Here is a 57,671-nt window from a genome sequence, read left to right as displayed (position 1 = left end):
CGTGATGATGGTTGGACGAGTCGCCGAATTATGGTCGAGGTGGGTGGTCTCAGCAGAAGTAACCATGCGCGGTTAGGTTAAGTCGAGACTTGCCTTGTGGATTTTGGAGTAGCGGCCTAGACGGGATCACCTATTGCACCGGTGTTTGCCCCGAATTGCGTGGGCGGAGAAGCGCGGATGGCGCATTTAGTTGTGATGCTTGGCGTAACGGTTGGCCTGGTCGCTCTTGTGCAGGTACGGGCGTCGTCTTGCGGCTCTCTCTGGTCCTTGGATCGCAAGGAGAATTGTCGCAATGATTGATCAGAACAACAATGCGCCTCGCAGGTATTTCGTCGACGGAGCTGGGCGCCGCGTCTTGATTGGTCTCTCGTTGGAGGAGACGGCCGAGTTCGAGAGGCTGGAGGAGTGGGCCGCTTCTGGATCAGGCGGCTTGCGAACTCACCAGGGCGGGGAGCCTGCCAAAATGAAGAAGTCGCGATGGCTCGAGCTCTATGCCAAACATAGCGAGGCATGGAAGGTCTGGATGGCGCAAAGCCGCGCGGAGCAGGTCGTCGATTTAAGCTTTGTTAACTATAGTTGACCGAAGCTAGCGGCTTCATTCGAATGGGGATGGCCCAAATGTTTCAGCTATTCCTGAGGGCGCGTGCATACAACCTGCTGAACCTTCGGCGGGACGAGGAGCGCTTCAAGGCGCGGTCCGCCGAGCGCGACGCCGAGACTGACCGCACTCGCATCGGCTCGGTGATGGCGGCGATCGATGCCGCCCTAAAGGAAGCCGAAAGGGAGCAGGCGGGACTGACCCGGCGTGTTGACGACGCTTTGGCGCGTGCTTCCGTGACATTCGGCAACGGCACAGACGAATATCTGGAGCGGGAGCCGCTTGATAACTACCACCAGGATTTGTTTGCCGCCGACATCTCCAACGGCCAGCGCCGGCTCAAGGAACTGGCAAGCACAATCGCGCATCTTAAATTCGTCAAAACAGCGATGCTGACCCGTTTCCCCGATTCCAATCCGCCCCTACTCAACAGCTAACCGTAGGCACGAGCCGCCGCCGTTCGACGCCTTCTCTCACGCCAATTGCCGGTAGCGGCCCTCCCCGCCGAATGCGGCTGCTGAGCAGGCTGTGGCAAGCGATGACATCAGTGGTCGAGACTAGTCGTTGTTGCCGGTGCCCGTCCCCGGTGCGCCGATCGGGTTGCCGTTCGGAGCGTGGCCGGCCCCTGCATTGCGCCGGGCCTGCGCCTGCGCGGGCGTCTCTGTTGTCATCCCGGTGGTTTGCCCGGGCCGAGCATTCGGGGACCGCTGAGCATTCGGGGACTGTTGCGTGCCGGTTCCTGCCTGGGACGATGCTGTGCCCATCGTTCCGGTCAGTTGATCGGCTACCCCGGTGCCCGGGGTCGACATCTGCGAATTGCCGCCGGCGGTAGAGGTGCCTGTGTTTCCGCCGGTATTGGACGATGTCCCTGTTCCCGCCGAACTTGATGCGCTTCCCGTCCCCGACCCAGCGCTGGCGCCCCCTCCGCCCTGCGCTATCGCAGCGGTCGGAGCGGATATAACGGCGGCTGCCAGCAACAATGCGAGCTTGCGTGATGTCATCATTACGTCCTCCAGGCTTACCCCCAAGACCAATCAGCCCTATTAATCCGCCTGCAGCAGGAGCCGTTCCTCGGGCGGCAAGATTTGCGGTCAGGTCGAGAGGCGGGCGCCAAGCAACAAATCAGACCAGGCAATCGACGAGCCGCGCCGCTTTCGCCTTTGGACTGTGGAAGCTTTTTGATATGGTTCTGCGGGTGAGTGCGGAAATGGATTGGGGAACGGGCCAAGTGTCAGTCAGAAACATGCGAAAGACGATCGGGTTTGCCGTTGTCCTGGCGTTGGCCGTGCCCGCGACGGCTTCGGCCATAACGGCAGATGTGGCCCGCACATGTGACGCGGCAGTTGCGAAGGCATTTCCGCCGAAACAGATTGGCAATCCCGCCGCTGGTAGCACCAAGGGATCTGCCAAGGAACGGCGCGATTATTTCAACAAATGCGTTGCGAACAACGGCAAGGTCGACGATCCGCCAGCGGATACGCCGAAGGACAGCAAGGCCAGCAAATAGCTACCTTCGCGGCGGGCAGGGCGAGTAAAATGCGCCGTTCGCCGCATTGATGCGCTCGACGCATTGGCTGGGATCGGTCACGGCGCCCGCCACGGTGAAGTCGTAACCCATGCCTTTGACGACCACTACGTAACGGCCGGGCGACAGCGCGAAGCCATCGGTTTCGGGCTGCAGCAACAACATCCTGGGTTGATCCTCCACCGGGCCCACCTTGTAGGGGAAGGACATGCTGCGGACGACCCAGGAGTCGCCAGCGCTCACCACGGCGGCTTTGCCGGTGGCGTCGACGCCCATCGCCCGGGAGACCTTCGCTACCACCCGAACCTCGGTCCCGCTGGTCTCGAGGGCGCCGTCGGGCCTGAAAACAATGAACTTCACGTCCCCGCTGCTGACCGTGGTTGCGCTGGGCGTGCTGATGGCGGCCGAAATGGCAACGCGACGATCGGGGATTTTCCCCGGGATCGCCTTTAGCTCCTGCAGTTGGCCGTCACTTAAGGCGTAGACGCCAAACGTTATCGGCAGAGGCATCGACGGTTGCGCCGGTTGAGGCGGTGCTTCTTTTTGTGCTTCCGCGAGCCGTTCAGTGGTCCCGTGCTCGGGTGGGGCTCGAGTGGGAGCGGGCTGAGGTTGCGCAACGGTCGGTGCGCGCGGCGATAATCCGGCAATCTGCGTCTTGAGCCGCGGCCAACAGGCGATGACCACGCCAACAATCGCAACAAGCAAGAGGATCGCGGCCAGCCGAACCATGGAGCTGAAGGTGCCGGCTCTCTTGGGACGAACTGACGGCCGTGGCGGCGCGCGACGGCGGGGTGTCTCTCCTTCGGTTTCCGATAGGGGAAGTTGTGTCATTACGGGAGGAGGTCGGGGAGCCGCGGCCGGCGTGACATCCGGCGTAGCGGGAGCGGCATTGCGCTGCAAGGACCGTTCGACCTCTCCGATCGCCTGTTCCAGCACCTGCAAAATTTGGTGCGACTCTCGCGCGTCTTCATGCGTGAACTGTTCCACGAGCTTGATGCGCGCCAGCTCATAGACCATCTCTCGCATCTGCTTGGGGTCGCCAGAGACGACGCGGACTCGCTCCGACAGCACGCGGACGAACTCGGCCTTTATTGCCTGCGTCTTTGAGGTCGTATTCGCACTGTCACCGGCGTCAGTCATTAAGGCTGATCAAGTACCCCGAAATGGGCCGTTTCGCTAGGGAGTTTGCCGGCAAAGCGCGCACCGCAACGGACATCTGCCGGTAGTTATCTCTGCCAAGGCGCTTGCTTTTGCGCCAAAACCTGTGTGACATTCCGGCAAACTTCTCCTTCCGGTGTGTGACCATGCGCGGCTTCTTAACGGCTCTTACGCTTTCGACTTTCCTGGTACAGCCTGTCTTCGCGCAAGGTGTGAAGGAGCCGGCCAATGTAACCAGCACTAGCATCCTGACGACGCCCACAAAGAAGACGCAGACGACCCAGGCGGCCTCGCGGCCCACCGCCGTCCGGAACCTTACCGGCAGCCTGCCTGCAGGAAAGACGGCCCAAGGGGTCTGGAGAGATGGCAAGCTGATTGCCGTGCCTCGGTGAGGTCCCAAGCAACCGTGAAGGAACGGTGATCGCCTCCCTGACGTTCTCGCTCGGGAGATATCTCATGAAACGATTAGTCTTGATCGCTGCTGCGCTTCTTGTGCCCTCCAGCATCTGGGCCCCAAGCACCGGGGCCCAGGGCGTCTATGATCCGTCGACCCCCAATCGGAACGTAATCATCGTCAATCCATCGCAGCCCTCGCCAAGCACGGCGACGCCGAATATTCCGAGCCAGATTCAGCCACCTGTGGTCAGCGGAGGGCGCGCGCGCCCCTATTACGGAAACAGAACGCGGGGTAGTGGATCGAGCAGGCGATAGTCGTACCCGTCCAAAACCAGGTCTGTTGCCGGTTGACGGTTGGAACGCGTGGCTGCCCTACGGCAGAGCGACTATTGTGCGCTAGGCGTCATCCCCCGCCGGACGGAAAGTTGCTGGACTTGAGAGCCATTCCGCTGACGCGGAAGCGAACATTTCCCGCCAAGTACAAATAGTCCGAGGTCGTACTGCTGACGGTCCGCACCTCGACATAGGTCAGCATGATCGAACCGACGCTAGGGGTCACCTGGGTAATGTCGACGAACCGGGCCCCCGGGGAACAGCTTTTGGTCGAGGCCATAGAAGATCTTTTCACGCTCTGACCACAGGACGAAGTGACCGCCGGCCTTCTGATCAACGGCTTCGTATTGCGTATGGATGACTTGCGGATATTCGATCTGGCCTGCCGTTGCGGAATGAGTCCCAAACCAGATCACCAGAGCCAGGAAAGCAACGTTGCGGACCACGGGCTAAAATCCTCGCGAGCTAAAGCGCGAAGCCTGCCTTCGATTTGGCTTTCTTGCAATCGGCCAAGGTATAGATTGAGGAGGAAGAGATAAGGGACTTCCCGCTAGCCAGTGGTCATCCTTATGTCTCGTGTTGGAGCTATCGCTTGTGCGACCCTTTCGACATCACCACTCGCTAGCTTACGCACGGCGGTTTGCGGCGCTGTCTCAAGCGGTCATCATTGCTGGTGAACTGGCCCTTGGTCTGGCCTGTTCGCCTCCATGTCTTGCTCAAACCGAGCCAGAGCACTCGCTTAACGATTACCTTCCACCAAGCGAGCCCGAACTGACGCGTGAGGAATGGCGGCAGCGGATCGAAGATGCAAGGCGACGGGGCAAGGAGGTCGCGCGCGAGCGGCGCGAACACCCCGAACTCTACGTGCCGGTCCCGGAAGATCCAGAGATCGTCGCAACCGAGCGGGTGCTCAACGACGAAAGCTTGCAGCGAGGCGACATCATCTCGACCAAGAAGGGGATGTTCATCTACCAAGGGCGATCGGATCAACCGCGTCGCGAGCAGGACTTTGTGCCGATCGCCCCGAAAGCGGCGCGTTGAAAGTTCACGGCAAGCCAGGCAGCAGGGCTAAATCGCCCGAACGTCAGTACCGCCGCAAAATCTGGTTGAACTTGGGATCGGTCCCCTGGCTGGCCTCCAGAAGCAGCGACTTGCCTTGCGGCGTCGCCTGCACGTAGGCCGCGATCAGAAGCTGCTCGTAACGAGCGCGGTTGGCAAGCGCCGAGCGAATGTCCGATTGCGCCAGCAGCTTGATCTCTTCGTCGGCTGCCGCCGCGCTCGAGGTCACAGTCTGGATCCGCGCGAAGGCAACGGCGATCGGCACGGCGCCGGTCAGGTAAGACATTTTCACCGCAGGCGTCACCGGCTCGCCCGCCTGCGCCTTCAGCGTGCCGAGCGTGAGCCATAGCGCCGGCCGGATCGGCGATACTTTCAGGGCCGCAACCACGGCATCTTGGGCCGCCTTGTTCTCGGTAGCCCTGCTGTTCGCATCGGCTGCGGGATGGTGAAGAAAGTCCGCGGCTTTCGCGGCCGCGTAGTTCGCAAGCAAGTCGCCATCGAATGAAAACGGCGCCAGAACGCCCGATGAGGCTACATTGACCTTCTCGGGCGGAAACTCGCCCAAGAACAAATCGCTCGCCCGAAAGTTCGATCGCGTGAGATCGCCATAAAGTCCCAATCCGGCATAAAGCAGCAATATCACTGCGATGCAGGCGCCAACGATGCGAAGCAAGATCATGCGGCTCATAATGAATTAGAGAGGCTCGTGAGGCGGAGCGCGGGAGTTGGCCAGCAACTCTGCAAAAGCCCTAAAGTGCGAGCAGACTATCGCCCTGGATCGTGAGCAAGGTCAAGTTGCCGGTCGCATAAGCGCCGGTGTCGATATTGATCCGGTTTGGGCGGATATCGGGAGCGCTGACCGGGGTATGGCCGTGGACGACATATTTGCCGAAGCGTCTGTCGGACTCGAGGAATTCCTCGCGGATCCAGAGCAGATCCTCGTCCTTTTGACGTTCGAGGGCTACCCCGGGCTTGACGCCGGCGTGAACAAAAAAGAAGTCGCCACACGCGAAGGACGAGCGGAGCTGCTGAAGAAAGGAAAGATGCTCCGGCGGAAGCGCGCGCCTCAAGCCCTCGATCAGCTCAATCTGCTCCTCCGGCGTCGGATTCATCGTCGGGTTAATGCCGTAGGAGACAAGGGTCAGCAGGCCTCCGTAGTGGCGCCATTCCTGCAACCGTGCCGGATCCTTGAGGACCTCGAGCAGGAAGACCTCGTGGTTGCCCTTGAGACAGACCGTCTCATGCGATTTCGAGCGCTCGATCAGGATATCAAGCACGGCGCGTGAGTCCGGGCCCCGGTCAACATAGTCGCCAAGAAAGACCTGGATGGCTCGCTTCGGAGCAGAGCGAGCAAGGTCGGCGTCGATGACGGTTAAGAGCGACTGAAGCAAGTCGGCCCGTCCATGCACATCGCCGATGGCATAGATCCTCACGCCGTCGGGGAGCCGAGGCTTAACGTTCTTACGAAAGCGCTTGGAAAGGCCCATCAGCTGGTCGAATCACATCTGGCGTCATGAATGGACGTCATGGTCGCTCATAGCAGAACAAGTTACGTACCGGTATTCTTAATTCTTTCTGACGGAGTCGCGGCCGTTTTGATTAAAGGGTTGCTCGCTCTTTGAGCCGGATTTCAAGACGTCTCGCGTAGTGTTTCCCCAACAAGAATGGGGAGCGCGACATGCGCAAATTTGTAAAGTTTCTGGCGATTGCTGCCGCTCTATTTGCTGGGGCGGCTCAGCACAAGGTCGAGGCCGCTTTTGTTGGTGCGCCGTTGGCATTGCGCGGCGCGATCCAGTACATCAAGTTCGACCAGCCGACCTTGGCGCCGATGGCATTCACGATTTTTTGCCTGAAGTACGAGGGCGAGTGTAAGCCGCGACCGCAGCAAATCGTGTTCAGGGGCGGTCGTCTGAAGCTCACGGCCGAGCGCATGGCCCAGCTTCAGGAGGTCAATCAGCGGGTCAACAGTGCGATCCGATCCGAGGCCAATTTGGAAGGGCTGCGCGGGGAGAAGTGGCTGCTGCACCCGACCAGCGGCGACTGCAACGACTACGCCGTGACCAAACGTCACGATCTGATCGCCAAGGGTTTTCCGGCACGATCGGTGTTGCTCAGTGAGGTCGTGACGACCTGGGGTGAGCATCACCTCGTGGTGGTGGTGCGCACGTCCTCCGGCGATCTCGTGCTGGACAATCTCACCGGGCATATCCTGCCCTGGTCGAAGAAGTCCTATCGCTGGGTCCGCATCCAGATGCCCAAGAATCCGAACTACTGGGCCTCACTTGGCGGCGATCGCAACGCCTAACGGATGCATCACCGCTGGCAAATTCCGGCCAGCCATCATCCGCGGTGGTCTCACCGTGCCAGCTCCGCAGGATTCCGTGGCAGGCCCGTCTCTCGAAGTCTTCCGATCCGACAGGATCGGTGCGCTCGCTCCGCTCAACGGCGTCCGCGCGCTTTTTCCTCGTTACCTTTTTCTCGCCCCTTTCCGTTCGCGACTGCGGCCGCCTGCACCTCGGCAAGGTTCTCGATATCCTCCAGCCGTGAATGTTTCCACCGTGACCACAGACGGCAGGAATCTCATTCACGAATTCCTGGCCGAATGGCCGGTCGTAGGATGATCTGTGCGCGGCAATGACCTTCAACAGACCAGGGAACAAATACATCCAAAGATTGTTAAAGTTATTGTTTGATCGGTTCGCATTCAGCTGGTGAGCCGTACTTTGAGAGGTGTTTTGTGAATTCCCCCTCCGCACCAACGGGGAGCACAAGATGCGCAAGGCTGCGAGATTCTTGGCGAGCGTCTCGATCGTATCGAGTTGGGTTCCACACCACGCGGAAGCGGACTTGATAACCTCTCCAATGGAGCTGCGCGGCGCAATTCAATACATCAAGTTCGATGCGACGACCCTGCCGCCGATGGCGTTCACGATGTTCTGCCTCAGATACGAGAATGAGTGCAGGCCTCACCGGAGGGTGTTCAGAGGCGGCCGGCTCAGGCTGACGCCTCAGCGCTGGACCGAGCTCAACCAAGTCAACCGTCAGGTGAATCTTGCGATCCGACCGGAACCCAATCTGGAGGGCTTGACAGGCGAGAAGTGGCTTCTGCATCCCGCCAGCGGCGACTGCAACGACTACGCCGTAACAAAACGCCACGATCTGATCGCGAAGGGCTTTCCGGCGCGCTCGGTGCTGCTCAGCGAGGTCGTGGTGCCTTCGGGTGAGCACCATCTCGTCGTCGTGGTGCGCACCTTCTCCGGCGATCTCGTGTTGGACAATCTCACCCGTCACATCCTGCCCTGGTCGAAGAAGCCCTATCGCTGGGTCCGCATCCAGATGCCCAACAATCCGAACTACTGGGCATCACTGGGCGGCGAGCACGACGCCTGGTAACCCGCGCTTCATCGTGAGGACTGGCTGACGCTCTGCGACAGCCCCAGTCCCACGATCACCGCAAGGCAAAGGATTGCTGCCGGGTGCAGCAGTCCCGGACCGGCGAAGCTCTGAACAAGCACGAAGACAACGCAGGCCGCCGCCGCCGCAGGGAAGAACGAGTCGCGGCCGCGCTGCAAAGCGCCGAAGAACAAGCGTCCCAGAGCCATCATGCCCGCCAGCAGCGCGGCAGAAAGACCGATCCATCCCAAATCCGCGAAGATGGCAAAAGCCGTTGAGGGCGCCATCAAAGCCGCGCCGGAATCGCTTTGATAGATCCTGGCCACGGCCGAAAAGGTCCCTGCGCCCGCACCGAACCATCGTGTGTCGGCCAACATGCGTTCAAGCGCGGCTCTGGTTTCGGCCTCCACATCGGGGACAAGCCGCAAAAGAATCGGCCCGGCATTCTTTTCGAAGAGGAAGCTCAGGACGATAACCGTTCCGATCAGCGCGGCTAGCGACAGCGCGCCGGCCGCCAACGGCGACAGATCGAGCCGGCGAATGACGAGGATCAGCAGAATTAGCACGAAGCCGAAGGCTACGGCGATCGCGCTGTTCGTGCCGGACAAGCCAAAGATCGCAACCGCGCTAGCCAGAGCGCCTACAAGGCCGCAAAGGCCGATGGCGACCGACCGAACGACCGAGTGACGCGTTTCGGCCCGCTCGGCGGCCAGCTGCATGACAGCTAAATTCAGCATGACCCCGAGGCCGGCAAAGCTTGTCGCCAGGTCGGCGGGCGCGGCAGCCATAAGTCCCGGCGAGAGCCAATGCAGATCCAAGGCCAGGGCGCCGACCGTTGCTATGCCGCTCAGGACAAAAAGAACCAATTCGGCGCGGCCGCGCTCGCGGACCACCACGATGGTAACGCCGAGAAGAGCGAGAGCGGCAAGCGCCAAGAACAGCGCATTCAACGTCAAGCCGAGGTCGGCCGTGATTGGCCCAAAGGCCAGCCCGCCCAAGGCATCGTGTACACTCGCCCAGATCGGATGGGCCGAGTTCAGCCAGAGCGGCGCGAGCTGGGCGGCGATACAAAGAGGAATGGCGATCAGAACCCAGCGGCTCCAAGCGGTGGCACGCAGATGGTGCTCGTAATCGGCCTTTCGTGCGCTGAAGGCGGCGGCCAATAGGCTTAAGGCCGCAGCCATCATCCCGAGCTGTGCGCCGAATTTGGCGCCGGCAATTTCGAGAGCGGATGCAGAAACGAAGGAAACGATGAGAGCAAAATAAGCGAAGGACAAACGGGCGCCTGATAAGGAATCCTGAACCGGTCAGGTCACCATACTAGCCGTCGATCGGTTTTCAAACAGAGGTCTGGGCGTAGCGCGGGGAAGCGCTTCCTGCATGCACAACAAGTGGAGCCCGTTCGACGGTTCGCCGGGAAGGTCTTCGAGCACCGTTGAAGTGTGATCAGCGGGCCGTTTTGAGTGGCCGAGCAAACACCCGGGCGGCACGAGAGCCGGCAAGGGCAAAGCGCGCCGCCGAACCGAAGAGATAACCGGCCTGGAGAGCAACGGCCGCGAGCACCAGGTTCTTCAGGCCTTCAAGGAAGCTGACATCGGCCATCCATCCAACCGGGATGGCGGCGAGCACCATGACAAAGGTTAGCGGCAGGAGCACGAAGACGCGAAAGCGTTGGCCCAGCACCGCACCTCCAAGAAAACTCAAAATCAAAAGCTCGGTCATCCGAAACACTCCGTGCTCCGGACCTTAGGTTCCGCCCCCTGAAAAGACCCTTAAGTCGTATGGCTAAATTTTGTCTATTGGCCGCAATTTGCCAGTAACGAGCTATAAGCCTCGCGGAGCCCGTTCAACGCCACCACGCCTTTGATTTCGCTGTCGCTTTCCTTGATCACCACGGAGAGCGAGCGCGTCGTCTGCCACTTGCCGGCGGCAAAGGCGAAGACCTCGTCAGGCAAAAGGACGGCGGCACCCGCTGCGGCCATGCTGGCCTCGAACGTCAGGGTACCCCCGCCATGGGAGGAGATCGTCACTCGCGGACGGCTCCGTGGCGGGAAGGGGCGGATGAGCGCAACCAAAACGTCGGTCTTGCCCTTGGGAGCGCAGCGGACGATCAGGCCGGCGAAATCCGGGTCGGATTGCATCGTCTCGGCGGTCTTGGTGATGGCGGCGAAGCTCTCGCCCTCCTTGGGGCCCTGGGTTCGGCTGAACTTCCAAATAGAGGAGGAGGCTGCGATCTCAACGAAGGGACGCCCCAGGCGCGGGGTTTCGTATCCCGGTCCGGCGACCAACCAACCTGTCAGAGCAAGGGAAAGAAGCGACAAGAGCAACGCCGGAACTCCTCATGAGACAGGCGGAGCATTAGCAGAGCCACGCGGGGGAGAACGCCTCGCCCATCGGTTGAGCGTTTGCCCGCCGATCGGGCACAAGAATTACAACAAACAGTCACAAAGGGTTAGCGGGGGTTCCGAAGTAGTGGCGCGGGCGCAACACCGGCGGACTCATTGCGCCGTTAACCACCGGTTTCGGCGTGGAACCCTTGTCGAGCCACCCGCTAGACCGTACGAGTTTGAGGTAATTCGGGACGATCGGGGGCCATTCATGCATTCCTTTGCCAAGACTTATGTATTCAAGCCGGCTTTTCTGGCCGTCGCGTTGGCGCTGGGGGCTTGCTCGACCAATCCCGGCTCCGGCCCGTTAACGGATGACGTCAACAACCACATTCAGACCGCAAGCGCGCCGGCCTACGAGCTCGTGCCGATCAATCCGGCGACGGTCAACATTCTACACACCCATGAACCGAAGGGTCTCGCGGGGGCGTTCACGGACAAACGGCCGCCGGCCAGCATCGTGTTCGGGATCGGCGACGTCGTCAGCGTGACCATCTTCGAAGCTGCCGCGGGTGGTCTGTTCATCCCGGCCGAAGCCGGCGTCCGTCCGGGCAACTTCGTGACGATCCCGGACCAGTCCGTGGACAATGACGGCTTCATCACCGTGCCGTATGCCGGTCAGGTCAAGGCGGCAGGCCTGACCGCGCTGCAAATCCAGCGCTCGATCATCGAGAAGATTGGCAACCGTGCCATCGAGCCGCAGGCAGTTGTTGCGATGGCCTCGCAGCGGACGCAGCTGATCAGCGTGCTCGGTGAGGTCAATACGCCGGCGCGCTATCCGGCGAGCGCAGCGGGTGCGAAGGATAAGGTGCTCGACGCGATCACCCGCGCCGGCGGCATCAAGGGTCAAGGCTTTGAGACCTGGGTCATGCTGGAGCGTGCCGGTCGGCGGGCAACCGTGCCGTTCGAGAATCTGGTCATGAGCCCGGAGAACAACATCTATGTTCGTCCGGACGACAGCATCTACGTCTACCGCGAGCAGCAGAAGTTCCTGGCATTCGGTGCCAGCGGCCAGAGCGGCGAGTTCAACTTCGATGCCTGGCGCATCAACCTTGGCGAAGCGGTCGGCAAGGCGGGTGGCCTTCTGGACGGTCAGGCGGATCCGGCATCGGTGTATCTGTATCGCCGCGAGCCGCGTGAGGTCGCAGCCCAGCTTGGCATCGACGTCAGCAAGTACACAACCGAGACGATCCCGGTCATCTTCAACGTGAACTTCCGCGATCCGGGTGGCTTCTTCCTCGCCACCAAGGTCATGATGAAGAACCAGGACATCATCTACGTCTCGAACTCGCGCAACGTCGAGGTCACGAAGTTCCTGACCTTCCTCCGGGTGATCATGGCGACCGGCAGCGACGCGGTGAACCTGTCGAACGACGCGCTGATCTTCCGCAACAACATCAAGTTGGCGCCGTAAGGCCGGAGCCAACCTGATCCACGAAAACGATGGCACCGGGCTTTGTCCCGGTGCCATTTTCGTTTAGCAATCACGGCTGTTCGAGTTTGGATCAAGGCACCACGGAGCAAGGCTCACCGGTGATCGGTCACCCCGCAGGGTCGCAAGGGCTTCATGCGCTTTGGACGGCAAGCATTCTGGTGTTTTCTGGCTCTGGTCGTTGCAGGGCCTGCTTTGCTCGGCAAGGCTGCCGGCGAGGCTCGGCAACTCGGCGTTCGCCATCGGATCGACGTGGTGGTCTCAGCTGAGCCCGATGCACCAATTTTTCGGCACCTGCGCGGGGCGAAGGGCGAGCTCTTCTTCACCGTCCGCCTGTCGGCGAACGCGAAGGAGAGCCGGTTCTTCGGAATGCTGCACCCCTCGTTCTCGGACATTGTCGTTCCCGACGGCGCGGCCAAACCTCTCGTCCGGCAGAGCAAGCTATGGGAGGAAGAGGTCTGCCATCAGCGTCGCGGGCTTCCGAAAGTGACGGTGACCCAGCTCGCGGGACATTTTGGCGAAGGGGAGGGGCGGATTGAGTTCTCCGGCATCAACCGCCACATCGGCCTTCTGGTCCCGCCGGATGAATTAACCCCTGGAATAAAACTCGATTCGGAGAGTGATGATCTTGGGCTATTCTACGGCTTCCGGGCGCAGACCCGGGTCAGCCGCCTCAACGTGGACCTGAAGATCTATCCGATCGATTGCTTCCTCTAGAGCGAGAGCCAAGGCCGGCTAACCGACGATGCGCCTTCTGCTTCCCCATATGAGTTGGTCTTGGAGCTGGCCCGCGACCTTCATCCTGTTCTTCGTCGTGGCCAGTGCGCCGTTTCCATTCGGCTCGACCAACGACCTCTCGATCGCGTTCTGGTGCCTGTGCCTGGGGCTCGCCTTGATGGTGGCGCCCACGCGCGACTTGCGCCGGCCCCATCTCTGGATGATCGCGGGCATCGGGGTGATCGTCGCGAGCTACGCCTTCGTGCTGCATGAGCAGCTTTCCGATCATCCCTGGATCGCGCCGTTCAATCCGATCTGGAAGCAGGCGTCGGATCTGTTGGGCGTGCCGATTGCGCCGTCGGCGTCCATCGTCAAGAACGAGGCGTTCTTCGCCTTGGGCGCGCCGCTTGCGAACATTCTGGCGCTCCTGCTCGGAATCACCGTCGGCGCGAACCGCGAGCGCGCCCGGCAAATGCTCTGGGTTATCGCCGTTTCCGGCAGCCTCTACGCGCTCTACGGCGTGCTGTCGTTCCTGATCGAGCCGACCATGATCCTGTGGCGGGACAAGACCGCCTATCTCGGCAGCGTCACCGGCACCTTCATCAACCGCAACACGGCGGCGGCCTATTTCGGCTCCTGCGCGGTGATCTGGATGCTGCTGATCCTCGAGGACGTCCGCCGCCGTCTTCCCGAGCGGCACCTGATCTGGAAGCGCGTTTCGCACGATGTCGCCGAGATCCCGCCGCGCCAGATCCTGCCGCACCTGGCCGCGCTGCTGATCTGCCTGATGGCGATGTTCATGACCGGCTCGCGCGCCGGCGTCAGCCTGTCGCTGCTCGCGATGATCGTCGCCTTCACCATATTCCTGCGCAAGGACCTGCCGCCGCGGACCGGAATCTGGATCTCGCTCGGCTCCGGCGTGGTGGTGGCGCTTGGCCTGATGCAGCTGCTCGGCGGCCGCGTCTCCAGCCGGTTCGACAGCCAGGGCCTGGTCGACGAGGGCCGCATCGAGGCGTGGAAGTCCACGCTGCGAATCATCGCCGACAATCCCTGGTTCGGGACCGGCATGGGCACCTTCCAATGGGCCTTCCCGCCCTACCGCAGCCCCAACATTTCGATTCGCGGCATCTGGGATATTGCGCACTCGACCCCGCTGGAGCTCGCCTCCGACGTCGGCATCCCGATGGCGCTTTTGGTGGCGGCCGCATGGGCGGTCCTGTTCGTGATCCTGGGATGCGGCGTGTTCGCCCGGCGCCGCGATGCCATCATCCCGCTGGCGGCGGCGGCGACGGCGAGCCTGTCGCTGCTGCATTCGTGCCTGGATTTCACGCTGCAGATCCCCGGCTATTCCATTCCGTTCTTTGCGCTTTTCGGCGCCGGCCTGGCGCAATCGTTCCGCATCCGCAAGGCTCGCCCGGACGTTGTGCAAGGCGCTGTGGAAGGCGCTGTGGAAGGCGCTGTGAAAGGCCGGCAAGCCAGGCGGACCATTGCGGCCGAAAAAGCCGTCCCCACGCACGTCTGAGCTTCACAGAACTGTCTATTTTTGAAGCAGTTGCTGCCTTAACGAAGTTTTCAGTATGAGTGGACAGCCGGGGGTTGTTCCGCTAGTTTTGCGCTGCACGCATCACTTGCCCGAAGCTACGGGTAGCTGATTTCAGGAGGAATTTATGGGGTTTGTTAAGTTTACGCTTCGTCTGGCCGCGGCCGCGGCCCTCGCCGCGACCATTTCGAGCGCTGCCAGCGCAGCCGTTTATCCGCCGCAGCGCCAGCTGCCGCCGCAGGTCATTTCGGAGTTCAAGGCGACGCCGGGCACCCTGTTGCAGCAATTTCCGGCCGGTGCGCAGCTGATCTCGCGCGTGCGCGACCTCGGCGCGTCTGATCCCACCACGCTTCCGGCCCTGATCGCGCTCCTCAAGGACCCCGCGACGACCAAGGACCAGATCCGCGCGATTACGGCTGGCCTCGCTCAGGTTGCCCGCATGGCCGCGCAGACCGACCAGGCTTTCGCCAATGAGATCCAGACCGCGATCGCCGGCAGCGGCAACCCCGACGTGATCGCAGCTTACCAGGCCGCAACCGGCGACGTCGCGATCGCGGCGGCTGGCGGTGGCGCAGGCGGCGGCGGCTCCGGATCGGGCGGCCCGATCGGCAATCCCGGCAACACCGGGGGCAGCGCCAACGGCGCGCCGACCTTCGGCGGCCTGCACTACGCGACGGAGCACAGCTCCAACGCCTCGGCCGGCGTGACCGGCACCACCAACGCCGCCAACCGCATCAGCACGCGCTGACCGTAATTGCCCGGAGGCCATGAGCCTCCTGGCTGCCTCATTCGCGATCCAGTCAAAGCGGCGCGCGTCATCGCGCCGTTTTGCATTTCGGCCGTTAAGCTTCATGTGAATTGGCAGGGGCTCGGCGCATTGCGCTGCATCAATTCAGTTCTGGTTGCAATAAGGCCGTGCTATTCTGGCGTGCGGCCTCATTCTTGTGCGAGCGCTTCGCGAACGCTGAGCCTGCGTTGCCGGACTTTCAATCCTTCAGTGTTTAACGGATTGCTTTTGGGAATTGCCCGATGCTGCAAGTGAATAAGCCGACCTCGGAGATCAACCGCGGCTATGCCGAGGCCGAAAGCTCGCCGACCCAGACGCTCAGCTCCTACATCGAGACCGTCCGCCGGCAGTTTCCCACAATACTAACCATTGTGTCGGCTTGCTTGATCCTGGCGGTGCTCTATCTCTTCACCGCGGCGCCTCTGTTCACCTCCACCGCCTCCATGGTGATCGACACCCGCAAAGTGCAGCTCTTCCAGCAGCAATCGGTGCTCGGCGATGTCGCAGTCGACTCCGCGACAGTGGAGACTCAGGTCGAGATCCTGAAATCCGAGAACATCAGCCTCGCCGTGATCCGTGATCTGCATCTGGTCGACGATCCCGAATTCACCGGCGGGGGTGGTGGCCTGCTTGGTACGGTCATCGGTTCGATTACCGGCATGTTTTCCAGCGGCGATGCGCCTTCGGAATTCGAACTGACGCGGAAGGCGCTGGAGCGCTTCGAGAAGAACCGCACGATCAAGCGAGTTGGCCTTACCTACGTCATGGAGATAGGCTTCACCTCGCGCGATCCCCAAAAGGCCGCGAAAATTGCCAATGCGATCGCTGACGCCTATATTGTCGATCAGCTCGAGGCGAAATACCAGGCCACCCGTCGCGCCAGCGTCTGGCTGCAGGACCGCATCAGGGAGCTGCGCACCCAGGCCTCCGCCGCGCAGAAGGCGGTGGTCGATTTCAAGCAGGCCAACAACATCGTTGATGCTGGCGGGCGCCTAATGAACGAGCAGCAGCTCGCCGAAGTCAACAGCCAGCTCATCATGGCGCATGCGGCCACCGCCGAGGCCAGGGCTCGGCTCGACCGCATGAACGATATGCTCAAGCAGGAGATACCGGACGCCAACGTCACCGACGCGCTGAAGAACGACACCATCGTCAAGCTGCGTGGGCAATATGTCGACATGGCTTCGAAGGAATCGATCTGGTCGATGAAGTACGGCTCGGATCACCTCGCGGCGGTCAACCTGCGTAGGCAGATGGCGGAGATCAAGAAGAACATCCAGGATGAGCTCAAGCGCATCCAGGAATCCTACAAGAGCGACTACGACATCGCAGTGACCCGCGAAGAAAGCATCAAGGGAAGCCTTGCCAATGTCGTCTCGGAATCGCAGCTCACCAACCAGGCGCAGATTCAGCTGCGCGAGCTCGAGAGCAGCGCGCAGTCCTACCAGGCGATGTACGATAATTTCCTCCAGCGCTACATGGAAAGCGTGCAGCAGCAATCGTTCCCGATCACCGAGGCGCGGGTGATCAGCGCGGCGACGACGCCGCTCGTGAAGAGCGCTCCCAAGTCGCTGATCATTCTTGCGGCCGCACTCTTTGGTGGCTTATTCCTTAGTTTTGGCGCCGCGATGGCGCGCGAATTTACCGATAAGGTGTTCAGGACCACTGGACAGGTGGAGGAGATGCTGGGCACGAACTGTATTGCTATCCTACCATCGTTGGGTGGGGCCGGCGCGCCTCCGGCCATCGGCCAGAGGCTCGCTAGGAAAAAAGACAGTCCGCAGCCGGATCTCCTGCGCTACGTGATTGACAACCCGCTATCTCGCTTTGCAGAGGCTGTCCGCTCGCTGAAGGTGGCGGTCGATCTCAATTCGATCGTTCGCGAGAATCGCGTCCTAGCCGTGACCTCGACTCTTCCGAACGAAGGCAAGAGCACCCTGTCGACTAATCTCGCCCAATTGATCGCGCACAGCGGCGCGAGGGTAATTCTGGTCGATAGCGATCTGCGCAACCCCTCACTGTCGCGCGCGCTGGTACCGAACGCCAAGGTCGGCTTGGTCGACGTCGTCGCGCAGAAGGCCCAGCTCGAGGATGCGCTGATCATCGATCCCGAGACCAAGCTCTCGATCCTTCCGACCGGCACCACCTCGAAGCTGCTGCATACGAATGAAATCCTCGCCTCGAAGGCGATGCACGCGCTGATCACGCAGCTTCGGTCGAAATTCGACTACGTGGTACTCGACATGCCTCCCATGGCGCCCGTCGTTGACGTGCGCGTCACCTCCACCTTCGTCGATTCCTATGTGTTCGTCGTCGAATGGGGCAAGACCAAGATGGACGTGGTCAAACACAATCTGCGCGGCTCGCCTGAGATCCAGGACAAGCTGCTCGGCGTGGTTTTGAACAAGGCCGACACCAAGATGTTGGCGCGGTATGAGTCCTATCACGGCCGGTATTACTATCAGAAGTATTACGCCCGTTACGGGTATGTGGAATAGCTCTCCGTCAATGTGGCGCACGTTGCCTCGCGGGCTGCTGCTGCTGTGGGGCCTCCTTGGGGTCTTCTGGTCATCATTCGCGCTACCTTCATTCTCGCTGACGGCACCGGCTCGCGAGGTGGCGACACGCATCATTGCGGATGAGCGTTTCAAACGTAGTGCTCTGAGCGAGATGCTGGCCCGCATGAAAATCGCTCCGCGGCCGTGCGTCGTCCAGCCAGAGTTTTCGCGAGCCGATGCCCTAATCACTCTGCGCACAGCCGAAGAGGTCCTGCAGCGGAAGAGCTCGGAGGAAGCGGATCGTGAAGTCGAAAGTGCAGAGAACAAGATCAGGATCGGGCTTGCCATGACCCCAAGCGATTCCTTTCTCTGGCTAATGCTGTATTCGGTGCAGACAGTCCGCAAAGGCTTCGATCTCCCGAACATAGCTAATCTCGATCAGTCCTACTACGAGGGCCCCAATGAGGGCTGGATCTCGCTTCGCCGGAACCGGCTCGCATTAGCTGTTTTCCCATTGCTGAGCGAAAACACACAAGAGTCCGTAATTGCAGAATTTGCGAAGATGGTGGATTCAGGCTTCATCGACGACGCAGCTATGAACTTGGCTGGCGTAGGATGGCCTTATCGTGACCGATTGCTGAGTAGTCTGCAGCAAGTGGATATCACGGATCGTCTGAGCTTAGCTCGGCAGTTGTCGCGGGATAGCGTCAAGGTTGTCGTGCCTGGAACTGAAACGGAGGAGAGGCCTTGGCGATGAGCCTGTCAGTTCTCCGAGATTGGCACGTCGTGAGCGGTCTAGTCGCTCTTGCCGTTTTGGGCGCCGCCGAGACTCCCGCCCACTCGCAAACGGCGGTAGGTGCAAATGCGGCCAGACTCACGATGCAGGGGCCCGCCGAATCCGGCGGCTCAAATATCATTCGAGATGCATTGAACCGCCCATGTTTAGATGTCGAGGCAGCGGCAAGACCGCACGCGACTAATCGCGACGTCGTTGACCATGTTGTGAGTGTCAAGAACAATTGTCCTCGATTGATAAAGATGAAAGTTTGCTATTTCAATTCAGACAACTGCAATTCCTTCGATCTAACTGGCTATAAGCGTATCGACACCGTGCTTGGAACGATGACCGGGATAAAGATGTTCAAATACACGATTTTCCAGCGCTAACAGAGGGATTTGCGCTTGTACTCACCCGCAATCACCGATGAGCAATCCCAATCCATTCAAGATCCGAAACTTGGGTTGGTTCAAGGCGGAGTCACAGCCGTTATCCCAACTCACAACTCTCAAGCTACAATCGCAAGAGCTCTAAGGTCCGTCTTTAGTCAAGAGTATAGCAAATTATCCAGCGTCCTTGTGATTGATGACGCATCCACCGACAAAACCGTTGAGCTAGTCCAGCAGCTTGCTTGTGAAGCGCCTCCACATATCGAACTGAAATTGATCGGAAATCGAGATAACTCAGGAGGAGGATTCTGCCGGAATCGAGGAATTGATGCATCGAAAACAGAATTCGTAGCCCTATTGGACGCAGACGACGAGTGGACGCCAAATCACCTTTCCACTTCGATATCTACTCTTTCCGAACGTCGGCTGGATCTGGTGTTTGCATCGCCAGAGCACTTCTCAAACGGTCCCAAGTACAAGTCCGGCTCATCGCCCCTAGAGTTCATTTTTGTGCATGGCGGGATCGCACAAACTAGCAGCTTTGTTTTCCGGAATTGGTCCTGCCTTCGCTTTGATGAAACACTACTCAAGCATCAAGATTTTGATTTCATCATGAGCGCATTCAGACGAGGACTCGCGATTGATCAACTCAGCCAGTTCACGACCAAGTATCACGATGTTAGAGGAATTCGTTCTCGCGTAAGCAAGCAACGGCGCCCAAAGAGTTCGAGGCGCTTTCTGTTGAAGTGGCGCAGGCAAATGTCAGCCGACGCGCGCCTGTGCTTCTTGGTGCGATTCCATTTCTACAATCGAGGCAGCATCGATTTTGGTATGGCGGCATGGGCGCTGACCCGTGTTGCTCGTTCAAACATAGCAACTTCTGTCAAATTGCGTCTTGTTCGCAGTATTCTCAAAGGGTTGCTTCCGCGGTAATGCTGGTCTGGTTGGAAGGGCGCGGCTCCCGTCTGAGCCTCGTCCGTGAGGACAGCCATCTAAAAACCGATAGCGCAACAGTAGTTTATCAGCCACGGGCAGGTCGATCGATGTTTTCAAGCTTTGCAGCGCTGCTGGTCCTTTCTCTCATGCTGGCAGCCTTAATAGTTGGTTGGGCATTCTCGTGGGTGTCGCGATCACCGGCAACGAGATACTGGCCACTCGACATTCATCTTCTGAACTCCTCCTTTTTTCTACTTCTCGACTTTCAATTCTTACTCGCGTCGCAATACAGCAGCTTCCGCATAGGGGAACAAACGCTAAATTGCAGCGACGCAACATTGCTGACCCTTCAACTTGGGAACGCGATCGTATTCTGTGTCTATACAGGCTTACTTGAAACCTTTGTGACGCGGAAGATTGCGCGGAATAGTCGTCCCACAAGCCCGCATGGCCGTATCGCGTCGATCATATTGTTTCTTTTGATCGGTGGCGTGGTTTGCGGAGTCTTGGCATGGAGCATAATTTCATTGGGAATCGGCGGCCTATTGGAACTCGTTGGAGCACGGCAATACAGAAATGACTTTGTGTTCGTGATTCTGAATGCCTCTCCGTTCGCGCTTGTGGCTTGCTTGTATGTAATCTTCTACGCAAGGTCGTTAGCTTTTAGCTTGTTAGCAGTTTCGATCGCCGCGGGCGTAGCAGTACTGTCTGGCGGTCGCGGCAACATAGTCTCCGCATTTCTGCTCCTGGTCTGTGCGTGTCTAGCCAATGGTCGTCCGCTAAATCCTTACCGAACTCTAGTTCTTGGGGTTCTTCCGCTGATCCTGCTTCTTCAAGCCTATACGACATACGTAAGGTACGCGGGTTTTCAGAAGATCGAGCGGGGAGAAGATATCTGGTTTGGACAAGTAGTTGAGTCGGAAACCTTTGCGATCTGGAAGAGCGTGTATGCAGTATCAGAAGGCGATTTCACCCTCCCGTATCCATTTTATAGCTTGTCGGCCTCCCTCTTTTTTCCGGTGCCCAGATCGATTGCGGCTTTCAAGCCCGAACCTCCAAGCACGATTTTTACCAAGGTGATTAGCCCTGTTCGTTTCGAGAATACTGGCTCCGAGATCACGCTCTCCGGACTAGGGACTTTGATGGCAGAGTTCGGTCCTTTTGCGGGTGCCGTTTTGTTTGGAGGTCTTCTTGCGGGCATTTCAGGCTTGCAATATCGGCTCTCAATGAACCACAACCGCCAAACTGAAGCGTTTGTACTATACTTCTACGTTTTCTCTCTTTGGAGATCCGACATGTTTACGGCGTCGCGTGTTCTCTGGACTTTTCTTCTTGTGACCGGCGTCTTTCTAGGGCTTCGATTGGCACTCTCGCTGCTAGCGCCTCAGTCATCTGCGCGTCTCGTTGCGTAAGAAATTCACCGACTCACTCTGCGGACCGGAAAGATCGATCCTGCCGGGAATAGAACTGTCTCTCACGACGCAATTTGCGGCGCTCGGAAGGACGACTACTTTGTTACCCGTTAACCGGCAGTTGCTGATGGTGTTGCTGGTGCCTCCAATTCGCGCTGCGACAGCCATCGTGAGACCCTCAATGCGGACGTTGTCAACCTGGTTGTTAGAGACCTCACCGTTTTGTCGTGGTTCAAAAGCAATTCCAACGGCTCCAGAGTTGGCGTGAAACTCCACATCCCTTACTCGATTGTGCACGACCTGAGCAGCCCCCGTGTCGAAGGAGATCATTGTGCCCCGGGCTTGCTTACACAGGATCTTTCCTCCTGATATGACGCAATGAGATGAAGGCCCGAACCTCACGACGGGTGCCGTCTTTGTGAACGCGTCCGCATCAATGAAAAAATCGCGGACAATACACCTCATAGCCGATTCTTGGATCGCTATGATCTGGTGGATCGGCGACTCCGGATCACCGCTCATCTTTGCATATAAACCCTCGACGACGACGTCCGTGGAATTGCACGCCAACTCGATTGCGAGACGGTCAAACGTCAGATGTATATTTTTCCAGTGACATTCCTGGAAGAGATTGCCGTAGATGCCGACTCGAGATTGAATCCAAAGATTCGTGAATTTGCATCCTCTTGCAGCAGTGTCGCCGGTCCAAAACCCCTCGGATCGTATCGCTAGGTTCTCGAGGCTAGAATTGATGCAAACGAAGCAGTTGCTGGGAGGCCCGACAGGTCGCCAGCGAACCTGTTCATCCGCCGGAGCGACTACCACCGGTCCATTGAACTGAATCGACCGGTCGACTACAATTGTATCTGGTCGAACTGTTATTACTCGACATATTGTTGTTAGGCTGGAGATCGAGACGGCTGGTCGAGTTCGATCGTAATCTTGGGATCGAACAAACACCGTCTGCCCAGAAGAGTAGCGGGCGCTTGTATTCGCCACCGCTATGATACCTTTCGATTGGTCTATAATCCTTGCAGTATCAAACTCGATGGTATTCAGGAATTCGGGGTGGTAGTTACCTGGCAAGACCACCGCCTGATCCATGAAGGTGGTACTTTCTTTGCGATCATTGTAGAGAAGACTGTTAACGCCTTGGCCAATCACACTAACATTTGAGCGGAGGAATAGCGGTCGTGTTATTCTCCAGTACTTGCCTTGAGAGACATTGCAGGGCGGTATCGAAACTACACCGCGGCCTACAGAAGCTTTGTCGATGGCCTTCTGAATGGCTTCGGTGTCGTCGTGCCTGCCGTCGCCCAGCGCTCCGAAGGCTCGTATGTCAAGAGGGATAGCTTCGGCGGCAGCCGCGGCGAACGGCGCCCCGCCAGCGAGAGCAAGGAGTTGGCGGCGCGTCATAGGGGACAGCGACATGGACTGAGTTATTCCTGTAGGATAGCTCTTCCTAGCGCTTTGGTGGCGAGGTCTCAAGCTTAGGGCATCGAGCGGTTGAAGCGGGGCCGTTCTTAAAGCCGGAATTCCAAGGACATTAAGACTTTCGATGAAGAACTCTTCTAGCGCAGCTATTTCGAACGTGCGGTGGGTCGCTGTTTCCCAAATCTGCCGGATCATCACTTCTGTTGGCAGTATGACCATCTTTGCACGCCTACTACCAGCTGCTGACTTCGGTCTGCTTGCGATGGCAACTGTTGTTACAAATTTCGCCGCTATTATTCGCGATATGGGGACTGCGGCGGCGCTCGTTCAGAGGCACGAAATAACGGAGGAGTTGGTCGACACCGTCTTCTGGTCAAACGTTTTCTTCGGGCTCTTCACAGGAGGGATAGTCGCGATCACTTCTCCAGTATGGGCTTGGCTTTTCCATGAGCCCCGGCTGCAAACGGTGTTGCTCGCGCTTTCATTATCATTTCCGCTAGCGGCGCTTGGCGCGTCTCATTTGGCCATGCTCGAAAAGAGTAACAACTTCCGCAGAGTGGGATTCATAGAAGTGTTGGCTGCAGTAATGGGGGCTGCGATAGGCGTTTTGGTGACAGTCCAGGGTGGGGGGATATGGGGTCTGATAGCGCAAACAGTCATTATCGCGGGCGTTTCGACTGCGCTTCTTTGGCTGCGCGCGGATTGGCGGCCTACGATGCGCTGGAGCTCTGGAGAGTTTAAAGGACTCGTGCGCTTCAGCGGCAACCTAGTCAGTTTCAACATCATAAACTACTTTGCCCGAAATGCCGATGGATTCCTCATCGGCCGATACTTGGGTCCGTCTGAGCTCGGGCAGTACAACGTCGCATATCGGCTCATGCTTCTTCCGCTCAGCAATCTCACCTTCGTGGTGAATCGAGCGCTATTTCCAATCTACAGCAGCCAGCAGCGGGATCCGATCTCGCTCGGGCGGAGGTACATTGAAACTCTTCGGTTCATCAGCTTGTTAACGGCGCCACTTATGTTCGGGCTGTGGTCGGTACGTGCGCCGTTCATAGAATCATTGCTAGGATCGGGATGGTCAGAAGCGGCAACGATTATTGGCTGGCTTGCACCGGTGGGCTATCTACAGTCAATGGTCTCTACGACGGGCTCGCTCTTAGCGGCAACGGGACGCACGGATATCCTGCGGAACCTCGGGCTCGCAAATTCTGCAATATTTGTTATCTCGTTTGTACTAGGGCTCTGGGGTGGCGCCGTCGGCGTCGCGCAGGCCTACTTTGTTGCAAACGTTGCAGTCGCAGTAATATCGTTGCACGTTACGCTAGCCCAGGTCGGGCGAAGCCTAACGGATTTGGTGACAGTCATCAGGCTGCCTCTTCTTTGCGCGATTGCAATGGTGTGTCTCATTGCGCTCGCCGATTCTTGGTTGGCCGGGATTGCGCCGGCCTTAAGATTGACTTGTCTCGTCAGCTTCGGCGCTCTGATATATGGCACACTTCTGCTGGTCTTTCTTCCGACTGTATTTGGAGATGCGAGTAAGTTCCTAGGAACAGCAGCGGTGAATACGCAAGAGTAGAGGGGATAAATTGCGCAATCGTGACGCGTGGAAGGAAACAAAGTATGTCTCGCGAAATGGAAATTTGGTTGCTTCGAGCGATCCCAAAGAAGTCAGTGTCGCATCGAGGCTGATGGCTAGCTTGATTGCGGCAAACTTCCTCCCCGCATTGAAAACACACGCCTCCGGCCGCTTACTTGATCTGGGCTGCGGTAAGGTGCCACTCTATGGGACCTACAAAGGCTTGGTCACCGGCATAACCTGCGTCGATTGGGGCAACAGCCTTCATGAAACGAGTTATTTGGACAAAGAAGTCGATTTAACGAAGCCAATTGATTTTCCAAATTCGGCCTTCGACACAATCATTCTCTCCGACGTACTTGAGCATATTCCCGTTCCCCTCGAGTTGTGCAGGGAAATCGCACGCCTGCTCTCGCCTGGCGGGAAGCTTCTCGTAAGCGTGCCGTTTTACTACCCCTTGCACGAAGCGCCGTTCGACTTCTATCGTTATACAGAATTTGCGTTGCGCCGGCTAATGGTAGAATCTGGGATGAAAGTGGTTAGCCTCGAGCCGTTGGGCGGCAGCGTTGAGATCCTTGCTGACATCTTATCGAAGAACATTATGTCATTGCCGATTTTTGGGAGCTCCTGTGCTAAGCTTCTGCAGGCCGTCGCATGGCAGTTTGCTCGAACTGGGCTTGGGAAGCGGCTCGCGACAAAGACCTCTGCCCAATTTCCACTTGGCTATTTTATGGTGGCTACGCGCTAGCAGCGAGACGCGCCGCTTCATCGTAGGTTGCCTCCAACTGAGCCGCGAGCAGCCTATGATCGAACGAGTCCCTGATCGAGCGCACGCTCGCCGAAGCCATCTCGTCCGCCATCACATCATTGCTCAGTATCGTCAGCAGTTGAGAAGTTAACTCATCGACGTCCCGCTCAGAAAAGCAGAGACCGTTTACTCCATGCTTTACGGCCTCACCGACTGCACCCAGAGCGGAAGTCACAACGGGAACGCCTGACGCCTGAGCTTCGAGAATCGAAATTGGAAGTCCCTCAGCATCTCCGTTCTCGGCGGTGACACTTGGAAGACAGAACAGTCGAGCTTGATCGAGCTGATGTCTAACCTCGTTGTTAGGCAGACTTCCGAGAAATTCGATCTGTAGGCCACGCAAATTCGCAAGCTGTTCAAGATCTCCACGTAGCGGTCCATCTCCGACCACCGCCAGCTGGGCGGCAGGAATTTGCCTCCGGACATTTGCCATGGCCTCAATCAGATATGCACAGCCCTTCTTTTCGACGAGCCGTCCGACGAATAAGACGCGGGGAGCACGTCGGCTAATTTGAACAGAGCCCGGCGAAAACTTGCCTTGATCAACCCCTATGTATCGGACCCATATCTTATGGTGTGGGATTCCGAATTCGATCGCCCGATCTCGAATAGATTCTGAAACTGCAATAAATGCGATGCGAGGATCTTTTGACATTTGCAGTAAACGACGCGGATAGAAGCGCATGCGAAATCCGGCCCTTCCCCGCTCCCACCATTCATGATGCACGCGTATATCGTAACCGTGCAAAGTCACTACCATCGGCACATTGAGTGCGCGAGCGACCGGCCAGGCATCGAGTGCATCTACTCCAAAGTGCGCATGAATTAGCTGAGCCTGCTCGAGACCTAATGCGCGCGTTACCTTGGCGGGTACTACGCCAGCCAACCCTCTCGCCTCTCGGATCAGCTTCTTAGGCAGACTAGGTGCCTCTGAGTCCAAGACCCGAAATGCAATTCCATCGAGCGGTAGTTGGTTTAGAAGGCGGCGCCCGAGAAGTACTGGCCTCCATCTTCGTAGTGCCAATACCTGCTCTCTGATGAAAGTCTCGGAAAGGGGAAGAAGATCGTTTCGATAAATGAGTACAGTTTTTCTCTCGTCACCGAATAGCATTTAGTGCGATCCGTCTAGAGTGTTGACTGTAAACAAGGTGCGCGCCTTTTCTCTTTCTACTTGGTGCAGTTCGGAGGTCTGATTCGCTATCATTGTGCGCACGTCGAAAGACCCGCGTTCTAGTAAGTTTTTTAGCCACGCCATCGCGTGCGGAACAAACGGAAGATCTTGCGAAAGCACAAGGCCATTATCGTTCACTTGCGAAACGATACATCCCCGTTCGTAGGTCAAGATCAGATTTCCTGCGGCTAAAGCCTCGTAAATTACTGTAGGCTGAGCTTCGTTGGCGTAGATGGTTGGAAATACGAACACGTCAATTGCCGTGTAGAAGCGAAGCTTTTCATCCCCATAGACCGACCCAGCATAGATCAAGCGATCGCCGAGTTCCTCCTGCGCCATTTCAAGGGCAAGTCTATCGGCCGGCTCTCGCACAGGTCCCGCAAGTGTCCCGCAAATGTTCAGTCCTTCATCTCGAGCCGCGCGCAACAGATCAAGAAAAATGTGAAGGCCTTTTTCGCGGTTAAGATTGCTTAGGAGCCCGATTCTTAGCGATGAGCGGGCGTTGAAGGCCGAGGGCTTCGGTTGTGGCGAAACGAATGCGGAGTTCGAAACGATGATTGATCGCTCTGGAGGCCAATAGGTTCGGCCGAATCGATCCCGCATAGGCTCGCAGAGAAAGATGTGGACGACCTTGGGTCCACCGCCATGAAGCACCATTCTCATCATTCGTCGCGCTTCGTTGATGTACCCGAAATTGTGGTGGTGAAGGTAAGTCGGGTACTGGAGCAGGCGGGCTACTGTTAGCAGGTAGACGGTGTAGATGACTCCGAAATCGCTCTGACACGGCATATAGCAGATGCGGTTTCCGCGCCGTGCATTGAACACTAGGTGCATCGAGGCAAGCAGCACGCTGACTGTTCTTGAGAAGTGGTAAGCAACGCCGCGCTTGCCCACTCTTGGCGAGATGTTCAGAACCTTGACGTCGTGATCCTCGCTGAGGAGCTTCACGTACTCCGACGTGATATAGGCAAGCCCGTCTGTGGGCGGCGGAATTTGGCCGATCGCCACAATGAAACGCCGTTTGATCTGCATCCCAGTTTCGGCCGCCATATCTAATAGGCAGAGGTGCCAAATACGCCGAAGACGGTTCGGATTACGATCACAATGTCCAGCCCCACGCTCCAATTATTGATGTACCACAGATCATACTCCACGCGCTTCTGCATCATCTCCAGCGTGCGGGTTTCTCCGCGGTAACCATTAACCTGGGCCCAGCCGGTGATGCCGGGCTTCACGTGGTGGCGGAAGGCGTAGTTGCCGATGATCTGCTCATATTCGGTGTTGTGGGCGGCCGCGTGCGGGCGGGGGCCGACCAGCGACATGTCGCCGCCCAGCACGTTGAACAGCTGCGGCAGCTCGTCGATCGAGGTCTTGCGCAGCCATTTGCCGATGCCGGTCACGCGCGGATCGTTCTTTTGCGCCTGCACGATTTTCGGGCCGTCCTCGAGCACGCGCATGGTGCGGAATTTGAAAATCTTGAAGGCGCGGCCGCCAAAGCCGTTGCGGGTCTGGCGGAAGAACACCGGCCCCTTCGAGCTCGCCTTGATCAGCACGGCGGCCACCAGCATCACGGGGGCGAACACGATCAGCGCCAGGGCCGTGCCGGCGAGGTCGAGCGTGCGCTTGAGCGCGCGTTCGTTCCAGGACAGCGGGGCGCGGCGCAGCTCCGCGGTAAAGGTGTGGCCGGTGCTTTGCAGCGGATAGCGCAGGAAGCGCGCGGCGTGGGCATCGGGCACCAGATGCACCGGAACGGGCAGCACCTTCAGCGCGTCCAGGATGCTGTCGATCGCGTGCTGCCGGCTCCAGCTCATCAGCAGGAAGATGTGCTCGACCCGGTTCTCGCGCGCATAGGCGATCAGCTCGTCAAAGCGCGGCGCGATCGCCGACAGCAGCAGCGGCGAGGCGAGCTCGCTGCCGCGGATCTCCATGATCCGCATCAGGCGATAGCCGTGCTGGGCAAGGTCCATCATGGTGTTGGAGGCGGCCGGCAGCCCGAATTCGGCGATCATCACCGCGCGGCTGTTGGCGAACGCGCCGGTCGCAAGCGCCCTGGCGGTCCAGCGTCCGGCAGCTAGCCTCCAGGCCAGCAGCACGGCCAGCCCGACCATGTAGAACGAGATCGTCGTGCCGCGGGAAAAGTCTTCGCTGACCTTCATGGTGAAGGCGGTCGCCAGCAGCGCCCCGAACAGCCCGGTCCACGTCGTCACCGTGATCCGAAATGCGCGCGACAGGTTGGTGATGTTCTTCAGCCGATAGCCGTGCTGGACCGTGGTCAGCAGGATGAAATTGATGGCGACCATGACGCTCGCCGCGGCGTAGACATCCGCCTTGCCGAGCGCCGATTGCGTGTAGAGGTGATAGGCGACCGCGCAGCCGATGCCGCTCAGCACCACCAGCAGGCCGTCGACGACCATCACCAGCCGCTCCACAACCAGTGGGCGAAGAAAACTCCACGCCAAACCTTGAGGTGCCGGCGAAACTGGCTCCACCACGCGAATTTCCGCAGCCGAATCAGGAACGGAAGCCGGTCGAGCCGATAAAAGTGTCATCGCGCTAATGCTCACTTACGATCAATTCACTATCCGAATACACCGTGCTATCGGGCAGAATCGCAATTAAAACAAGGCGAAGGAAAAAGTAACCTTACCCCAATGGCTTAATAGTAGCGCATCTTTGCCCCTGCCCAGTATGTTAAATGTCACAGTTCGTTAGGAAGCTCTCAGTGCCTCAGCCCCGATTCCGGCGGCGATCCAGACGAAGGTCCAGCCGGTATGTGGCGATCGGTCTTGCGACCGTTGCGCTGCTGGGCTTGGCCTTTATCGCGCTGCGCCCCGATTCGGCGCCGCTGCCACAGGCATCGAACCCCGCGGCCGCGGCAAGCCTGTTCCTCGACGGACCCTACGCGGCGCGCTTTGCCGGCGAATTGATCGCGCTCAAGCAGGGCTTTTTCACTTCCCAGATCGCCTTGCGCCCGCACCCTGACGACCCGAACTTCGTCGAAACGATCGCACGCGAGCATGCCATTGGCGTGACAAGCGGCCAAAAGTTTCTGCTGGCCGCTTGGCGCGGCGTCCCCGTAACGGCGTTCGCCGCAAGCTTCCTCGACACATCGATTGCGATTTTTACCCTGGAAAGCTCCGGCTTGCGTCGTCCGCCCGACCTCGTCGGCAAACGCGTCGGCTACCGCAAGGCGAGCGAAGGAGACGTAATCTTCGACTCCATGATGGCGCAGCTCGGCCTGCCACGCAGTCAAGTGACGAAAGTGGCCGATCGCGACAGCTTCGATGCGCTCCGCGCCGGCGAGGTTGACGCCATCATCGCCGCCATCGATGACCAGCCAACTCCGTCTGGTACGGGCTCCGTCCGGCTGAATGTGATCAAGCCGCAGGACTACGGTATTCATGTCCCGGGGCTGGTCTATTTCGCCAGCAACGATCTTGTTCATGACCGTCCATCCGTGATCACCGACGTGCTCCAAGGTCTTATCCGCGGCTGGCAGTTCGCCTATAGCGATTATGCACGAAGCGTGCCTGTTCTCGCCAGTTTTGCTCCCGAAAGGCTCAGCCTGGATCGCCTGAAAGCCGAGTTGCAGCAGCAGCGCAGCCTCATCTTGCCGACCGGTGGCCGCATCGCCGACTACGACGAAAGCCGCTGGAGGACCCTTCGGGACATCCTGATGTTCGCGAAGCTGGGGGAGGAGGAGGTACCGCTCGCCCAAGCAGTCAACTATCAGTTTCTTCGGGACCTTTATCGTCGCTCGCCCGATCTTGGCGCGGCCGGCGCCTGGAGCGGAGACAACTAGGGCCAAGAAGCCACAGTTCTGCGCCATATCGCTCCGAGCCTAAATTCGGTGCGTCGGATCGGTTGCGTTCCTCCCCTGGCCCTTGGTAGTCTGTTTCGGCTATTTCACGGGCGATTTCTGGGGTGATTGACGAATCACAGTACTTCCGAAGCAGTTCTCGCAGGGCTGAGTGGCTTCGCTGATGAGTTCGTTGGGGCAAAGGAGCTTACAAATGTTCAAGATGTTTGCGCGGGTCGGTCTTCTGGCGTTGGCCACTTCCGTGTGTGCAGCGAGCGGCGCAAGTGCCGGCATGCAAATGCCTGCAAGCGCGGCTTTGCTCACGAGCGCCGCCCAGGTAACGCCGATCACCTTTTGGGCACAACCGTATCCATACCGTTATGTGCCGTCGCGTCACTGTCCGCTCGTCCGGGTAGAGACTCCGTACGGCTGGTATTTGGATCGCGTCTGCGCCCCCGAGGGTCCCATCCTCCGACGTGCGTACTGATCCGCTGGACTAAATAATGTTTTATCGAACAAGCAGCCGTGCGGCTCGCGCGGCTGCTTTGTCTATTTTGTCGCCAATGGCCTGCTTTGGGTTTGTGCTCCCTGCTGCAGTTCACCATTAAGATGTTCGCCCTCTTAGGCGGGCTGCTCGATGGTGAAGATTGTGTTAGCGAGTGAGAACGCGCACGAGTCTTGCTTGACGCATCAGCGCGCCGCGTGAATGGGCTGTACTGTCGGTTTTTCCGCATGGGGATGACCGAAGAGGGGATGTATGACAGGGGCTTCTACCTACGATCTTTCGGGCAAGCGGGTCTTCGTCGCGGGCCATCGCGGCATGGTCGGTTCAGCCGTTGTGCGGCGTCTTGCTTCCGAAAATTGCACGGTGCTTGTTGCCGATCGTCGCGAGCTGGATCTGACGAAGGAAGAGCCGACGCTGCGATGGCTTGAATCCAACCGTCCGGACGGGGTCGTGCACGCTGCTGCCAAAGTCGGAGGCATTGCTGCAAACAGCAGCTTTCCTGTCGACTTTCTCTGCGAAAATCTCGCGATCGAACTCAATGTGATCCGCGCAAGTCACGCCATCGGCGTTCAGCGCCTGTTGTTTCTGGGCTCGTCTTGCATTTATCCCAAGCATGCCAAGCAGCCGATCGCGGAGAGTGAATTATTGACTGGGCCGCTTGAGCCGACAAACGAATGGTACGCCATCGCGAAGATCGCGGGTCTCAAGATGTGCCAGGCCTATCGTCGCCAATATGGGGACGATTACATTTCGGTGATGCCCACCAACTTGTACGGCCGTGGCGATAACTACCACCCCGACCACAGTCACGTACCAGCCGCGCTGATCCGCCGCTTCCATGAAGCAAAGCTCGCGCAAGCACCGAGCGTGAGTGTCTGGGGCACGGGCACGCCGCTTCGCGAGTTTCTCAACGTCGAAGATTTCGCCGATGCGTGTGTCTTCCTCCTGAAGAACTATTCAAGCGACCAGCCGATCAATGTCGGGAGCGGCGACGAATTATCGATCGGCGATTTCGCGGCAACGGTTGCAGACGTGGTGGGCTATCGGGGCAAGCTGGTTTTCGACACGTCCAAGCCCGATGGGACGCCGCGGAAGCTGCTCGATAGCTCGCGGGTGCGGGCCCTTGGTTGGCACCCAAATATTCCTCTGCGCGCCGGTCTCACCACTGCGTATCAGGATTTTCTAAAAGGCTACGGCCGTCATCTGGAGGTTAGCGCCACCAGCTAAGCTCAACTGTTCTGCCTACAATAATTTACCCCTGAAAACTTACTTGGATTGCGCCTTTATGCGTGTTCTTTTGGTCGGCATCAATTATGCCCCCGATCTGATCGGAGTGGCGAAATACAATAGCGAGCTCTGCGAAAGCCTCGTCGCCGAAGGTCACGACGTCAGGGTGATCACGGCTCCGCCTTATTATCCCGCCTGGAAGATTCCTCCACGCTTCAGTAGTTCTTACTTTAGAACGAGGCATATCGATGGCGTTCGGGTCACGCGGACGCCAATCTATGTGCCTGGACATCCGTCAGGGGCGAAGCGGCTCATCCATCATGCCTCGTTCGCCCTCTCGAGCGCAGTACCGGTCCTGGTGAACGCGCTCTCCTGGCGACCGGACGTGATGGTCGCGGTTGCCCCGTCTCTGATGTCGGCTGCGTTCGTCTCAGTCGTTGCTCGTCGCGTCGGTGCCAAATCATGGCTTCACATTCAGGATTTCGAGGTCGATGCAGCGTTCGATCTTGGTCTGCTGCGTAACGGTTTCTTGCGCAAATGGATGCTCAGGACTGAATCGGCGATCCTCAAATCGTTCGATCATGTTTCGACTATCTCTCAACCGATGGTGGGTCGCCTGATCCTCAAGGGGGTGCGCCTCGATAGAGCGGTCGAGGTCAGAAATTGGATTGATACCCGCGCGATCTGCCCCGCTTCGCGGATGACGAAATATCGCGAGCAGCTGAAGCTCGGCGAGAATGACATCGTTACGCTCTACTCCGGAACGATGTCGAACAAGCAAGGACTTGAATTCGTGATCGAGGCCGCGATCGGGTTGGAGCAAAGCCATCCACATATTCGCTTCATCCTCGCCGGAGAGGGCCCAGCGAAGATGGGGCTCCAACAAATGGCCCTCGGACACCCCAATGTCCATTTTCTCGGACTTCAGCCCAAAGAGAGCTTCAACGAGTTGATGGCAACTGCCGATTTTCACCTGATTCCACAGAAGGCCGAGGCAGCCGATCTGGTGTTGCCTTCCAAGCTTGGTGCGATCTTTGCGTCGGCTCGGCCAGTCATCGCGATGGCCGAAGAGGGTACCGGGCTCGCGGCGGAAGTAACTGGTGCGGGCCTTGTGATTCCACCTGGAGATTCGTTCGCTCTTCAAGTCGCGATTTGCCAGCTTAGTGAGGCATCGGCCCTCCGGGAGCATTACGGGGAGGAAGGAAGAAAGCGCGCCCTTGATCGGTGGGACCGACAAACAATTGTTCGTCGGTGGTCGGAAGTCATGGCGGACGAGCGCAAGTCGACAGGGCCGAAGGGTATCGGACCGACAAGCGCTAACGACAACATTGGACTTCCAGTGGAGGATGCGGTTCGCTTGCCCTGAGGCATCTGGCCTCGACTGCGGAGAGATGACGTCGGCTGACGAACAAAAGCAGCCAAAGGTGAGCGCCCGGATGAGCGCTTACCTTCTGCCCGCTCGCTGTGACGGGTGATCTAACCCGAGATCACTCGTGACGCGGAAAGTATCTGAATCCGTGCTGCTTGATCAGTTCGTCCCGCTTTGCCGATTCGAGATCTTCCTTCATCATTTCCTGAACCAGAGTTTCGAAGGAGGTCGTTGGCTCCCATCCGAGTTTCTGCTTCGCTTTCGTGGGGTCTCCCAAGAGAGTCGCGACCTCGGTCGGCCGGAAGTAGCGGGGGTCGACCGACACGATGCATTTGCCGGTAGAGGCATTGTAGCCTTTCTCATCGACGCCGCTACCTTCCCAGCGGATCCGTATTCCGACCTCGCTGGCCGCAATATTGACGAAGTCTCTCACGGAATGCTGCACGCCCGTGGCGATGACGAAATCCTCCGGCTTCTCCTGTTGCAGCATCAGCCACTGCATCTCGACGTAGTCGCGGGCGTGGCCCCAGTCGCGTAGCGCGTCGAGATTGCCCAAATACAGGCGCTCCTGCAGACCCAAATGGATTCGCGCGAGTGCTCTTGTGATCTTTCGGGTGACAAAGGTCTCACCGCGAACGGGAGACTCGTGGTTGAACAGAATGCCGTTGCAGGCGTACATACCGTACGCTTCGCGATAGTTCACCGTGATCCAATAGGCGTAGAGCTTGGCGACCGCATAAGGGGAGCGCGGGTAAAAGGGAGTGGTCTCCTTCTGCGGGATTTCCTGAACCAGGCCGTATAATTCGGAAGTCGACGCCTGATAGAAGCGCGCCGTCTTCTCGAGCCCCACAATGCGCATCGCTTCGAGAATCCGCAGGGTGCCCAGCCCATCGGAATTCGCGGTATATTCAGGCTCCTCAAACGACACGGCCACATGGCTTTGCGCCGCGAGATTGTAAATCTCGTCGGGCTGCACCTGGGCAACGATCCGAATGAGGCTGGAGGAGTCCGTCAGATCGCCGTAGTGCAGTCGGAACGGCGGATCAGGCTCGTGGGGGTCGAGGTAAAGATGGTCAATGCGATCGGTATTGAAGAGGGAGGTCCGGCGCTTGATGCCATGGACTTCATAGCCCTTCCCAAGTAGCAGCTCAGCTAGGTAGGCCCCGTCCTGACCTGTAACACCGGTAATTAATGCGCGCTTTTTGGTCATGTAAATCTCATGGAAATTGATGCGTGTTCTTACCCAAAAGCCTGTCCCGACGCTACCTGCGTCAGAGCATTTTCAAGCGGATTGTTGGCTATCATTAACGAGCCGAGCGCATCGTCGGCATTTCGCCGACCAAGCACGGAGCGCTGGGTGCCTGATTGGTAGCTGTAGGTTCGGAAGTCGATAGGTTCGCGACGTGATCGAATTCGAAGCGCAAGGACGCGGCTAAGCTAAGATCTCGCAAGTCCGCGCGTCCAGAGCTGCGGGTTCAGATCCGATTCCGTGCGCAGGAAAACGTACTTATCTAAGGCTTCATTGGACTGGATGATCACTCCGCTCAGATTGTCCAGAACGAAAATAGCTCGCTCTTCTCGTACGAGCAGCACGAGGTGATGCTCTCCCGTAGTACGAATAACAACCTCCGCCAAAAGGAGAGACGAACTCGGCCAGCCCGATCGAAGCAGCAGATGGCGTTTCGTTACGGCGTAGTCGCCACAGTTTCCGTCAGAGGGGAAGATCTGCCAGTCATAGTCATTCCGGCTTGCCACTAGACTCTCGGCCGCGATAACAGAATTAACGCTCCAGTTGGTCTGGTTGAGCTCGCGCCAGCGCTGCCCCCGAGATGGGAAGTCCGTGGTCCGGCGGTCCCGCTGTTCCTGACAATCCTGGGGGTACTTAATACAGATCAGCGTGAATGAAAGCGGAGGCACGACCTCCTGCTTTTCGAGACTGGAGTAGGCTGGCTGGCTGCAAACGCAATACACCAGCGCCAGCATGCGTGCAGCATGTCGGATCATCGCTTGGGCCTCATATTGGGCTGGACGATCCCTCTATATTGCGATGCAATAATGAAAACGCCATACCAATTGTGAGGCAATCCTTGCTGAAATGTGAAGCGTTGTCGCTTCGCCCAAAGCATACTGGCCGACTGCTGCTTAGGCCATGTGGTCGAGGCCAGCAGCATCGAGACTTCTGTTCTAAAGAGCGAATAAAGGACCCGCGCTCAGAGACGCAGATTCAGCCAAGGCATGTAGCATTCAGGATAGGGCAGCAACTTTAGGAAGATGGGCGCCGCTGTCGTCCCGACGATCTCAAAAGAATGATGAAATGTGGGCAACGGGCAACTAACGCTGATCCTGCTCGCTTTGCCTCAAAATGTTGCTCACGGCAGGCACGCTTCTCAATCTAGCTTGCCAAGAGTTGAGCGCAACGCGAGCCAGCATAATGCCAGACGCAGCCCCGGCAACCTTGGTCATTGCATCTACCAGGCGACCGTGTCGGTCGGGCGTCAGGAGTTGCAGACCCTCAAGGAGGATGGCGCCGCCAACCGCGATTGTGACTGCATGGATCGACCGGTTTGGATAGGCCAGTGAGAATACCAAGCCCAACACCAGAAACGCTGCGAAATGTTCCAGATGAGGCGGCGCAACTTGGGGTCGGTCATGGACCGGACCAAGCGTCACGAACGCTATGGCCCCCAGCACTAGCCATCCCGCAATGAGATAAAATCTTGTCATGCTTTCTCAATAGCGGGAACGCCACGAGCCCGCAACATAGGGCTGCAACTGGAGCGACTCTCCGCAATCGATGATCAGGCAAAGGCGCTACTGCGCTCGGGCAAACGCAATCAGCTCTTCTTTTAGGCAGAAGGATCGAGAATCAGCCTGCAACTGTGCCTGCAAATTGGGGCGCGGACTGCCGCATGTGAAGGACGGTTAACACGTCTGATTGCCAGGTCTTGATCTGCGTTCAGCGCCAGAAAGCTTGATAGGCCTGGGGCCAGCGGACTGCGATTTTTGGAGACCGCCATCGGATTAAGCTGCTCAAAGAGTTGCCTGTCGAGCTATGGCTCGCCCTCTGGCGATACCTCTAACGAATATCGAAGGCAGGATTGTCCTGCTCAATCGGCGATGTCGACATCCTGCTCTGGAGCGAGATGGTTGATGTCGACCGGGGCGGTCGCGATATCGATGTTTCGCCGGTGGATGAGCGCATCCATCCCGTTGCGGTGTAGCCAAAGAAGTCCCCGTGCAAGTTGCCGAAGATCGTTCCGATTGGGACCGACTGGAAGTCGCCGCGCTCGCCGCAATGCCTCAGCAGCTTGCTTTTCCAGCGGCAAAAGCTCTCGCGTCATCCGCCCGACCTCGAAGACCAGAACACTTGTCGGGCACCTTACTCGATCCTTCAAACAGTTCTGTGAATGAACCCACATCCGAGCACATCGCCAAAATTCACGGATCTGCTTCGCGGATCAGATCTCTTTTCCAGCCAGGGCAGCGCGTTTTGGATCGTATAGTGCTCCGCTTGCTCTTCGAACTCGGGCGCGATCCCCACTACATCGATGTGCCGCAGCGCCTCTTCGATTGCCCGTTGGCGATGCGCTTCGAGAAGCTTGTGCCGCAAGATCCGGTAGCGCTGGATCATCCAGGCGATTTCTGCAACGTCAATCGCGAGCAGCCATTCGATCGCAGATTGCGGGGTGAGGTCTGCGAAATCGCTTGCTGCAGCGGTTGATAGTGTTGGAGTGTTTCGCCGGGTAGCAGCAGCGGAGGGGAGCTAAGACTTCGAACTCGGCCGGCATAACGGTTGCTGGCCGTTGGCCTCTTTTGCGTCTTCGGACATAAGCCTCTTCAGCTCTCCTTTCGCAAGCTCATGCTCGCCGTGCGCAGCCCGTGTCCGGAAGTTTGCGACCAGCTCGGCCCAGAGGTTGGAGGAAGTCATGTCGACGACCTTGATCGCCTCGAACCGTGGCGGCGGTGTCTCGATGTTGAACAGTATAGGCGGGCCGCCGGTCTGGACGCAGCGCCAGAACTTCTCTCGGCCGTGAGGAGAAGATGCTGATGGAGCGCGGCGGTCGTTCGGATTGAACCTAACGATACGATTGGGCGCGTCGGCGCCATTTGCCTGGACGAAAACTACCGGGATCTCCTGTTGTCGCGTCGCGAATGCAGCTCCTGGCTACACTGCCGCTCGCGATGGTGAGAGAAAACTTCAAACGAGTGAGCGGCGGCCGGCGCCTACTCAACTAAAAGTTACAATTCAAAACCAAAGGAATGGGAACTAAGAGACACCGAATAACAGTATGTCTCTACTGTTCGGAGATTGTGTGTCGCGTTCTCAACCGTCCCTATCGAATTTGCTCAGCTCGGATATGCGTTGTTATGGAAGAACTCGGCCGCTGGCAAACTCCGACCGGGCCTGCAATGCGCGCCTTTCATTTTCCACCCGGCGCCGCCGGTCTTCGCATCAGAGTGATTTGCGCTCTAAGAAGAGAGATTGCCGCAGGCATCTCTAGGCACGTGGGGAAGACTTTGCTGAATCAAATCAACCAGATTATTTGTCGCCGCCACGGCTGGATGATGAACTCGTCACGCAGGCTGCCGCAGCATCAATCAGAATCTCTCATTTACAATTGCAACGTATGCAACGTGAAGGGTTATTGGTGATTTTGAACCATCCAATATGACGCGGAGACTCCTGGGATGGTATCCAGCACCAATCAGCGTTGCGGTTTTGCCGCACAACCGTGGCCCCGCTGAGGGCCTTACCTCGATGCGAGAGCCAATCGTAAATTGGTCTTCATTGTAAGTGGCGCTTCCATCGCTCGCGCGTGCACCAAATCGGTGCTTCCGGGTCCCGAAGAGCGTGGTTTGCCGCTTCATCATTAGGTCATGTCCAACAAAGATTCCTCGCCAGCGGCTCTTGCCCCAGCGGCGGCTGTATACGTTACCCAACAACCGTGCTCCCACGTCTCATGTGGACTCGCGAGCCGCGGCGATGTGAGGCCACTCAGTAGCAGGCGTACTTTGCGTCCAGCCTGCATCCCTTCTTAGCGACTTTGGCTTTGGCGGGTGGGTTTTGCTGGGCCAGCGCTGCCGATGATTAGAGCGGCGCGACGGTTGAAATCGCGAACAGAGTTAGGACTGCGAGCATGATCGATTTCATCGCAGATACCCCTTCTTGACCCGTCCGAATTTGTTTGCCATTTTAAATACACCGCATTTAAATATACTCATTTAAAAATAGCCTCTTCAATAGCCTCTTCAAGAGGTATTTTCAGGCGTATTGCACCCATACCCGTCGGGATAAACGATGATCGACGAGAAGCTTGTCCGTTTGCGCACTTATCAAAAGAACGTTGAGCGGTATTTGGGCCTGCTTCAAACTACGCTGACCGAGATTGAGCGGCAGTATGTCGAGAGGCGCCTGACCGAAGAGCAATCGGCCATGGAGCTGCTGGCTGCCTCGTCGTTTCAGATGGCTGTCGAGGCCAATGTTGCCAAACAAGCATGCAGCCGCCAGCCCGGCTTCAACGCGGCAGAAAAGAGCTAACAACGGTCAATCGAGATCCCATGCGCAGCTGGTCCGCAATGGGATGCACAGAGATCCCCGCGAGGGCGAATGCACCTACGGTCCGATATGCAAATCAATGCTGGCATGGCCTAAATCGGATCCAGATCTAAAGGCCGGCATTCTCAAGCCTGGTAGGACGTGTCGGTGATGTCCTCGCGCCCATGCCCGTTTGATCCGGGACTTAGGTCAAACTAACTCTTCGATGTGTCTCGTAGCGCAATTTGAACAGCTTTGCGGATTCGCTCACCTTGGCTAGGGTCGAGCGCTTCCTCCAAGTGATAAATGCGGCATAGCAGGCCGTTGATGCGCCTTACAATAAGGCCGTTATTGGAATGCCGGTTGCGCGCGTGCACTAGTTGACGGCGCACCTCGAACAGGTCCATGCGACGAAAAGCTCTCGGTTGCACCATGCGAGTTGGACTCTGGCGGTGTGTCCGGCTGATGCGGGACTATTCAGATCAACTCGTTGCGCGCACACCCGCGTCCTATAACGCCCGGGCGCATTGTTGGGGGTCGAACGATCACTTCGAACAAATACAGCTTTGCTTGCAAAAACGCTTTTCAGCGAGTCGATCGGATGTTATTAACATTAAATTGATTAATTTGCAAATTATGTTTGGGGCGCGAATTTGAATACCCCATTAAATCCAAGGTTCGATGTTGCTGCGTCTGAGGTCGCGTGGGGGTCCTTTAGTCTCCCTGAGCCTGGCCCAACTAATTCACCCATCATTCCGGACGCGCATCTCTTATTTTCGGGCGAATATGCACGTTCGGGCAATGATCTCATCATTTCTGATCCTAACCATCGGTTTTCGATCCACAATTACTTTCTCGGTGAGAAGCGTTCATCGCTCATTTCGGCAGACGGCGCGCTACTCGACTCGAGAGTCGTCGAAGCGCTGACAGGCTATCAAACCTTTGCTCAAGCCGGAGGAAATGCGGCGCCTGTAAAGGTCATCGGCCATGTCGCCACCATAGCGGGAAGCGCCAGCATCGTTCGCAACGGCGTTACTATCGAAGCGAATAACGGGGACGTGGTCTATCAGAACGACGTCGTGCAGACTGGAAGTGGCTCTACCATCGGCCTAGTTCTGATCGACGGCTCAACGTTCAACCTAAGTGCAAACGCTCGCTTCATGTTGAACGAATTAGGGTATGAAGGGCAGAGTAATGCGAATGGTACTTTAGTCAGTCTGACGAGCGGCTCGAACCATTCTCTGTTCACCCTTGTCCAAGGTGCGGCCAGTTTTGTCGCTGGCCAGGTCGCCAAAACGGGTGACATGCAGGTAGCGACGCCTACTGCCGTGATCGGAATTCGCGGTACAGCAGTTCTTCTTAACGTCGATGCGGTGGATGGGCAGGTCTCGGTTTCCGTTGCCGATCAGCAAGACGGTCAGGTTCATTCCGTACAGGTCTTCAAATGCGTCCCAACTAACTTGCTTCAAGGCGTTTGTACCGCGGGGGATCCGATCGGGATGGTTGCCAGCGATGGTCCATCGCTGACCATTACGCCAGCCGCCAATTTCGAGGTGATCACGCAAGCCGTCGGTAAGAGCCCAAGCCAAGTTGCGCAGGAATTCAGCGCTTTCCAGCAGGTGTTAACGACCTACGATATCGGGAAACAGATCGCCCCAGACACTCCGGCACCTAGCGACGGCAAGCGAGGAGATGTCGATACAAAGTCGCTGCAGAAGTTCGCTGGGAGTCCTCCACCATCACCTACCGAAGCCTCGACCACCGTCATTGCAGACGACGTGAAGGGCCAAGCGGGTGGCGGATCGATCACTCCCGTTTTTGTGACCCTCGCTTCCATCACAGGAAGTTCTGCGTCCGCAACGAAGACGCCTGTCCCCGTTTTGGATACCACGCAAGCTGTTATCGTGACCTCGTTCGGACCTGTAATTATCAGCAACGCAGGCGGTCCAACCAACCAAGGAAGCCAGACGATCAGCGGAACTGTTGATGCTGCTTTCGTTGGAACCACGGTGACGCTGTACGACACTTATAACGGTGTCACCACGCAAATTGGAACGGTTACTGTTGGCTCTGGCGGCGTTTGGAGTGCGGCCATCACTCTGGCAGGTGATGGCAACCACACTATCGTCGCTCTGGACCCTAACGCCAACATTACCACGAGCGTGCCCGTTGTTTTCACCCTGGACACCACGGCCCCCACCGTCGCGATCACCAGCGCGGGCGGGTCGACCAACCAGGCCAGCCAGACCATCACCGGCACGGTGGACGTGGCCGACGCCGGCGCCAGCGTCACCATCCTCGACGGCACCACCGCGATCGGCACCGCCATCGTGCAGGGCAACGGCAGCTGGAGCACCACGGTCAGCCTCACCAATGGAGCCAACTCGCTGACCGCACGGGTGAACGATGCCGCCGGCAACACCGCCACCAGCAGCGCGGTGGTCTACACGCTCAGCACCACCGGGCCGACGGTGACCGAGGCCCTGGTCGCCGACACCGGCACCTCGGCCACCGATCACGTCACCGCCAACCCGGCGCTGAGCGGCACCGGGCTCGCCAACACCGTGGTGCATCTGACGATCGATGGTGTTCTCAGCACCACCACGGCGACCACCGATGCGCAAGGGGCGTGGTCGTTCCTCCCGAGCGGGCTGGCCGATGGATCGCACACCATCGTGGCAAGCCAGACCGACAGCTTCGGCAACACCGGTTCGGCCTCGCTGAGCTTCACCCTGGACACGACCGCGCCGACGGTCGCGATCACCAGCCCGGGCGGGTCGACCAACCAGGCCAGCCAGACCATCACCGGCACGGTGGACGTGGCCGACGCCGGCGCCAGCGTCACCATCCTCGACGGCACCACCGCGATCGGCACCGCCATCGTGCAGGGCAACGGCAGCTGGAGCACCACGGTCAGCCTCACCAATGGAGCCAACTCGCTGACCGCACGGGTGAGCGATGCCGCCGGCAACACCGCCACCAGCAGCGCGGTGGTCTATTTGGTGGGCGTGCCCGGCGCCATTCTCGGCGACGCTGGCGACAATACCCTGACCGGGACCGCTGGGAACGATGCATTCCAGGGCTTCGGCGGTAACGACATATTCAACGGCTTGTCGGGTGTTGATCGGGCGGTCTATGTCGACGCGACCGGGGTCATCACTGCCGATCTGACGGCCGGGACCGTGACGGGGCCAGGTGTCGGCACCGACACTCTGATCGGTATCGAGGCCATCCAAGGCAGCAATTTTGCCGACAACTACTCGGCGGTCGGCTTCAGCGGCAATTCGGGGGTGGCTGGTACGCCAATTGGCTTCAACAGCTTCGAAGGCATGGGGGGAGACGACGTCATCGTCGGCACGGTCAATCCTTCCGGACAGATTCTGACCCGTATATCCTTTGTCAGTGCGACAGCGGCAGTCATCGTTGATTTCGTCGCGCGCACGGCGAGCGGCGATGCGTCGGTCGGCAACGACACCTTCACAAACGTCAATTCAGTCATTGGGTCAGCATTTGGCGACGCGCTGCGGGGCAGTGACAATCCGAATGGTACTTTCGAGCAATATGACGGTCGTGCTGGTAACGATCTGATCGATGGCCGCGGCGGCTACGATTTCGCCATCTATAATAACGACGCCACCACAACCACGGGCATAGCCGTTAATCTTGCAGCCGGAACCGTAACTGGCGATGCAACGATCGGCACCGATACGCTGCGCTCAGTGGAAGCCGTCCGCGGCACCAACTTTGCTGATGTTTTCGACGCCACTGGGTTCAACGGCACCAGCACCAATGCCGGATCGGACGGCACTTTCAACAACTTTGAAGGTATGGCCGGCAACGACACCATCATCGGTAATGGCCACACCCGAATTCAGTATACGCAGTCAAGTGGTGGCGTAACCGTTAACTTCGTCACAGGCATTGCGACCGGCGACGCCTCGGTGGGCACCGATACGTTCACCGGCGTCAACGCGGTCATGGGCTCGATGTTTGCCGATACCTTCTCGGGAAGCGGCGCCGACGAGAACTTCATGGGCCTTGCCGGTGATGATCTTATCAATGGAAACGGCGGCTTCGATACGGCGCAATACGCCAACCTAACGTTCACGACAGGTGGGATCAGCGTTCACCTTGCGGCAGGAACGGTGATCGGCGATGCCTCGAGCGGCGCCGACACCTTGCGCTCGATCGAAGGCATTCAGGGAACCAATTTTGCCGACACGTATGATGCCACGAATTTCGGCGTCAGCGGCGCTATCGATCCTGCAACCGGCCTTCCCTATGCCAACGTCGGCAACAACGGCAACCTCAACCAGTTTGAGGGAATGGGTGGCAACGACACCATCATCGGCAACGGCAACACCCGCCTGATCTACGCTGATGCGACCGGTCCCGTGACGATCACTTTCGGGCTCAATAGCTGGACCAGCACCACCAGTGGCGCGTCCGGTACAGTAACCGGTGATGGGTCAGTGGGCATCGATACGTTCTCGGGTGTTGGCTCGGCCTCGGGATCGTCATTTGCCGACACCATCACCGGCTCTGCCAATCCGAGTGGTACGGCGGAAGATTTTTCCGGGCGCGCCGGCAATGACTTCATCGACGGCAAAGGTGGGTTCGACAGGGCATTCTACAACCACGATGGTTCGGCTTCAGGTATTCGGGTCGATATGGCTTCGGGCACGGTGTCAGGTGACTCTGCCATCGGAACAGACACCCTTCGATCAATTGAAGCGGTCCGCGGGACCGCCTTCGCCGACACTTATGTCGCGACCAATTTCGGCGTCTCCGGGCCAAATGTCGGTGATTTCGGTACCTTCAACGAGTTTGAGGGGATGGCCGGCGATGACACTATCACGGGCAACGGTAATACCCGCATCGCATTCTACAATGCTCTGGATGGTGTGACCGTAGATCTCGCCGCTGGCAACTCCCACGGAACGGCCTCTGGCGATGTTGCGAACGTCGGTACAGATGCATTCACCGGCGTGAATGCTGCTCGTGGCTCGGGTTTCGCTGACGTCATTATTGGCAACGCTGGAAATAACACGTTGGACGGTCAAGCGGGGAACGATTTTATTCGGGGCGGAGCTGGCGCCGATACCCTGATAGGGGGCGCTGGAGCTGATCAGTTTGTCTTTGCTGCCGTTTCCGAGTCGACTGTTGCAAGCCATGACACGATCAGCGACTTCGTTCATGGGACAGACGTCATCGACATTTCGGGTATCACTGGAGCCACGACCGTCCAAGGCTTGATGGCCGGTAGTACGCAGGTGGCTGCGCATAGTATCGCGTGGATTCAAAGCGGCGCGGACACGATTGTTTATGTTAACAGTTCAGGGGCAGCCCAGAACCAGGGTTCAGCGGATATGGAAGTCGTCTTAGCGGCCGTAACAGCAAGCAGTTTGGCCAATTTGGACTTCTTCCACGTCTAACGGTCGAATCCTTCGCTCCTTCCGCTCGGCCCGCTTACGCCGCGCGTGAACAGCGTGAGATTTCGGTCGGTGAATGCAGGGGCTCCCGTCGCCCCGTCAGACGCGCTTCGCAAAATACGATGATCTTTCGCACCGTGATAATTTTATGGAAAATGCTCGCATCTACCCGACGGGAAAGAACTCCTATTGATCGTCGCACCGGTTACACCGAAGATCGAAGCGGGCTGGAGGCAAAGCCGAAGGAACGGCTGATGCCGAGAACTCTCCAGGAACGACTGGACCAAGTTGAGCGCGAAATCGAACGATACCTGGAATTTGATAGGGCCGAGAAAGTTCGGCTGAATCGCGAGTCTTACCTGTGGGCCGCAGAAGATCGCATCGAGTGGCAGGAGATGCAATCTGCCAATGCTCAAAGAGTTCGCGAATTGCTCGAAGAACGTGACGCTCTGCGCAGGCAGCTGGGTTTGTAAGCGCGTCTAGTCGATGACCTTGAATTTGTATCCGTCGATCGCCGTCGGCCTGCCGGGCTGTAGAGGTTGAGAGCGCTGCGACTCGCCAAATAACAGGCCCGAGGTGTTGTCCGTTGCGCTATTGGCTAAAACAACAAGACGAGGAGCAAAGCCACCACCCAAACGATATGGTGACACGATGCGGAACCGCGTCGGATGAAGAAGATGGCGTCGTCTCGTACTGAAGCCGTGATCGGGGACTCACGCTCTCAGCATCAGGGCCGCAGATGACGCGGCTTGGGACTGTCGAAATAGCGCTGGTTCCTGATTTCCCGGAGCAGCAGGATGCGCTTGGTCTGTGCAGCATTGAGCAGGCCCTCGAACAGGATGAACAGCTCGCGCGCCTGTGCGTGGACTTCGACGTTGATGGCGTGCTGATCGAAGCCGTAGCACGACAGCCGGGCTTCGATTTCGCTGGCGGCGGTGGGATCGCGCCGCCAGTTCAAGGCGTTCTGCAGCGTATAGTACTCGGCCTCGTCCGCGAACTCGGGCGCGATGCCGACCAGATCGATGCGGCGCAGGGCCGCTGCGATCGCCTGTTGACGCTGGGTCTCCAGCAGCTGGTGGCGCAAACATCGGTAGCGCTGGATCTCCCAGGATAGCTCGGCGATATCGATCGCGAGCAGCCATTCGATCGCGGATCGCGGCGCGAGGTCGGCAAAGATCGCTTGCCGCAGCGCCTGGTAGTGCTCGCGGCTCTCACCGGGCAACAGCAGGGGAGGCGGCGCCAGCACTTCGAGCTCAACCGGCATGGCGTTGACCGTGGGCTGCTGTTCGGTCTGGAAAGGGCCGTTCATCGCCGTCTCGCCTCCGAAGCGACGTGTGCGGACATGCTGCTGTCGACGATCGTTGCCGGGCTGGCAATCCCGTGCACCGGGCTTGCCGCCCACAAGTCCTGCGCGACCGGCAATGGCGCGATCTGCATATCAGCCCACCAGGCCCGCTCGTTGCCGTGCCGGTGCAGGTCCCGGTGATGGGTGCGGCACAGCGGCACGATGAACTCGTCGCTAACCTTGCGGCCCAGGGATCGCGGTTGCGCGAACTTCAGGTGATGCGGATCGGACGGGGTCTGCTGGCAGACCAGGCAGGGCTGTCCGCGCACAAACAGCCGGTGGTCTTTGCTGCGCTTGCGCGGCGGCTCTTTGGGGAAGGCAAGCCCGGGTGTTTCATGCGCGTCCGGTGTCGTGCTCGCCGCGGCGGCCGGACCCGGTGCATGGACCAGACTTGGCGCGCCGTCTGCGGCGCGCGCTGCCTCTGCAAGGCTGGTCGCGGGAGCTTGCGCGAGCCCCGTTTGGAAGGCGGCCTCGACCAGTCGGGCATCCGCCTCGCGCAGCGTGTTCTTGATGGGCAGGCTGACCTTGGCCCAGGACAGCAAGTCTTCGCTCGCGCTCACTTTGGCGAGTTGCCCCAACAGCTGCTCGCGGAGCTCGGCGGACTGTGGCGCCTCCAGCACTGGCGGGCGATGCAGAACGCCCTTGGCCGGCTTGGGTTTGGCGCCAGGCGGGGCTTTGGGCTCCGCGCCCGCTGAACCGGCGACCGTATCCGGCGCGTCGAGATCATCCTCGCCGGTAATCCCGACCAGGGCGAACAGGGCATACCGACGCGCATAGGTCAGCGCCGCCCCATCCGATGCGGTGCCTCGACGTCCTTGGCGGCGCAGACCGGCCACTCCGAGGAGATCCATTCGCCGGAGGCATGGGCGAGCAGGGTGGTGAGATGGATCTGCTCGGTGGCCGGCTCGACCCGGGTGGTCTGGATGGTCGCGATCTCCTGCTGGCTGAGGGTTTTGCGCACGATATCGAGGCCGGACGCCAGCGAAGCGTAGCGAAAGGACCGATCGTCATCGCGCAGAAATGGCGAGCGGATGATTGCAGTCAGGGTCTTCTCCGGGTTGGTCAGCTCGGCCTGCGCGCGGGCCAGTGCGGCGGCGATCGCACCGATATGCTCACTGGCCTGGTGCATGGACGCTCTCCATCTCAATCAAAGCTGATGGCGCCGGATTTGGCGCGCTTGGCGCGAAGGCCGTGGCCGATCGCTTCCTTGGCGTCCTCGGGCATCAGCTTCTTTAGCTCCGCTTTGACGAACTCGTGCTCGCCATGGGCGGCGCGGGTGCGCAGATAAGTCGCCGCGCACTCCGCCCACAGATTGGACGAGGTCATGTTGACGACCTTGACTGCGGCCAGCCGCGGCCGCGGCGTCTCGATCCCGAACAGGACCGGCGGCTCGCCGCTCTGCACGCAGCGCCAGAACTTCTTTTCTGCCGTGAGCAGCAGATGCTGGTAGAGCGGGTCGGCATGCACCGTGAGCTCGACCCATTTGCCGCCGCCGGTGATGATCGACAGCACCGACGAACGGGCGGCGACCACCCATATATTGTGCTGTAGCTGCGCCATGTGTTTGTCGGCCGCGGCCTCCTCGGTGAAGGCCCACGGCAGCATGAACTTGGCCTCGAACACCGCGCCGGTTTCTGCGACGATGCCATCGAGGGTGGCCGCCATCCAGCGGTGGACCGGATGGCGCACCCGTTTCTGAATGTCGGCAATGGTCATACCCGACGCGCGCTGGTACCAGGTCCGGTTGAGGTCTTCGGTGACGCTGCCGAGCTGGACGATCAGGTTGTGCGCAAAATCTTGCGGCGCGACTTCGCCGCGCTTTTCCCGCCACAGGCGCGTGAGGTCGTCCTGATCATTGCCCATGATGACGCGGGCATCCGAGCCGCCGATAAAGGCGCGCCGGTCAATGGGGTTGCACGTGAGGACGGAATGGGGCGCCTCGGCGCCGTCGGTTGCAATCGGGACCACCGGTCTCTCCTTCGTTTGGCAAACGCGGCTTGTCGCCGCACCACCAAAAGCCCCGCCCCTGCGAGGAGAGATACCGGGGCCAACGGCCAAGGCCCGGTGAGTGCAGTAACGCTCCTTTCGCGGGGGAATGCCAGTCCTTCTTTCGGCCCGAAAACCCTTGATATGTCAGGACGTTGGAGGGAGCTTTCCGGATGCCGCAATCAGCATCAGCCGAGGATCTCGGACATGGCGTCAATTCGACAAATCGAAGCCAATCGCAGCAATGCCAAGTGCAGCACGGGGCCGAAAACGGCGCGCGGAAAAGCAAAGTCCAGCCGCAACGCTTTGCGTCATGGCCTCGCCAGGAGCTGCAAAAGCGATGACCCGGAGTTCGCGACGCTGGTGGTCGCCATTCGCGCGGGCCTCGCAGGTGAGATTGGACCCGAAACGGCAGCCGCCGTTGCGCACGCCAAGTGCGAGCTACGGCGCGTGCGACTGGTCCGCCAGGCGATGTTGGCCGCTCTATGGGATGACCCGGTCGGAGACGTCGCGCGGCGACTCGAGGGGCTTGAGCGCTACGAGCGCAGCGCGCTGGCCGCGCAAAAGCGCGCGCTTCGATCGCTAAGGTCACCGCGAGTGTAAGCTTGCGATTGGCTTCGTTCTGGAAAAGATCTCGACCTTCCAGCCGGCGACGGATCATGGGAAGCCGAAGTCATACCCCTCCCGGCCGACCGAAATGAGGTCAAGTTCGATATCATCGAACATCGGGTGGGTGGCCGCCCATTTCAAAAATTGCGAGGTACTGTCGACCTGGTCGTCGTGCTTGCCGTAGGGGAACGCCAGCAGCGCCAGCAAATAGTCGTCCAGCCAGGGCGCATCTGCGGGCAGGTGCACTTGTCCGGCCTCGATCCGGAAGGATTGTGCCGCCATGCGATCGGCCTTGCTGCCTTCGGGCTTGATGCCAATCGGACGCGGCATGCCGTTCGGCGTATCGCGTTGCAGGTCCTGCAACATCGCGATGCCGGGACCGGCGTCCTCAACCAAAACCGCGTCCGCGCTATATTTTGTTGCCAGCGCGGCCACGGCGCGCCGCAGGTCGGGATATTGGTGTCGGCCCCGGTAAACATCAAGCAGGTAGTAGTCATTCTTGATCATGCGCCACGTGGTGCAGACCGAGTAATCGTTGGCCTTTCCGGTCATCATGGCGGTGTCCCAGCTCTGCACGACGTAGCCGGATGCGCCAGCGGCCGGCAGCTGATCGTAGCGGCAAAACCAGTCTCGCTTGATTAGATTGCGCTCGAGCGGCACCGGCCGTTGCTGGTATTGCGCCGAGAATTGCAGGCTGCCGATTTCGGCTTTGATCCGCTCCAGCACCGGCTTGCCTTCGCGCCGCGGGTGCAAGAGGTCGCCGGTGCGCCGGCGAAAGACGCGATCTTTGCCGATGGGGATGTCGCTATCTTCGACGGCGATGGCCGGCAGATCGAGGTGATGCCAACCGCCCGCTTGCAGCAGATGACCTGCGAGATCGTCTTCGTGCAGGCGCTGCATCACCACGATTATGCAGCCGGTTTGCTTCTCGTTCAATCGCGAGACAAGAGTGCCGCCAAACCAGTCGGTGACGCGGTTCCGCCCGGGCTCCAACATCGCCTCCTCCGCCTTGAGCGGATCGTCGATGATGATGAGGTCCGCTCCCCGACCGGTCAGCGTGCCTCCGACCGTGGTGGCGTACCGACTGCCCCCGGTCGTGGTCACGAGTTCGGTGCCGGTATCCTTGGCTGGGCGCATGGCCGGGAACAGCTCTTGATACCAGCCCGATTCGATCACCATTCTGAACTGGCGGTGCAGCTCGGCGGATAGCTCGCTCGCGTAGCTGACCACGATGATGCGGCGGCTCGGGTCGTGACCCAGCAGCCAGGCGACGAACGCGACCGAAACCGACAACGACTTCAGCGACCGCGGCGGCTGGTTGATGAGAAGCCGACGGCAATCGCCGTCGTGGACGCGCATGAGCTGATGGGCGATCGCATCGATGTGCCAATTCGACAGATATTCGCTGCCGGGAAACACGGTCGCGAAGGCCCGCTGGATGAAATAACGCAAATCGGTTCGGAGCAGCGCCGCCACCACCGGCATCATGTGCCGTCCTTCTCATCGCGCTGGGTCGGAGCCACAGTGATCGCATCGGCCAAGATCTGCTGCCGAAATGCCTCCAGAATGGCCTGATCGTCGACGGATGGGGTCTTCGCGGCGTCCTCTGCGGCGTTGCCGCTCATGACCATCGCGAGGGAGAGGAATTTATCCAGCGCCCTGACGTCTCCTTTCAGGGCTTTTTCCCGCAGGCGAAGCAAGGCTGCCTTTTGCGTGGTGACGCGTCGTGGCTTGCCACCGTCATTCAAAGCGACCGGAGCCAGCAGGGTGTTCTTCAGGTCGGTGGCAAAATTCAGGCCGCCCTTCGGGCGCCCGCGCGGATTGCCGGACCGACCCGGCTTGAAGCGGCTGTGCAGCGGCGGTCTGCCGTAGCCAATGTCCTGGTCCGATTTCTTAGCCACGGGCGGGCTCCGGCTTAACGGTGCCGATTTGACCGAATGGCTCGCCGGTCCCGGCGTGCACCGCCGTTTTGCCGGTCAGATGTTGCCAGCGCCGGATTGTGACATCGACGTAGCCGGGATCGATTTCGATCAGCCGCGCCCGGCGCCGCGTCCGCTCCGCGGCGATCATCGTTGTTCCGGCGCCGCCGAACGGGTCGAGCACGATGTCGTGCTCGTTGGTGCAATCGCGGATGGCGTCGGCAATCAGCGCGACCGGCTTGACGGTCGGGTGCAGGGCGAGCTTCCCCTTCGGCGAATTTGCCCAGGTGTTTTGGCTTGGATAGTCCCAGACGTTGGAACGGTTTCGACCAGTGCGACCGAGGTGCAGGTTGTTGACGTGTTGCGCGCCCATGCTTGAAGACGAAGATGAGCTCATGCTTTGATCGGTAAAGCGATCCCATGCCGGCGTTCGACTTGTTCCAGACACAGAGGTTCTTGAGCTCTGCGTAACTTGGCCGCGCGGCCTCCCGCACCGAGTCCATCGCGCGCTAATCCGAGCAAATGAAGTGGATTGCGCCGTCCATGCTGTGCGCGCAGGCCTGCGCGAAGATCTCGGCCAAGAACGTCTGGAATTCGGCCGCGGACATTTCTCCCGCGGCCATGGCAAAATTGCCGTGCTTGGTCTTGCCCAAGCCCGAGGCGTGGCCGGCGATCGGCACGTTGAAAGGTGGATCGGCGAACATCATGCCGGCGCGCTCGCCCTGCATCAGCCGGACGTAGCTCTCCGCCTGCCGCGCATCGGCGCAGACGAGGCGATGCTCGCCGAGCCCCCAGAGGTCGCCGGGCTGGGTCACCCCCGGTGCGGCCCCCGGCGGCGGCACCTCATCTTCCAAATCGTGTGAATCCGAAATGACAACGTCGAGTTCTCCGGTCGAAAATCCGGTCAGTTGCAGGTCGATTTGAGGGTCGATGGTCAGAAGCTCGGTCAGTTCGAGGCGCAAGGCTTGGACATCCCAGCTGGCGTCCTCGACCAGGCGGTTGAGCGTAAGCTTCAGCACACGCAGCTGCACCTCGCTGAGATCGACAATGGTCACGGTGGGCACGACATCCAGACCGACGAGCTTGGCCGCGAGGACCATTGCCCAGCCCGCTACCACCCGGCGCATGGCGTCGACGATGATCGGCAGAACGAACCCGAACTCGCGCAAGCTCGCCGCCAGCTTCTCAATTTGGGATTGGGGATGGCGGCGGGTTTGATGGCCAAGCGGACTGAGCTCGCCGATCGGAACGAGAACGGGATTCAAGTTGTGGCGGAGTGCGGCGCCATTGGTCAGTTGTTTTTTCAAGGGGGCCTCCGTGTGCGATATGCCTATCGGCATATGGCGGAAGGCCCGCTTGATGCACTTAGAAAGACCTCTCCCTGATCTCCAAGTTGGGAGCGCGGGCGCAATTTCGCCATTCGATGGCCGCGGCCATCCAGTTGCTAACGGTTTGCGGGGTGGCGGAGAGGGGCGGCTTGCATGTCCACATGAAGTTCAGCACGAACAGACCGGCTGGGGTCTGAGGGGAGCCGTCATACGCCGTTCCCACGTAGGGGCTGTGGGTGAATGTTCCGCCGTAGCGGTCGACCAGCTCGGCGAGCCAAATCACGACCTGCACCATCGTCGGCTGCGGAAGCGGGCCGCCCCGTTTCTTGCCGGTCTCGAGCGCGGTCCGGGTGGCGCGTTCGAGTCGCTGCGCGATACGGACGGCATCGACCAGATGACGCACCTCATAGTCGTACGCCTTAGGCAATTCCCGAGAAACCTTGTCCAATGACGCCCCATCTAACAGCATCAGGACGTCCGCGAGGCGATCGGCGGCGTTCGCCAAAACCTCGAGCTCAGCGATGTCAGCGTGCCTGGCCTTCTTCTTGGCATAGTCGGCAAGCGCTCTTAGCCGTCGAGGAAACAACCAGAAGACGGTGAGGCGGCCCGGAGCCAAGATCGGCGACTCCTCGGCGATCCAGTCGGCGTGACGTTGCTCCGAGGCGTTGACAAAATGGCGCAGGAGCTGGCCGGTCTGGTCCAGCGCCTTGTGAATCTCAGCTCGGGTTGGTTGCTGTGATCGCCGCAGGCAATCTGTGAGAGCGACCTCGCGGATCCAATTCAGCCAATCATGGCACTCGGTCCGCTGGCCGTCGAGCAACGGCAGATCGAGATCTTTGATGAGGTCATCACATTGGGCGCCGGTCAGTGGACGATGCAGAGCCTGGCGCTGATCTCCGGCAGGTTCGGAGCGGCTATCGAGCTCGCCGAGCGCATCATCGGGTCTGGGGTAACCCTCCTGCCGGACCATTCCGGTCCAGCCCCATCTTGGGTTGACGCGCCTAGGCATCGGCTCCGGCCCTGCATCAAGGGTGAAGTTGTTCGTTCGCACAGACAAATTCGTCACGAAATCGCGTTCACGCAAGACCGGGAAAGCACGGACCACCGCGGCGCAGCCGGATGCATCGGCATCGGGCGCCAGGCACCCGTAGATTTCGGGATGCAGAAGAGGTCAGGCGTTCACCGGCTTTCAGCGCTGCAGGGGGATCAATTGACGACGGTTGCTGGACGCCAAGAGCTCGTCGAGCCAGCTCGAGCAGCCGCGGCCTTGACGGCGCGGCTCCGTTAGCCAATTCCAAATCAGAGATGGAGCCCTTTAGTACGCGTGAAACGCGAGCGTCATTCCACACTCGTGGGCGGCCGCAGATTTCGCCCTGATGCGCAGGCGGGCGCTTGAGCAGGTGGTCAAGAGGCAAAGCAGAAGCTCAGGTTCGAGCCATACGGTCGCCAGCGCATCGCCGCCAATGCCTCCGCCCGCAATTACGATATCTGGCCATGCGCTGGTCATCGTAATGTCCTTCCGATTGACAATCGATTGCGCGAAACGGGAACGAGTTTCAACGATTGGCGATAGGCAACAGCGAAATTTTACAACAACGCTTCGAGCAGCCGCGGGTCGCTTCGGTTGTATCAACAACGACGTGCCGAGCTTGGTCTCCGAACGAAAGTTAGTAAGGCGATCGATCAACCCGCGCATTTTCCAAACTCAGTTATTGCGCGGCTGCTGCTTCCTTTTGTTGGTGTTTAATGCCTGTGCCTGACGTGTATGCCAGCAAGGCGACGTTGTATGCCTGCCAAAGCGCGTGCCGATCGATATCCGGGAAACACTTCAACACGAGCGGTTCAAGGTTAGCCACTTGATATGCATCCAGGCATTGAAGAATGACGCAGCTGACGTCGGCGATGCTGTGGTGTTGCATTGCCATTGCTCCCGGTTATGGACATCAGCTGGTTCCGCGGCGGCGGTGTCTTGGGCTGTTGCCAGGACGACACGTGCAGCCACAAGCTGAAGCGGCCGCCGACTCGATGGCCCTACCTGAGGAGCCTCGCTCGGCCGCAGGGTCGCGGCAAGCGCGACGCCCTTCTCAGAGGCGGTCGCGACCCGACGATGATGTGCGGACACTGAGCTCTGATGAACCGCCGGGTCCGTCGGTATGGTGGAGTTGTTGGAGTCGCCTGTCGAGTTCTTGCTTTTTGGCAACGATCCTCGCGGCGAGAATCTGATCGACGTCCGTGTAGAGAGCCCACAACTCATCGGGGGACATCTGCTCAAATTGCGGTCGGCAATCACGAATGTCCAAAGTCCGGCCCCCCGTTTGGGGCGGGTAGCAGCTAAGTCAGTCTTCAAAGCCCGGACGCTTACGCCGATTCAGATGATCGCGTTGCTGGCCGGGCCCACCGCGCTGCCCTCGTAAACCGCCTTCCTACCTCTAGCTTCGCGTGCCAGACCGACGATGCTGCGCTCGGCCTTGGCTACTCGGTCTCGAAGGTTCTCAAGTTCGGAGACTTGAGACGCGAGTGCCTCACAATGTTGGCGCAGAGCGAAATGACAACCATCCAGTCGCGCACGAGTATCCATTGCACGCCCCTCTATGGTACTGCCCCAGAACAGATGGCCCCGCGATTGGGACCACGACGAGACTAGTCAAATTGGGCCATCAGGTCTGTTCGCTTTCGCACGCTGGCTGTATGGTTTTCTCGGTGGACCGCCACGCGTCAATGGCTGAGAGCGGCAAGCAAGGTATTTGCTGCCGACCTGCCGCTCGGGCCTCACGGTTTTCGGAGTCGCAAAATGAACGGCTCAAGGCGACTGCCGCCGCGGACAAGGCCGACCTTGGATCTCGCCAGCGCACAAAATACCGCCAGCGTTTTCTACGGCCCCGCGCATTTAGGGTTGTGCTGGGGCCGTTTCGATCTGCGCGCGTTAGCTTTGATGGCCGGGCGCAGTATCCCGCGCCGAGGAAAAATCGGCAGTCGGTTCTGTTCGGTTTTGGACAGATTGGCTGCGGCAAGCCCGGCGCATGTCTGAGCCGCGGCTCCGACCCGGCCCTGAAGGGTGGCACAGCTAGTCTAATTATCGGAAGTCACGCCGAGCGCGGGGGTAGGAGCGCCGAGTGGAGCCTGATCGGCAGAACCTACTGTTCGAGCTCGACGTACCGACGAAGCCTGAAGACGATATCCGGCAAAGCGTGTCGCAGGCATGCAGCGTCTTGGGAAGTGGTCGAGAACGGTGCGAACCTGATCATGGCATTCCAAGGTCGACTTCCGTAGACGGTGATCGAGACTCCGGATTTCGAAAAGCCATCAACTTTGCGAAGCTCACCAAGGACGAGGTCGGCGATCGCCACAGCGGGCAGTCGCGCTAGTTTTTCATCGGGGCCGCCGGCGGACAAGGGAGCGACTGGCTTCGCAGGTGGCGCTGCCGCAGTCACGGGCTCCTCTTGGAGTGTTGGCGGCATCTCCGGCGCCGGAGGCGCGGTGGCGGGCGACGCGGACGGAGCAAAAATGCCCCTGATTAGCGCCGCAAGGCCTGCATCTTTCGCGTCATCGCTCATCGCTCTCTCGCAGTTGAGCGTAGCCTAGCAGCTTTTGGAAAGGATACCACCACGCCCTGAGCAAGCGCAGGGCGGTTCCTGTGTTCGCGATCGAACATTCAGGCGTGCAAAGTTTCGCTAAGCTTCTCCTCAGCGAGATACCTGATTCACGAAGGGGCGTCGAAGGTGTTGGGCGGTCTGGTGATGCGCTGGCGTATGCGCAATGTTTTGCTGATTTGTCCATCTTGCAAAAATGCCGCTTCCGCGATCCGCGGGCGCTACATGCTCGGCCAGGAGCGATTGACGTGCGATCCCTGCGGAGCGACTGACTCTGTGACTTCGTTTTGAAGGGATAGCTCACCGCGCGTGCGCGATCAGCAGTCGGAAGCACTCTTGCGTTCAGGGCTAGTTAGAACAGCGCTTTTTTGGGGGGATAAGGGAATGACAAATTGTGTGATCGTTCGGGCCTATGGAAGGCAGTTGGATCAGTTGCGCGGAGAGGCATCCCGCATTTCGCGGGCAAACAAGATCGACTGGTGGATCGAGCGCGGCGTCAGGCACACGATTTTGCTTTGAGGACGCTGAGGCGAAGAGGGCGTTCGTCTCAATCTGCGAAAACGTCGGTGTTTCGCATATTGATGGCGCCCCGCCAGCGTGAACAGGCGGGACCGCGACTGGCTTGGTCGAGGCGTTCTCCGAATGCCTTGATGGCGGCAGCAGCCAACCGGAGGGTGAGCATCGACACTAATTCCATGAGGTTCGGAGCGACCCAGGCTCAAGGCTGGGGAAAGTTGAGCCCGGCCTTACATCGGAATCCAGGCAACAATAAAAGAGCGAAGAATCGGCTTGGTTCCTATCTGGCCAGCACGTCCTCGCGCGACTTCAGCAGGCGCACCTAACTGCCGCTCTCATGCTCTTCCAGCTAGCATTTGATCAGAAGCGGCATCGACCTGACCAACGCGTGCAATTCCTCATTGGCCCGAAGTTTGCCGCCAGCAGCGCACCGAGGAGTGGCGTCAGACGATCGGCTGGAACCACGGCGTTTGCGATGTTGAAAGGAGCGGCCGGCTTGAACTTCGTACCGCGCCGGGGACGGAGGTCCCGCCGACCGTCTCGGAGGGGAGCGCGGCCTGCGCGAGGGCACGACAGCCATCACAAAGAGAATGTTGATCAGCAGCCATATCCCGAAAATGAGCAGGATAGTACGCACAAGGAAGCGACCATAATTTGAAACGGAAATCGGAGCCCGTCGCGACCGGAACCACCTTGGCGCAGCCGGGCGAAAACGGCCTCGACATTCACCTTACGAGGATGCCGACGCCGGCGGGTCCCGAGCGCATCGGGGAGCGCAAAGGATCAGTCGCAGCCTAGTCCGGTGCAAAACTCGCGTCTGTGCGGTTTCGGATATTCATGTACCTTTGATGGCACCGTTCCGCTGGGTGGACCCGCGGCGAAGCCGGAATGACAAGGCCTCGCGCCGCGACCACCAGCCCGTCCATGCGAAAGCTTGGTCCCACGGGCGACCACGGCTATGCACCGCGCGTTGAATAGGCGGCTAACTAACAGTTAGGAAAGAACCAATATCCTATTCCGTAGTTGACTCATGCGCCATCCCGGAAAGCAAGGTTATTGTTTGCGCCGAGGATGAGTTTAGACCTGAGCCAAGACGACATGAAGGACCTCAGGCGACGATTGGAGAAGCTTCGCGCGGACGCCAGAGACTTTACCGTTATGAGTCAGCTGGCGACGGATGCCGAAAAGCGCGCGCTCTTTCAACGCTTGGCGGATGAACTCGCCTTCGAAGCTCTTGAGCTTGAGGTAATCGTAAAACAACAAGGGCACTCGGATTCCAGCGACCAGCACGAGGTCGTGGAATTTAAGCCGTCCTCTCATAAGAAGCGCGGCTGATGCGGAAAGAGGCCGCTGCGGAAAAAGAGGCTAGGCGATCGGCTTGTCTTCGTTATCCGCCCCGCGCGCATAACGATGTTGAGCATAGCTCCGTCAGCGGCCGCGACGCCGCCTTTCTCATTCCATTGCGCATGGATCCAGACATCGCGCTGTTCATCGCGCATAGCGGAGATGCGAACCCCGACCGGTTTGTATTTGGTGCGGTGGGGCCGCCGTTAAACTGCACTTACTCCGCATGAGCCTGGGCGGCCCGTCGTCGCCGCGGGGGCCTGAAATCCGCCGGGCCGCAGTCATTAACTTGCAGTCATTAACCTTTCGGCTAAAGCGACAAACGGTTTACATAAGTAAACGCGGGAACGACCTCGCAGCACTGGAGTCGCGATCGCATCATTTTCCGATTGGTCCAGCGCCGGATCATGGCCCGAGCTTTCAAGGGTCGGAATGGGAGCTTCTGCAACATGCGTGAACACCGAGCTCCAGCCGTCGACGCCACTGCGCTGCTGTATGCTGGAATGGCTCGCTTCTCAGCGCTCCGAATTGGAAAACCTTCGTGCAGGGTGCGCGAGGCAGAGCGGGAAAATAGAGCGCCATATCCAAAGTGGCACGGGACTGCTGCTGGGGCGCCTAGCGCGCCGCAAGCCAAGGCGTCCGCGCATCAAGCGACACGGCTTGCGCTGTAGCGTCATCAGCGAAATCACAGGCCTAGTCTTACTGCGTCATAAATTTTTGCGCGATCGCGGACGCACGATCGCTCTTGCGCAACATGGACATCGCGACAGACTTCTGACGAGGGCGAGAACGAGCCGTCGACGCATCGTCGCAATCGAGTTTGGAATGTGCCGTTC

The 57,671-nt window shown here is 59.1% G+C and carries 50 protein-coding genes and 2 pseudogenes; 27 read left to right on the top strand and 25 right to left on the bottom strand.

The annotated features are described in order from the left end of the window. Positions 1-292 precede the first annotated feature (292 nt). The 3 genes from IVA82_RS44610 to IVA82_RS44600 all read left to right on the top strand — a co-directional run bounded on the left by IVA82_RS44610 (position 293) and on the right by IVA82_RS44600 (position 2,105). Complete coding sequence (locus IVA82_RS44610; protein WP_247380223.1) at positions 293-580, top strand: hypothetical protein; 288 nt, start codon at positions 293-295, stop codon at positions 578-580. A 38-nt stretch (positions 581-618) separates the two neighbouring features. Beyond that, on the top strand, positions 619-1,035 hold the full coding sequence (locus IVA82_RS44605) for a hypothetical protein (protein WP_247380220.1): 417 nt from the start codon (positions 619-621) through the stop codon (positions 1,033-1,035). A gap of 746 nt (positions 1,036-1,781) precedes the next feature. Beyond that, the gene (locus tag IVA82_RS44600; protein WP_247493930.1) at positions 1,782-2,105 is read left to right on the top strand and encodes a hypothetical protein; all 324 of its coding nucleotides are present in this window, start codon (positions 1,782-1,784) and stop codon (positions 2,103-2,105) included. On the opposite strand, the gene IVA82_RS44595 is transcribed toward IVA82_RS44600, so the two are convergent. Next, positions 2,106-3,263, bottom strand: coding sequence for a hypothetical protein (locus tag IVA82_RS44595; RefSeq protein WP_247380214.1), 1,158 nt, complete (start codon positions 3,261-3,263; stop codon positions 2,106-2,108). Between the two features lie 962 nt (positions 3,264-4,225). Further along, positions 4,226-4,456: a hypothetical protein gene (locus tag IVA82_RS44590; protein WP_247380211.1), complete on the bottom strand. Its 231-nt coding sequence runs from the start codon at positions 4,454-4,456 to the stop codon at positions 4,226-4,228. 148 nt (positions 4,457-4,604) lie between these two features. On the opposite strand from IVA82_RS44590, the gene IVA82_RS44585 reads away from it, so the two are divergent. Further along, complete coding sequence (locus IVA82_RS44585; protein WP_247380208.1) at positions 4,605-5,051, top strand: hypothetical protein; 447 nt, start codon at positions 4,605-4,607, stop codon at positions 5,049-5,051. 43 nt (positions 5,052-5,094) lie between these two features. Here IVA82_RS44585 and IVA82_RS44580 read toward each other — a convergent pair whose 3' ends face one another. After that, on the bottom strand, positions 5,095-5,748 hold the full coding sequence (locus IVA82_RS44580) for a hypothetical protein (protein WP_247380205.1): 654 nt from the start codon (positions 5,746-5,748) through the stop codon (positions 5,095-5,097). Positions 5,749-5,818: 70 nt separating this feature from the next. Then, positions 5,819-6,556 carry a metallophosphoesterase family protein gene (locus IVA82_RS44575; RefSeq protein ID WP_247380202.1) on the bottom strand — a complete coding sequence of 246 codons (738 nt, stop codon included), beginning with the start codon at positions 6,554-6,556 and terminating at the stop codon, positions 5,819-5,821. A 191-nt stretch (positions 6,557-6,747) separates the two neighbouring features. Here IVA82_RS44575 and IVA82_RS44570 point away from each other — a divergent pair, with 191 nt between their 5' ends. Both IVA82_RS44570 and IVA82_RS44565 read left to right on the top strand, forming a co-directional pair. Beyond that, positions 6,748-7,374, top strand: a complete 627-nt coding sequence (locus IVA82_RS44570) for a transglutaminase-like cysteine peptidase (RefSeq protein WP_247380199.1) — start codon at positions 6,748-6,750, stop codon at positions 7,372-7,374. Between the two features lie 542 nt (positions 7,375-7,916). Next, complete coding sequence (locus IVA82_RS44565; protein WP_247380196.1) at positions 7,917-8,462, top strand: transglutaminase-like cysteine peptidase; 546 nt, start codon at positions 7,917-7,919, stop codon at positions 8,460-8,462. Positions 8,463-8,470: 8 nt separating this feature from the next. Here the strand turns inward: IVA82_RS44565 and IVA82_RS44560 are convergent, their stop codons facing one another. The 3 genes from IVA82_RS44560 to IVA82_RS44550 form a co-directional block, all read right to left on the bottom strand. After that, a complete protein-coding gene (locus IVA82_RS44560) occupies positions 8,471-9,739 on the bottom strand; it encodes a hypothetical protein (RefSeq protein ID WP_247380177.1) in 1,269 nt (422 codons plus the stop codon). Positions 9,740-9,908: 169 nt separating this feature from the next. Continuing rightward, positions 9,909-10,184 carry a hypothetical protein gene (locus tag IVA82_RS44555; protein WP_247380173.1) on the bottom strand — a complete coding sequence of 92 codons (276 nt, stop codon included), beginning with the start codon at positions 10,182-10,184 and terminating at the stop codon, positions 9,909-9,911. Positions 10,185-10,258: 74 nt separating this feature from the next. Continuing rightward, positions 10,259-10,783 (bottom strand): hypothetical protein, encoded by a 525-nt coding sequence (locus tag IVA82_RS44550; protein ID WP_247380170.1) that lies wholly within the window; start codon positions 10,781-10,783, stop codon positions 10,259-10,261. A gap of 277 nt (positions 10,784-11,060) precedes the next feature. On the opposite strand from IVA82_RS44550, the gene IVA82_RS44545 reads away from it, so the two are divergent. The 9 genes from IVA82_RS44545 (at position 11,061) to IVA82_RS44505 (ending at position 21,338) form a co-directional block, all read left to right on the top strand. Continuing rightward, positions 11,061-12,263, top strand: a complete 1,203-nt coding sequence (locus IVA82_RS44545; protein ID WP_247380169.1) for a polysaccharide biosynthesis/export family protein — start codon at positions 11,061-11,063, stop codon at positions 12,261-12,263. A gap of 153 nt (positions 12,264-12,416) precedes the next feature. Further along, positions 12,417-12,998, top strand: a complete 582-nt coding sequence (locus IVA82_RS44540; protein WP_247380167.1) for a hypothetical protein — start codon at positions 12,417-12,419, stop codon at positions 12,996-12,998. 28 nt (positions 12,999-13,026) lie between these two features. Further along, complete coding sequence (locus tag IVA82_RS44535) at positions 13,027-14,520, top strand: O-antigen ligase family protein (RefSeq protein ID WP_247380165.1); 1,494 nt, start codon at positions 13,027-13,029, stop codon at positions 14,518-14,520. 145 nt (positions 14,521-14,665) lie between these two features. After that, positions 14,666-15,286 carry a hypothetical protein gene (locus tag IVA82_RS44530; RefSeq protein ID WP_247380163.1) on the top strand — a complete coding sequence of 207 codons (621 nt, stop codon included), beginning with the start codon at positions 14,666-14,668 and terminating at the stop codon, positions 15,284-15,286. A gap of 281 nt (positions 15,287-15,567) precedes the next feature. Continuing rightward, on the top strand, positions 15,568-17,823 hold the full coding sequence (locus tag IVA82_RS44525) for a polysaccharide biosynthesis tyrosine autokinase (protein WP_247380161.1): 2,256 nt from the start codon (positions 15,568-15,570) through the stop codon (positions 17,821-17,823). A gap of 10 nt (positions 17,824-17,833) precedes the next feature. Further along, positions 17,834-18,580, top strand: coding sequence for a hypothetical protein (locus IVA82_RS44520; RefSeq protein ID WP_247380159.1), 747 nt, complete (start codon positions 17,834-17,836; stop codon positions 18,578-18,580). Then, positions 18,571-18,990: a hypothetical protein gene (locus IVA82_RS44515; RefSeq protein ID WP_247380157.1), complete on the top strand. Its 420-nt coding sequence runs from the start codon at positions 18,571-18,573 to the stop codon at positions 18,988-18,990. Before IVA82_RS44520 ends, IVA82_RS44515 begins: the two co-directional genes overlap by 10 nt. Before the next feature lie 15 nt (positions 18,991-19,005). Next, positions 19,006-19,923 (top strand): glycosyltransferase family 2 protein, encoded by a 918-nt coding sequence (locus tag IVA82_RS44510; RefSeq protein WP_247380155.1) that lies wholly within the window; start codon positions 19,006-19,008, stop codon positions 19,921-19,923. 110 nt (positions 19,924-20,033) lie between these two features. Further along, positions 20,034-21,338, top strand: coding sequence for a hypothetical protein (locus tag IVA82_RS44505; RefSeq protein WP_247380154.1), 1,305 nt, complete (start codon positions 20,034-20,036; stop codon positions 21,336-21,338). Here the strand turns inward: IVA82_RS44505 and IVA82_RS44500 are convergent. After that, positions 21,315-22,991 (bottom strand): right-handed parallel beta-helix repeat-containing protein, encoded by a 1,677-nt coding sequence (locus IVA82_RS44500; protein ID WP_247380153.1) that lies wholly within the window; start codon positions 22,989-22,991, stop codon positions 21,315-21,317. The genes IVA82_RS44505 and IVA82_RS44500 overlap by 24 nt on opposite strands. On the opposite strand from IVA82_RS44500, the gene IVA82_RS44495 reads away from it, so the two are divergent. Both IVA82_RS44495 and IVA82_RS44490 read left to right on the top strand, forming a co-directional pair. Beyond that, complete coding sequence (locus IVA82_RS44495; RefSeq protein ID WP_247380152.1) at positions 22,897-24,351, top strand: MOP flippase family protein; 1,455 nt, start codon at positions 22,897-22,899, stop codon at positions 24,349-24,351. The two genes, IVA82_RS44500 and IVA82_RS44495, sit on opposite strands and share 95 nt — an antisense overlap. Before the next feature lie 10 nt (positions 24,352-24,361). Beyond that, positions 24,362-25,099, top strand: a complete 738-nt coding sequence (locus tag IVA82_RS44490; protein WP_247380149.1) for a class I SAM-dependent methyltransferase — start codon at positions 24,362-24,364, stop codon at positions 25,097-25,099. Here the strand turns inward: IVA82_RS44490 and IVA82_RS44485 are convergent. The 3 genes from IVA82_RS44485 to IVA82_RS44475 are packed head-to-tail and all read right to left on the bottom strand — an operon-like array spanning position 25,089 to position 28,744. Further along, on the bottom strand, positions 25,089-26,270 hold the full coding sequence (locus IVA82_RS44485) for a glycosyltransferase (protein WP_247380146.1): 1,182 nt from the start codon (positions 26,268-26,270) through the stop codon (positions 25,089-25,091). The genes IVA82_RS44490 and IVA82_RS44485 overlap by 11 nt on opposite strands. Further along, positions 26,271-27,362, bottom strand: coding sequence for a glycosyltransferase family 4 protein (locus tag IVA82_RS44480; RefSeq protein ID WP_247380143.1), 1,092 nt, complete (start codon positions 27,360-27,362; stop codon positions 26,271-26,273). 20 nt (positions 27,363-27,382) lie between these two features. After that, positions 27,383-28,744 (bottom strand): undecaprenyl-phosphate glucose phosphotransferase, encoded by a 1,362-nt coding sequence (locus tag IVA82_RS44475; RefSeq protein WP_247380228.1) that lies wholly within the window; start codon positions 28,742-28,744, stop codon positions 27,383-27,385. A 395-nt stretch (positions 28,745-29,139) separates the two neighbouring features. Here IVA82_RS44475 and IVA82_RS44470 point away from each other — a divergent pair, with 395 nt between their 5' ends. The 3 genes from IVA82_RS44470 (at position 29,140) to IVA82_RS44460 (ending at position 33,227) form a co-directional block, all read left to right on the top strand. After that, entirely contained in the window at positions 29,140-30,132 is a 993-nt protein-coding gene (locus IVA82_RS44470) for an ABC transporter substrate-binding protein (RefSeq protein WP_247493928.1), read from the top strand. Between the two features lie 754 nt (positions 30,133-30,886). After that, positions 30,887-31,861: a GDP-L-fucose synthase gene (locus tag IVA82_RS44465; protein ID WP_247380137.1), complete on the top strand. Its 975-nt coding sequence runs from the start codon at positions 30,887-30,889 to the stop codon at positions 31,859-31,861. 58 nt (positions 31,862-31,919) lie between these two features. Continuing rightward, entirely contained in the window at positions 31,920-33,227 is a 1,308-nt protein-coding gene (locus IVA82_RS44460; RefSeq protein WP_247380135.1) for a WcaI family glycosyltransferase, read from the top strand. A 121-nt stretch (positions 33,228-33,348) separates the two neighbouring features. Here IVA82_RS44460 and gmd read toward each other — a convergent pair whose 3' ends face one another. From gmd to IVA82_RS44445, 3 genes are all read right to left on the bottom strand, one after another. Continuing rightward, complete coding sequence (gene gmd / locus IVA82_RS44455; RefSeq protein ID WP_247380133.1) at positions 33,349-34,440, bottom strand: GDP-mannose 4,6-dehydratase; 1,092 nt, start codon at positions 34,438-34,440, stop codon at positions 33,349-33,351. Positions 34,441-34,667: 227 nt separating this feature from the next. Next, complete coding sequence (locus tag IVA82_RS44450) at positions 34,668-35,213, bottom strand: transglutaminase-like cysteine peptidase (RefSeq protein ID WP_247380130.1); 546 nt, start codon at positions 35,211-35,213, stop codon at positions 34,668-34,670. 348 nt (positions 35,214-35,561) lie between these two features. Continuing rightward, the gene (locus tag IVA82_RS44445) at positions 35,562-35,954 is read right to left on the bottom strand and encodes a VanZ family protein (protein ID WP_247380128.1); all 393 of its coding nucleotides are present in this window, start codon (positions 35,952-35,954) and stop codon (positions 35,562-35,564) included. A 374-nt stretch (positions 35,955-36,328) separates the two neighbouring features. Here IVA82_RS44445 and IVA82_RS48730 point away from each other — a divergent pair, with 374 nt between their 5' ends. Beyond that, positions 36,329-36,451 (top strand): hypothetical protein, encoded by a 123-nt coding sequence (locus tag IVA82_RS48730; RefSeq protein WP_256469831.1) that lies wholly within the window; start codon positions 36,329-36,331, stop codon positions 36,449-36,451. Between the two features lie 14 nt (positions 36,452-36,465). Then, positions 36,466-36,951 (top strand): hypothetical protein, encoded by a 486-nt coding sequence (locus tag IVA82_RS44440; RefSeq protein WP_247380126.1) that lies wholly within the window; start codon positions 36,466-36,468, stop codon positions 36,949-36,951. Between the two features lie 78 nt (positions 36,952-37,029). Here the strand turns inward: IVA82_RS44440 and IVA82_RS44435 are convergent. After that, a pseudogene (locus IVA82_RS44435) lies at positions 37,030-37,283 on the bottom strand (endonuclease); the annotation flags it as partial. Positions 37,284-38,529: 1,246 nt separating this feature from the next. On the opposite strand from IVA82_RS44435, the gene IVA82_RS44430 reads away from it, so the two are divergent. The 3 genes from IVA82_RS44430 to IVA82_RS44420 all read left to right on the top strand — a co-directional run bounded on the left by IVA82_RS44430 (position 38,530) and on the right by IVA82_RS44420 (position 44,671). Next, positions 38,530-38,769, top strand: coding sequence for a hypothetical protein (locus IVA82_RS44430; protein ID WP_247380124.1), 240 nt, complete (start codon positions 38,530-38,532; stop codon positions 38,767-38,769). 650 nt (positions 38,770-39,419) lie between these two features. Then, positions 39,420-44,201 carry an Ig-like domain-containing protein gene (locus IVA82_RS44425; protein WP_247493927.1) on the top strand — a complete coding sequence of 1,594 codons (4,782 nt, stop codon included), beginning with the start codon at positions 39,420-39,422 and terminating at the stop codon, positions 44,199-44,201. Positions 44,202-44,320: 119 nt separating this feature from the next. Then, entirely contained in the window at positions 44,321-44,671 is a 351-nt protein-coding gene (locus tag IVA82_RS44420) for a hypothetical protein (RefSeq protein WP_247380112.1), read from the top strand. A 254-nt stretch (positions 44,672-44,925) separates the two neighbouring features. Here IVA82_RS44420 and IVA82_RS44415 read toward each other — a convergent pair whose 3' ends face one another. From IVA82_RS44415 to IVA82_RS44370, 10 genes and pseudogenes are all read right to left on the bottom strand, one after another. Next, a complete protein-coding gene (locus IVA82_RS44415; RefSeq protein ID WP_247380109.1) occupies positions 44,926-45,507 on the bottom strand; it encodes a hypothetical protein in 582 nt (193 codons plus the stop codon). Further along, a pseudogene (locus IVA82_RS44410) lies at positions 45,504-46,672 on the bottom strand (ERF family protein). The gene IVA82_RS44415 and the pseudogene IVA82_RS44410 overlap by 4 nt, the downstream one beginning before the upstream one ends. A gap of 14 nt (positions 46,673-46,686) precedes the next feature. Next, positions 46,687-47,511, bottom strand: a complete 825-nt coding sequence (locus IVA82_RS44405; RefSeq protein WP_346658659.1) for a YqaJ viral recombinase family protein — start codon at positions 47,509-47,511, stop codon at positions 46,687-46,689. Positions 47,512-48,186: 675 nt separating this feature from the next. Beyond that, entirely contained in the window at positions 48,187-49,368 is a 1,182-nt protein-coding gene (gene terL / locus IVA82_RS44400; RefSeq protein ID WP_247380101.1) for a phage terminase large subunit, read from the bottom strand. A gap of 254 nt (positions 49,369-49,622) precedes the next feature. Continuing rightward, positions 49,623-50,039, bottom strand: coding sequence for a DUF5681 domain-containing protein (locus IVA82_RS44395; protein ID WP_247380097.1), 417 nt, complete (start codon positions 50,037-50,039; stop codon positions 49,623-49,625). After that, positions 50,032-50,454 carry a DNA methyltransferase gene (locus IVA82_RS44390; RefSeq protein ID WP_247380094.1) on the bottom strand — a complete coding sequence of 141 codons (423 nt, stop codon included), beginning with the start codon at positions 50,452-50,454 and terminating at the stop codon, positions 50,032-50,034. The genes IVA82_RS44395 and IVA82_RS44390 overlap by 8 nt, the downstream gene beginning before the upstream one ends. A 112-nt stretch (positions 50,455-50,566) precedes the next feature. Beyond that, the gene (locus IVA82_RS44385) at positions 50,567-51,364 is read right to left on the bottom strand and encodes a ParB/Srx family N-terminal domain-containing protein (protein WP_247380091.1); all 798 of its coding nucleotides are present in this window, start codon (positions 51,362-51,364) and stop codon (positions 50,567-50,569) included. A gap of 58 nt (positions 51,365-51,422) precedes the next feature. Further along, a complete protein-coding gene (locus IVA82_RS44380) occupies positions 51,423-52,355 on the bottom strand; it encodes a hypothetical protein (RefSeq protein WP_247380088.1) in 933 nt (310 codons plus the stop codon). A 739-nt stretch (positions 52,356-53,094) separates the two neighbouring features. Then, positions 53,095-53,304, bottom strand: coding sequence for a hypothetical protein (locus tag IVA82_RS44375; protein WP_247380066.1), 210 nt, complete (start codon positions 53,302-53,304; stop codon positions 53,095-53,097). A gap of 1,215 nt (positions 53,305-54,519) precedes the next feature. Beyond that, on the bottom strand, positions 54,520-54,939 hold the full coding sequence (locus tag IVA82_RS44370) for a hypothetical protein (protein WP_247380063.1): 420 nt from the start codon (positions 54,937-54,939) through the stop codon (positions 54,520-54,522). A gap of 1,623 nt (positions 54,940-56,562) precedes the next feature. On the opposite strand from IVA82_RS44370, the gene IVA82_RS44365 reads away from it, so the two are divergent. After that, positions 56,563-56,826, top strand: a complete 264-nt coding sequence (locus IVA82_RS44365; RefSeq protein WP_247380053.1) for a hypothetical protein — start codon at positions 56,563-56,565, stop codon at positions 56,824-56,826. Then, positions 56,826-57,065: a hypothetical protein gene (locus IVA82_RS44360; RefSeq protein ID WP_247380049.1), complete on the top strand. Its 240-nt coding sequence runs from the start codon at positions 56,826-56,828 to the stop codon at positions 57,063-57,065. Before IVA82_RS44365 ends, IVA82_RS44360 begins: the two co-directional genes overlap by 1 nt. Positions 57,066-57,671: the final 606 nt, after the last annotated feature.

Source organism: Bradyrhizobium sp. 142 (genome assembly GCF_023074015.1).
Taxonomy (GTDB): Bacteria; Pseudomonadota; Alphaproteobacteria; order Rhizobiales; family Xanthobacteraceae; genus Bradyrhizobium.
The sequence above is the reverse complement of the archived record's forward strand: the minus strand, read 5'-3'. Positions and strand labels throughout refer to the sequence as shown.

What these genes read in the sequence shown, in the direction of transcription:
- IVA82_RS44610 (WP_247380223.1), top strand. Translation starts at nt 293, where the DNA reads ATGATTGATCAGAACAACAATGCGCCTCGCAGGTATTTCGTCGACGGA.
- IVA82_RS44605 (WP_247380220.1), top strand. Translation starts at nt 619, where the DNA reads ATGTTTCAGCTATTCCTGAGGGCGCGTGCATACAACCTGCTGAACCTT.
- IVA82_RS44600 (WP_247493930.1), top strand. Translation starts at nt 1,782, where the DNA reads ATGGTTCTGCGGGTGAGTGCGGAAATGGATTGGGGAACGGGCCAAGTG.
- IVA82_RS44595 (WP_247380214.1), bottom strand. Translation starts at nt 3,263, where the DNA reads ATGACTGACGCCGGTGACAGTGCGAATACGACCTCAAAGACGCAGGCA.
- IVA82_RS44580 (WP_247380205.1), bottom strand. Translation starts at nt 5,748, where the DNA reads ATGATCTTGCTTCGCATCGTTGGCGCCTGCATCGCAGTGATATTGCTG.
- IVA82_RS44575 (WP_247380202.1), bottom strand. Translation starts at nt 6,556, where the DNA reads ATGGGCCTTTCCAAGCGCTTTCGTAAGAACGTTAAGCCTCGGCTCCCC.
- IVA82_RS44570 (WP_247380199.1), top strand. Translation starts at nt 6,748, where the DNA reads ATGCGCAAATTTGTAAAGTTTCTGGCGATTGCTGCCGCTCTATTTGCT.
- IVA82_RS44555 (WP_247380173.1), bottom strand. Translation starts at nt 10,184, where the DNA reads ATGACCGAGCTTTTGATTTTGAGTTTTCTTGGAGGTGCGGTGCTGGGC.
- IVA82_RS44545 (WP_247380169.1), top strand. Translation starts at nt 11,061, where the DNA reads ATGCATTCCTTTGCCAAGACTTATGTATTCAAGCCGGCTTTTCTGGCC.
- IVA82_RS44540 (WP_247380167.1), top strand. Translation starts at nt 12,417, where the DNA reads ATGCGCTTTGGACGGCAAGCATTCTGGTGTTTTCTGGCTCTGGTCGTT.
- IVA82_RS44535 (WP_247380165.1), top strand. Translation starts at nt 13,027, where the DNA reads ATGCGCCTTCTGCTTCCCCATATGAGTTGGTCTTGGAGCTGGCCCGCG.
- IVA82_RS44530 (WP_247380163.1), top strand. Translation starts at nt 14,666, where the DNA reads ATGGGGTTTGTTAAGTTTACGCTTCGTCTGGCCGCGGCCGCGGCCCTC.
- IVA82_RS44525 (WP_247380161.1), top strand. Translation starts at nt 15,568, where the DNA reads ATGCTGCAAGTGAATAAGCCGACCTCGGAGATCAACCGCGGCTATGCC.
- IVA82_RS44520 (WP_247380159.1), top strand. Translation starts at nt 17,834, where the DNA reads ATGTGGCGCACGTTGCCTCGCGGGCTGCTGCTGCTGTGGGGCCTCCTT.
- IVA82_RS44505 (WP_247380154.1), top strand. Translation starts at nt 20,034, where the DNA reads ATGTTTTCAAGCTTTGCAGCGCTGCTGGTCCTTTCTCTCATGCTGGCA.
- IVA82_RS44495 (WP_247380152.1), top strand. Translation starts at nt 22,897, where the DNA reads ATGAAGAACTCTTCTAGCGCAGCTATTTCGAACGTGCGGTGGGTCGCT.
- IVA82_RS44500 (WP_247380153.1), bottom strand. Translation starts at nt 22,991, where the DNA reads ATGGTCATACTGCCAACAGAAGTGATGATCCGGCAGATTTGGGAAACA.
- IVA82_RS44485 (WP_247380146.1), bottom strand. Translation starts at nt 26,270, where the DNA reads ATGCTATTCGGTGACGAGAGAAAAACTGTACTCATTTATCGAAACGAT.
- IVA82_RS44480 (WP_247380143.1), bottom strand. Translation starts at nt 27,362, where the DNA reads ATGCAGATCAAACGGCGTTTCATTGTGGCGATCGGCCAAATTCCGCCG.
- IVA82_RS44475 (WP_247380228.1), bottom strand. Translation starts at nt 28,744, where the DNA reads ATGGTCGTCGACGGCCTGCTGGTGGTGCTGAGCGGCATCGGCTGCGCG.
- IVA82_RS44465 (WP_247380137.1), top strand. Translation starts at nt 30,887, where the DNA reads ATGACAGGGGCTTCTACCTACGATCTTTCGGGCAAGCGGGTCTTCGTC.
- IVA82_RS44460 (WP_247380135.1), top strand. Translation starts at nt 31,920, where the DNA reads ATGCGTGTTCTTTTGGTCGGCATCAATTATGCCCCCGATCTGATCGGA.
- gmd (WP_247380133.1), bottom strand. Translation starts at nt 34,440, where the DNA reads ATGACCAAAAAGCGCGCATTAATTACCGGTGTTACAGGTCAGGACGGG.
- IVA82_RS44450 (WP_247380130.1), bottom strand. Translation starts at nt 35,213, where the DNA reads ATGCTGGCGCTGGTGTATTGCGTTTGCAGCCAGCCAGCCTACTCCAGT.
- IVA82_RS44445 (WP_247380128.1), bottom strand. Translation starts at nt 35,954, where the DNA reads ATGACAAGATTTTATCTCATTGCGGGATGGCTAGTGCTGGGGGCCATA.
- IVA82_RS44430 (WP_247380124.1), top strand. Translation starts at nt 38,530, where the DNA reads ATGATCGACGAGAAGCTTGTCCGTTTGCGCACTTATCAAAAGAACGTT.
- IVA82_RS44420 (WP_247380112.1), top strand. Translation starts at nt 44,321, where the DNA reads ATGATCTTTCGCACCGTGATAATTTTATGGAAAATGCTCGCATCTACC.
- IVA82_RS44415 (WP_247380109.1), bottom strand. Translation starts at nt 45,507, where the DNA reads ATGAACGGCCCTTTCCAGACCGAACAGCAGCCCACGGTCAACGCCATG.
- IVA82_RS44390 (WP_247380094.1), bottom strand. Translation starts at nt 50,454, where the DNA reads ATGAGCTCATCTTCGTCTTCAAGCATGGGCGCGCAACACGTCAACAAC.
- IVA82_RS44380 (WP_247380088.1), bottom strand. Translation starts at nt 52,355, where the DNA reads ATGGTCCGGCAGGAGGGTTACCCCAGACCCGATGATGCGCTCGGCGAG.
- IVA82_RS44375 (WP_247380066.1), bottom strand. Translation starts at nt 53,304, where the DNA reads ATGCAACACCACAGCATCGCCGACGTCAGCTGCGTCATTCTTCAATGC.
- IVA82_RS44370 (WP_247380063.1), bottom strand. Translation starts at nt 54,939, where the DNA reads ATGAGCGATGACGCGAAAGATGCAGGCCTTGCGGCGCTAATCAGGGGC.
- IVA82_RS44365 (WP_247380053.1), top strand. Translation starts at nt 56,563, where the DNA reads ATGAGTTTAGACCTGAGCCAAGACGACATGAAGGACCTCAGGCGACGA.
- IVA82_RS44360 (WP_247380049.1), top strand. Translation starts at nt 56,826, where the DNA reads ATGCGGAAAGAGGCCGCTGCGGAAAAAGAGGCTAGGCGATCGGCTTGT.